Genomic DNA, 57671 nt, shown 5'->3' with positions numbered 1-57671 from the left:
TCATAGCAATTACTGCAAACAAAAACCTTTAACCATATCTATCAATTGGTGCGGCTGGCAAGATGTGGGAATGCTAGTGAACACAGCGGTGCCAGAAGAACTTAAACGGCGGCGTCAAGAAGATATTGATGAAGCAATGACACCTAAAGAAGGTGTTAATGCTTTTAGCCGCATTCTGCAAAGTGGACTGCCTCAAATTGTTGTTTCAAAGCGAGATTTGGAAACAACAATTCAGCAAAGCTATTCCAAATTTGATTTTGAAAAAGAATTAGTAAATATACAAAAAGAATTAGAACTAGTAAATGTTCCTACACAGATCCACTCCCGCCCTCAGCTAGGGAATAATTATGTTGCTCCTCGCACTTCTGTTGAACAAACTATAGCTAATATCTGGCAACAACTTTTGGGAATAGAACAAGTAGGCATCTATGATAATTTCTTTGAATTAGGAGGACATTCGCTGTTAGCAACTCAGGTTATTTCTAGAGTACGCGAAGCATTCCAAATAGATCTATCTATAAGGAAGTTATTGGAGGATTCTACGTAGTATGTTAGCTGGAGACAATTGTAAAAATGAAAGTCAGCAGGAGAGATAATGAAGAATGCAATTATTAAATGCTAGAAATTTTCAGAAGATGAAGTAGACATAGACAATGAAGAGAATAATGAAGGGTGATAATATTAACTAACATTTTTGAGAATTTTTGAATCATTTGAAGCAAGCAACAATGATAATAATTTGGTTTTATCAGGCTCTGTTTCCAAGTTAATTTAGATTTTTTTAACGGCATTTAGAGCACAAGTCATTTTGTAAATCTCTAAATTCTTAAAGTACTGAAATTTATTATCCAATAGCATAAAGAAAGGATAATTTAGCCTTTACTTTTTCCTGGAAATGCCATTTAGTTTTTTAATAGTACAAAAATATGAATAACTACCTTTCTAACATGACTAGTAAAGTTTCCACTTTGGTGGAGCTACTCCACCAAAGAGCACTGTACCAACCAAATTTTCAGGCATATACCTTTTTACTAGATGGAGAAACAAAGGAAGTCCATCTAACTTATAGAGAGTTAGACTCTCAAGCTCGGGCAATTGCTACTCGGCTTCAAAACGTAGCGGCATTTGGAGAGCGTGCATTGCTGCTGTATCCACCAGGATTTGATTATATTGCCGCATTTTTTGGATGCCTGTACGCTGGGGTGATTGCTGTTCCTGCTTATCCACCTCGAGTTAACCACCATTTGCTTCGCCTTGAAGCTATTGTGGCTGATGCCCAAGCAACAGTAGCTCTTACAGACACACTTACCCTATCTAAAATAGAGCATCAACTTGCCAATACTCCATCTCTAAAAACTTTACAATGGATAACTACCGACAACATTACTGACAAATTCATAGAAAAATGGCAATATCCGGAGATTAATGCAGAAACACCGGCTTTTTTGCAGTATACATCGGGTTCTACAGGAACACCCAGAGGCGTGATAGTGAGCCATGCCAATCTCCTACATAACGAACAGATGATTAAAATGGGATTCCAGCATACAGAGGAAGCTGTCGTTGTAGGTTGGTTACCTCTTTATCATGATATGGGTTTGATTGGGAATGTGCTTCACCCCGTATACATGGGCTGTTCTTGCATTCTCATGTCACCAATAGCTTTTATACAAAAACCCCTCCGTTGGCTCCAAGCAATTTCTCGCTACAAAGCCACTACCAGTGGAGGTCCTAACTTTGCTTACGATTTATGCGTTCAAAAAATTAATTCTGAACAAAAGGCAGCCCTCGATCTAAGCAGCTGGCAAGTTGCTTTTAATGGAGCTGAACCTATCCGTGCTGAAACACTTGAGCGGTTTGCAGCTGCCTTTGAACCCTATGGTTTTTGCCGAAATGCCTTCTATCCCTGCTATGGAATGGCGGAAACAACTCTCATTGTTTCTGGTGGTCTGAAAACGGCTCCACCCGTATTACAAACTGTTGATGGAAAAGCATTGCAGCAAAACCGTGTAGTTCCTGCTAGCCATGAAAATGCTAACATTCAGAAGCTAGTTGGGTGCGGTAACCCTCTGCTGGATTTAAGGATTGTCATTGCTCATCCTGAGACTTTAACCGTTTGTGAACCCGATGAAGTGGGAGAAATTTGGGTTTCAAGTCCTAGTGTAGCCCAGGGGTACTGGAAGAAACTTGAAGAGAGCAAGCAAACTTTCCAAGCTTACTTAGCCAACACTGGCGAGGGACCGTTTCTGCGTACAGGAGATTTGGGATTTTTAAAGGATGGTGAACTTTTCGTTACTGGTCGCCTCAAGGATTTAATCATTATTCGCGGTCGCAATCATTATCCACAAGATATTGAAGCGACTGTAGAACAGAGTTATCCAGCCTTGCGACCCTCTTCTAGTGCAGCATTTACAGTTGAGGTCAATGGCGAGGAGCGGTTAGTAGTCGCTCAAGAAGTAGAACGTCAATATCTCAAAACTTTAGACGTAGATCGGGTCGCCGGAGCTATTCGTCAAGCAGTAGTGGAAGTTCATGATTTGCAAGTTTATGCCGTGTTAGTGCTAAAAACTGGAAGTATACCAAAGACTTCCAGCGGCAAAATTCAACGCCATGCCTGCAGATCTGGTTTTCTAAATGGAAGCCTCAATGTTGTAGGAAGCAGCATTCAAGAAAATTTTGATTTTGTGTTGGGCAAAGAAGATTTTACCTACGAAGCTCTTCTTGCCACAGAACCAGACAATCGCCTGCAACTGTTAGAATTTTATCTTCAAAAGTTAGTGGCACAGGTACTTAAAGTAAATACGTCTCAGTTAAATTCACAACAACCCTTAAGTACCTTGGGGCTCGATTCTTTAATGGTCATCGAACTAAAGAATAGTATCGAAACCAACCTGGGCGTTGTTTTGCCTATAGAAAACCTCCTCCAAGGTTTTTGCATTACGCAACTTGCAGATAAACTACTTGCTCAATTAACAACACCTCGCGATCGCAAGGAGATTGCTCTTGTCCCGGTTTCAGACGCTGAAGTAGAGCATCCTCTGTCCTACGGTCAACGGGCCTTGTGGTTCCTGCACCAACTAGCACCAGAAAGTCCTGCTTATAATATCACACGTGCAGTACGCCTAAAGGGAGAACCAGATATTCCTGCCTTAAAGCGTGCTTTTCAAGCACTGGTAGAACGCCATCCTTCCTTACGAACGACATTTACTGCTCATTGTGGAGAACCTGTTCAGCAAATCCACGAACACGGGGAGATTTACTTTCAGGAAGAGGATGCTTCTGACTGGAGTGACACATACCTAAATAGCCGCTTGATTGAGAAGGCACACTGTCCCTTTAATCTGGAGCAAGGTCCCCTCATGCAGGTAAGCTTGTTTGCTCGCTCACCACAGGGGGACATTTTACTATTAACTGTACACCATATTGTAACTGACTTTTGGTCGTTGGTAGTATTAGTGCATGAGTTAGGAGTGTTATACCAGGCTGAGAAAGACAATATGCCAGCAACCCTTACTTCCTTAGATCTGCATTACGTTGACTATGTTCGGTGGCAGACAGAAATGCTGGCTAGTCCAGAAAATGAGCGGCTTTGGGCATACTGGCATAAACAGCTCGCAGGTAATTTACCAGTCCTAAATCTGCCTACTGACCGACCTCGATCGCCAATTCAAACTTATCGAGGGGCCTCACAAGCTTTCCAGTTAACTCCAGAGTTAACTCAAAGATTGAAAACCCTAAGTAACGCCCATCAGGCTACACTCTATATGACCTTACTGGCAGCCTTTCAGGTGCTGCTCTATCGCTACACAGGTCAAGAGGATATTTTGGTAGGTTCTCCGACAACAGGTAGAAGTCGAGCTGATTTAGCAGGGCTTGTGGGATACTTCGTCAATCCAGTAGTTATGCGAGCAGATCTTTCAGAAAATCCAACGTTTGAGGTGTTTCTCGAGCAAGTGCGTTCCACTGTACTTGATGCCCTCAAGCACCAGGATTATCCCTTTGCACTGTTAGTCGAACGCCTTGTACCAGTGCGGGATAGTAGTTATTCGCCGCTATTCCAAGTCCTGTTTGTCTTGCAAAAAGCACACCTACTGAATGAGGAGGGTTTGGCAGCCTTTGCCTTAGGGGAAACAGGGGCAAGAATAAAATTAGGGGAACTAGAGCTAGAAAGCTTTACAGTAGAAAAGCAAATAGCTCAGTTCGATCTCAGTCTGAACATGGCTGAAGTAAACGGAACGCTATTTGGTTCTTGGCAATATAATACAGACCTGTTCGATGCTGCCACCATTACCCGGTTAGCAAGTCATTTTCAAACCTTACTAGAAAATATCTTGGCTAACCCACAACAGCGGCTTGCAGATTTACCACTGCTAAGTGAGCCGGAATGTCAGCAATTACTGGTGGAATGGAATTACACCAAAGTGGATTCCCGCATATGCATCCATCAGTTATTTGAGGCGCAGGTAAAATCAACCCCTGATGCTGTTGCAGTCGTATTTGCAGACCAACAACTGACGTACTCCCAGTTAAACTGCCGTGCCAATAGTCTCGCACATCACCTGCGTACCCTAGGTGTGGGACCAGATGTGCTAGTGGGTATTTGTACAGAGCGATCCTTGGAAATGATAGTAGGGGTTTTAGGCATTCTCAAGGCGGGTGGGGCATATGTGCCCATAGACCCACTGTACCCCCAAGAGCGGATTGCTTTTATATTAGAAGATACTCAAGTTCCGGTACTGCTAACACAAGCGTATTTGTTAGAAATATTGCCCAAGCACCAAACCCAGATAATTTGTCTGGATACAGACTGGGGGGATATTGCACTCCAGAGCGAGGAGAATCCAATTATTAAAATAACTTCTAAAAACTTGGCTTACGTGATTTACACTTCGGGTTCAACAGGTAAGCCTAAGGGTGTGATGAACACTCTCCAAGGGCTCTGCAATCGCTTGCAATGGATGCAAAATAAGTACCAATTAACCACCATAGACCGTATTCTACAAAAAACCCCCTTCAGCTTTGATGTATCGGTCTGGGAGTTTTTCTGGCCCTTATTGACTGGGGCATGCTTAGTTTTTGCTCGACCAGATGGTCATAAAGACACTGCTTATTTAGCTAAGCTAATTATTAAAGAGCGCATCACCACACTTCATTTTGTTCCCTCTATGCTACAAGCGTTCTTAGAGGAGCCAACCCTTGAAAAAAGCCCTTATTTAAGGCGTGTCATTTGTAGCGGTGAAGCATTGCCGTCTAAACTTCAAGAACGTTTTTTTGCGTGTTTAAATATAGAATTGCACAACCTTTACGGGCCGACTGAAGCCTCTATAGATGTAACTTTTTGGGAGTGCAAGCAAAAGAAGGATCTAGACATAGTTCCTATTGGTCGTCCTATTGATAACACCCAAATTTACATCCTCGACCAGCATCTCCAACCAATGCCAATTGGAGTTAGGGGTGAATTACACATCGGTGGTGTTGGTCTTGCTAGGGGCTATGTTAACCAACCCGGTATAACCGCTGAAAAATTCATTCCCAATCCGTTTAGCGATGAGCCTGGAACACGCTTATACAAAACCGGGGACTTAGCACGCTATCTACCTAATGGAGATATCGAGTACCTTGGGCGTATTGACCACCAAGTAAAGATTCGCGGCTTCCGCATTGAGCTAGGAGAAATTGAAACTTTACTGATGCAGCATGAGGCAATTCAGGAGAGCGTGGTTCTGGCGCGGGAGGACATACCAGGTGACAAGCGCTTGGTTGCTTATGTCGTTCCGAATCAGGAATATCAGGGTTCAAATCAGCAGATGCCTGAGTTGGAATCGAATAGCGAACTTATCTCGCAATGGCAAAACGTTTTTAATGATATTTATCATGATACTGCCTCGCGTTGCGATCCTGAATTTAATATCAGTGGCTGGAACAGCAGTTACACAGGTCTACCAATACCAGAAAAGGAGATGTGCAGCTTCTTAAAGAAAAGGTTACCTGATTATATGGTACCCTCAGCTTTTGTGCTGCTCCCAGCTCTACCGCTAACTTCAAATGGCAAAGTCGATCGACAAGCCCTATTAGCACTAGGCAAAACAAGCCCCGATCTAGACAAAGCGTTCGTGGCTCCCGAAACTCCCACAGAGGAAATTTTAGCTGCTATCTGGACTGAAGTTCTGGGCTTAGAACGAGTAGGCATTTATGATAACTTCTTTGAATTGGGGGGTCACTCTCTGTTAGCCACCCAGTTAATGTCACGAGTGTACAATGTGTTTGGGGTAGATTTACCTTTGCATAGCCTGTTTGAAGCACCAACTATAGCTGCCTTCGCCCAGAGTGTAAAAATCTTTTTAGAGGAACAGCAAGATCTAGTTGCTCCCCCTATACTACCCATTGTGCATGAGGCAAACTTACCCTTGTCATTTGCTCAACAGCGGCTGTGGTTTATCGATCAGTTGCAGCCTAACACACCCGTTTATAATATTCCTTACGGTGTACGGTTGATAGGTCATTTAAATATAATAACGCTCCAACAAGCTGTCCAAGAAATTGTACGGCGTCACGAAGCCTTACGCACCACCTTTACATATGCAAATGGTAACCCTGTCCAAGTCATAAGCCCAACCGAAACTATAACGCTATTAATAGTGAATCTTCAAAAGCTTCCTGCTCAAATTAAAGAAGCTGAGGTCAGCCAATTGGTCAGTGCAGAAGCTCAGAAACCTTTTGATTTAGCTCACGGTCCGTTGTTACGGATAACTATATTGCAACTGAGTGAGACAGAATACGTCCTGCTTGTAACCATACACCACATTGTCTCTGATATGTGGTCCTTGCACGTGTTCGTCAGTGAACTATTCAAGCTTTATGAAGCCTTTTCCCTAGGCAAACCATCACCATTACCTGAACTTCCAGTACAATATATAGACTTTACAGTTTGGCAGCGCAAATGGTTACAGGAAGAAGTGCTAAAAACAAAGCTGTCTTACTGGAAGCAACAACTTGATGGAGCTCCACCCTTACTAGCGTTACCTATAGCTCGTTCTAGACGGGGAATTCAAAACTTCCAAGGTGCTATCAAATCGTTTACACTGCCTGCAACTTTATCAGAGGCACTAAAAGCTTTCAGCCTCCAAGAGCAAGCAACTCTATTCATGACGCTACTAGCAGCTTTTCAAGTACTGCTACACCGTTATACAGGTTATAAGGACATTATTGTGAGTTCCGGTGTTGCTAACCGCTCTCGAGGTGAGACTGAAGCTTTGATTGGATGTTTTATTAACATCTTAATTATGCGGACTGATATGTCAGGGAATCCCCGTTTCCGAGAGTTGTTGAAGCGGGTGCGTAAGATGGTGCTGGAAGCTTACGCCCATCAAGATTTACCCTTTGAGTTATTAGTAGAAGCTTTACAGCCGGAGCGGGATTTAAGCTATAACCCACTGACTCAAGTTATGTTCGTCCTCCAGAATGCTCCGATAGAAACCTTGAGGTTACCGGGATTGAGTTCGAGTTTACTGTTAATTGATAGAAAGGCAGCGCAATTTGATTTAATCTTGCAAATGTGGGAGGATGTGACCGGGCTGCAAGGTTTTGTGGAGTATAACACAGAATTGTTCTACCCAAGCACGATCGACCACATGATCGGCCATTTTCAAACCTTGCTGGAAGGAATTGTGAGCCCTCAGGAACAGCCAATTTCATATCTGCCACTTTTGACAGATGTTGAGCAGCAGTTGTTGCTGACAGAATATAATGCCACTCAGACTGACTATCAGTATCATCAATGCCTTCATCATTTGTTTGAAGCACGGGTTGCACAGACACCTGATGCCATAGCAGTTTACTTTGAGGGCGAACAACTAACCTATCAAGAAGTCAATCGGCGAGCTAATCAATTGGCACACTACTTACGTTCTTTAGGCGTGAAACCTGAGGTGCTAGTTGGCATTTGCATAGAGCGCTCACTAGAACTGGTCGTCGGGTTGCTAGGTATTCTTAAAGCTGGAGGAGCTTACGTACCGATGGACCCAATGTACCCAACAGAACGTTTGGCATTTATGGTTGAGGATGCTAAGGTGTCTGTGCTGCTGACCCAAGAGCAACTTATTAAGGGGCTACCTATGTATGAGTCAAGGGTAGTATGTCTCGATAAGAATTGGGATATCATTGCTAGAGAGTGTGCAGAGAATCTCTCTAGTGGAGTGACAGGTGACAACCTAGCTTACGCGATCTACACGTCAGGGTCAACCGGAAGACCCAAGGGCGTTGCAGTTAAGCATTGCGGGGTAGTTAACAACATTCTTGACCTTAATCGACGTTTTGCTGTGGGGTCTGAGGATCGACTTCTAGCGATCTCCTCGCTCAGCTTTGATATGTGTGTCTACGAAGTTTTGGGCACCCTTGAGTCTGGAGGCGCAATTGTTATGCCTAGAGCATCGTTAGTACGGGACCCCGCACACTGGGCTCAGCTTATTGTCCAACATTGGGTTACCGTGTGGAACTCAGCGCCGTCCTTGCTCAAGATGTTAATTGAGTACGTTACTGACCAACCGGAGATTTGTCCTCACTCCCTCCGTTTAGCACTTCTTGGTGGAGATTGGATTCCACTCAATTTACCAGACCAGCTTAAAGAACTTGTAGAAGGTGTTCAGGTCATCAGCCTTGGAGGGGCAACCGAAGCCTCTATCCATTCCATCATTTATCCAGTTGAAACTAGAAATTCAGCTTGGAGAAGCATCCCGTATGGTCAACCAATGGCAAATCAAATTGCCTATGTACTGGATGTTCATTTGCAACCTTTACCTGTTGGCGTCCCTGGTGAGTTATACCTTGGTGGCGTGGGTCTTGCCCGATGTTATTGGAATCGACCTGAGCTAACTGCCGAAAAATTTATTGCCAATCCATTTAGCCACGAACCTGGTGCTCGTCTCTACAAGACTGGAGATTTAGCACGCTACCAACCCGATGGAAACATTGAACTTCTTGGGCGAATTGACGATCAAGTGAAACTACGTGGTTTCCGCATTGAGTTAGCAGAGATTATAGAAGCCCTGAAACAACACCCAGCTATCCGAGAGGCAGTTGTTGTAGCTAAGGGAGAGGAGTTAGACGACAAACGTTTAGTAGCATACATTGTCTCTTCGCAGGAGCCGTTACCTACCATCAGTGAATTACGGAGCTTCTTAAAGAAAACGCTACCTGAGTACATGGTGCCTACCGTATTTGTGACGCTGGACGCCTTACCACTGTCACCTAATGGCAAGGTAGATCGTCGAGCACTACCTACACCTGATTCTTTCAAACTAGATTCAGCAGAAACTTTTGTAGCACCACGTACTCCTGTTGAAGAAGTACTGGCAGGAATCTGGATTGATGTCCTCGGACTTGAGCAAGTTGGTATTTATGATAACTTCTTTGAAATAGGGGGACACTCTTTGCTAGCTACCCAAGTAGTTTCTCGAGTACGTGATACCTTCTTAGTAGACCTTTCCCTCAGTAGTCTTTTTGAGTCACCAACCATAGCTGAATTTGCTGAGCAGTTAAAAACAGCGTGTCAGGTAGCGCAATTAGATATCGATAAAATTGCCCAAGTGTTGATACAGCTACACCATCTTTCAGACGAGCAAGTGAAATTAATGTTTGCAAGCGAAAACAACGAGTAGTTAAAAACTGGAAAATAAAGGTAATGAGCGAAATTATACTTGAACAATTTATGCGTAGAGGAATCGAACTCCTCTACAAAGATGATCCCGGTATTTACGAGTTGCTCGAGCAAGAGTATTACCGCCAAACAGACACGCTGACTATGGTTGCAGCATCCAGTATTGCTGACCCATCTGTCTTGGTTTGCGAGGGTATGGTAACGGGCAATGTGACTACCGAAGGATACCCAGGCGCAAGGTTTCACGCTGGCTGTGAGTTTGCTGATGAGATTGAGCGATTGGCAATCAAGCGTGCTAAAGAAGCATTTAATGCACAGTATGCCAATGTTCAGCCCCATTCTGGAACTTCTGCCAACGAAATTGTAATTTTTAGTCTACTCAAGCCAGGGGATAACATTCTGGGATTAAAACTTAGTTCTGGTGGGCACCTTACTCATGGAGCCAAAGTGTCTGTAGTAGGTAAATATTTTAACGCTATTGGATACGGTCTTAATCAAGAAGGTTTTATTGATTACGATCAAGTGCATAAATTGGCTCAAGAGTTTAGACCAAAATTAATTATAAGTGGCGCTAGCTCTTACCCAAGAACCATTGATTTTAAACGCTTCCGTGAAATTGCTGATGAGGTAGGAGCTTTTTTACTTGCTGATATATCACATATTGCAGGGCTTGTAGTTGCTGGTGAGCATCCCAGCCCAATTGACTTTGCACACTTTGTCACAACAAGTACGTACAAACAGCTATACGGACCACGCGGCGGTCTGATTCTTATAGGAAAAGACTATGATAGTTTGGTTCCAAATGGCAAGAGTACACTGTCTGAAATGATTCAGAAAGCAGCTTTTCCGTTTTTTCAAGGTACACCAAATCTCAGTGCGATCGCTGCAAAAGCTAGAGCTTTATCGATAGTGACAACTCCTGAATTCCAGAAATTAGCTAAACGGATTGTTACCAATGCACAAGTCCTAGCTGACTGCTTTATTGAGAGAGGGTACAAAGTTCTTACAGGTGGAACTGATAATCACATTGTTCTCATTGATATTCTTGCAAACGGTATTACAGGTGTAATTGCAGAACGTGCATTAGAAGAATGCAACATCATTGTGAATAAAAACGTGATTCCAGGAGACAAGAAAAACGCAACTGTCACTAGCGGGTTGCGTTTAGGTACCAATAGTTTGGCATTGAGACAAATGACTTCAAATGAAATGCCAATTTGTGTAGATCTTATGGACAAAGTTCTTTCATCAGTAAATGTTTATGGAGAATACAATTACGATTTGAAAAAAGTTATAAAAGAAATTGTTCAAGATAATGTAAAAAAACTTTGCAGACAATTTCCAATACCATGCTATAGCATTCCTAAATCATTGGTAAGATAAAGAAACTCGGTATCTCCCAGATACCAAGTTTTTGTAGCTGGGTATTTTTTCACAAATAATCCAGATTGTTATATTAAGAAGTTCAATCGAAGAAATATCTTGCTCAGCTTATTGTAGAGTTACACTGTATATTAATTAAAAACTCTATGTAGATTGCAAAAAAAATTCTTAGGTAGACTTTGATATTTCAAAAACTTTCTCGCAGTCCTCATATTTAAAGGCAAGAGTTTAATATGAATCAACCTTCAAAACGAATGGCTCCCCTTTCTTCGGAAAAACGCAAGTTGTTTTCCTTGCTGCTTGAGAAAGATGGTATCAATATCTCACAAAAACAAATTATTTCTCAAAGGGGTAACTTGAATTCTTTGCCGTTGTCGTTTGCACAGCAACGATTATGGTTTCTCGATCAATTAGAACCGGGTAACCCTTTCTACAACATTCCTGCTGCCATTAAGCTAACAGGTTTACTCAACGTAACAGTACTTCATCAAAGCATTTGTGAAGTGGTGCGTCGTCATGAAGCCTTACGTACTACCTTTACATCTATAACGGGAAAACCCGTTCAAGTGATTCAACAAGCTACTAAGGTAAAGCTACCAATTATAGATATTTTAGAACTTCCTGAAAGTGAACGGGAAGCACAGGTTACAAAACTGATTGAAGAAGAAGCTCAACAACCCTTCGATTTAGTAGAAGGACCATTGTTACGTGTCAAACTCCTGCGCCTAGCTGAAGAAGAACATTTGTTTCTCCTAACTATGCACCACATTGTCGCTGATGGCTGGTCCATTGGTATACTGATCCAGGAGATAGCGACACTCTACGAGACGTTTTCCGTTGGCAACCCTTCGCTATTGCCAGAACTAACCATTCAGTACCCCGACTTTGCTGTCTGGCAGCGTCAATGGCTGCAAGGGGAAGTGATGGAGTCTCAGCTGCTCTATTGGAAGAAACAAATTGGTACAAGCCCTCTCGTACTGAATTTGCCCACTGACCGTCCACGACCAGCAGTTCAAAGTTTTTGTGGTGCAACTCACTTCTTTGCGCTGTCTAAATCTTTGACTGAACATCTCAAAGCAGTGAGCCAGCAAGAAGACGTTACGCTGTTTATGACGCTGCTAGCGGCTTTTAAAACCTTGCTCTACCGCTACACAGCGCAAGAAGACATTTTAGTAGGCTCACCTATTGCTAACCGTAACCGGAGCGAAATCGAAGGATTAATTGGTTTTTTCGTTAATATGTTGGCACTGCGTACCAACGTATCAGGAGACTTATGTTTCCGAGAGTTACTGAAGCGAGTCAACCAAGTTACTAGGGAAGCTTACGCCCACCAAGATTTGCCTTTCGAGCAGTTGGTGCAAGAGCTACAACCAGAAAGAACTTTAAGTGGTCATACACCACTTGTACAGGTAGTATTTGTACTTCAAAATGCCCCAAGACCAGCTCTAGAAATTCCAGGTTTAACTCTGAGACTTCTTGATGTTGATAGTAGGACAGCAAAATTTGATTTAAATCTTGCTATGATGGACACCAAAGATGGCTTAACGGGCACCTTAGAGTATAATACAGACCTGTTCGATGCCACCACTATCACTCGAATGCTGGAACATTTCCAGACAATTCTAGAAGGTATTGTCGCGAAACCAGATTCGTGTCTTTCTGACCTGCCCCTCTTAACAAAGGAGGAATACCAACAACTGCTGACCAAAAATAATACTCAAGCAGTATATCTTAAGAGGGAAGTATGTCTCCATCAGTTATTTGAGGCGCAGGTAGAATCAACCCCTGATGCTGTGGCAGTGGTTTTTGAAGACAAGCACATAACCTATCAGGAGTTGAATCACCGTGCTAACCAGTTGGCCCACTACTTGCAAAAGCTAGGTGTGCAACCTGAAGATTTGGTGGGGCTCTGTCTTAACCTCTCACTTGAACTGTTAATAGGGATTTTGGGTATCCTTAAGGCTAATGGAGCCTACTTGCCCTTAGATCCTGCATACCCACAGCAACGCCTGACCTTTATACTGGATGATGCAAAAGCACCAGTACTAATAACACAGAAGCAGTTCTTAACAAATCTTTTAGAACACCAAGCAAAAGTCGTATGCCTCGATACAAACTGGGAAACCATTTCTCAGGAATGTGTAGAAAATCCCGTTAATAAAGTCACTTCCGATAACTTAGCCTACGCAATTTACACATCAGGAACGACAGGACAGCCCAAGGGAGTTTTAGCCAATCATTATAATGTCATTCGTCTGTTTGAAAATACTCACACTTGGTTTCATTTTGATGAACGTGATGTATGGACGCTCTTCCACTCCTATGCATTTGACTTCTCCGTTTGGGAAATCTGGGGTGCTCTCCTCCATGGTGGACGACTTGTGCTGGTTCCGTATTGGGTGAGCCGTTCACCTGAAGCGTTCTATGATTTGTTATGCCACACACAGGTGACAGTTCTCAACCAAACTCCTTCAGCCTTCTACCAGCTTATAAAAGTAGAAGCGCCCTCTCAGACGGCTCACGGGCTGGCTTTACGTTTAGTGATATTTGGTGGGGAAGCCCTGAAACTCAAAAACTTGGAACCGTGGTTTGAGCGTCATGGGAACCAACATCCTCAGTTAGTTAATATGTACGGCATCACGGAAACAACTGTACACGTGAGTTATTATCCCTTGACATCTGTTAATGTCAGTGCAGCATCAAGTAGTTCTATTGGTAGACCTATTCCCGACTTGCAAGCCTATTGTTTGGCTGAAAATCTGCAACCTGTACCTATCGGGGTCGCTGGCGAGTTGTACGTGGGTGGTGCTGGTTTGACCAGGGGTTACCTGAACCGACCCGGTATAACCGCTGAAAAATTCATTCCCAATCCGTTTAGCGATGAGCCTGGAACACGCCTATACAAAACCGGGGACTTAGCACGCTATCTACCTAATGGAGATATCGAGTACCTTGGGCGTATTGACCACCAAGTAAAGATTCGCGGCTTCCGCATTGAGCTAGGAGAAATTGAAACTTTACTGATGCAGCATGAGGCAATTCAGGAGAGCGTGGTTCTGGCGCGGGAGGACATACCAGGTGACAAGCGCTTGGTTGCTTATGTCGTTCCGAATCAGGAATATCAGGGTTCAAATCAGCAGATGCCTGAGTTGGAATCGAATAGCGAACTTATCTCGCAATGGCAAAACGTTTTTAATGATATTTATCATGATACTGCCTCGCGTTGCGATCCTGAATTTAATATCAGTGGCTGGAACAGCAGTTACACAGGTCTACCAATACCAGAAAAGGAGATGCGCGAATGGGTAAATAACACAGTTGAACGTATTCTTTCCTTGAGGCCAAATCGCGTGCTGGAAATTGGGTGCGGTACTGGTCTATTGATGTTCCGGATTGCTCCTCACTGCAGCCAGTATTACGGCACCGACTTCTCACAAGAGGTTTTGTTTTATTTGCATCATCAACTTAATAAATTAACACAGAAATTACCACAAGTTTCTCTTCTCCAAAAAACCGCAGATAACGTTGAAGGGTTGGAGGAGGAACAATTTGATACAGTTATCCTTAACTCAGTCATCCAGTATTTTCCAAGCGTTGACTATTTATTACGCGTTTTAGAAGGAGCAGTCAACTTGGTGATGTCTGAGGGCTTCATTTTTGTAGGCGATGTGCGTAGCTTACCGCTTCTAGAAGCTTTTCACACCTCCGTTCAACTCTATCAGTCACCATCCTCCCTTTCGCTAGCAGAATTACAGCAGCATATACAAAATCATATAGCTCAAGAGGAAGAACTCCTTATTTCTCCAGAATTTTTCATTGCCCTGAAGCAGCATTTACCAAAAATAAGCCATGTAGAAATTTTGCCCAAGCGCGGTCACTGCCAAAATGAACTCACCAAATTCCGTTATGATGTTATTCTCCATGTAGGATCTCATCTCGCTCCTACTATTGATGTTCCCTGGGTGGACTGGCAAAATCAAAATTTGACGCTCTCATCTATCCACCAATTGCTAGTGGAAACGAAACCTGAGGTCTTAGGCATCACAAATGTACCCAATACTCGTGTCTCTCTTGATGTCCAAGTCTTAAAAACGCTGGCAAGCAAGGAAAACTCTAAGACCGTAGATATACTACTGTCAGAGTGCAAAGGAACCATTGGGGTAGATCCCGAAGACCTATGGGCTTTGAGCCATAACCTACCTTACGTCGTCAACATTAGCTGGGCAAGTTCCCGTGCAGATGGTAGCTACGACGTGGTGTTTAGGCGACACACAACAGTTGATGCAAAGATGCCGGAAAAAGGAATTATTTTTAACCCTGTTCCTTCCGCAGAAACTTTTTGCCTGAAACCCTTACAAAAATATGCTAATAACCCTCTTTTTGGAAAATATACTCATAAGCTAATACCACAGTTACGCAGCTTCTTAAAGGAAAGGTTACCCGATTATATGGTACCCTCAGCTTTTGTGCTGCTCCCAGCTCTGCCGCTTACTTCAAATGGTAAGGTGAACCGCAGTGCATTAACTGCACCAGATTCAGTCAGATTTGAGTTTGAGAATACCTTTGTGGCACCTCGCACCCCGGTTGAAGAGATAGTAGCAGCAATTTGGGCTGAATTACTTGGGCTTGAGCGGCTGGGTATCCATGACAACTTCTTCAATCTAGGCGGACATTCTTTGCTTGCCACTCAGGTCATTTCTCGCGTGCGCCAAGCCTTCCAAGTGAAGGTACAGTTACGCCAGCTCTTTGAAGCACCAACTGTTGCTGGGCTTGCCCAGATTATTGAGAAAACTTGGCGAACCGAAGAGGAACAGCAAACACCGTCCATCTTGCCTATTGCACGAGATAAAGAACTATCGCTTTCATTTGCTCAAGAGCGGCTATGGTTTCTTCATCAGCTAGAACCGAAAAGCACGTTTTACAACATTTCTGTGGCAGTGCGCTTTACAGGTAGACTCAACGAAATGGCGCTGCAACAAAGCCTTTGTGAAATTGTGCGGCGACACGAAGCCTTGCGGACGACCTTCACTACAGTAAAAGGGCAACCAATGCAAGTCATTTCTCCCAATGTTAACTTGACAACAAAGGTGATCGATTTGCGGCAGTTGTCAAAAACCCACAGAGAAGCCAAAGCAATGAATGTGGCGGCAGCAGAAGCACAAAAGCCATTCGACCTTGCTCAAGGGCCGTTGCTGCGAACAACTTTATTACAACTAGACGAACAGGAGTGTGTGGCACTGCTAACGATGCATCACATTATCAGCGACGGCTGGTCCACATCTGTACTGATTCGCGAGATAACGATACTCTACCAAGCCTTTTGCGCCGGCTTCCCGGTGCCACTCAAAGAACTCCCCATACAGTACGCCGACTACGCCCACTGGCAGCGTGAATGGCTACAAGGGGAAGTGCGACAGAGGCAATTGACCTACTGGCAGCAACATCTAGCGAGCGCGCCGCCCATATTGGAATTGCCCACAGACCGACCACGCCCTGCCGTGCAGTCCTTCCGAGGCGCACACCAATCGTTTACACTTCCAAAAAACCTGTATACTTCACTCGTAGCACTCAGCCACAAACATGAAGTCACATTATTCATGACCCTGCTGGCAGCGTTCCAGACTCTGATGGAACGCTACACTGGAGTTGAAGATATTGTTGTCGGTTCGCCGATCGCAAACCGTACCCGCCTTGAAACTGAGGGATTAATTGGATTTTTCGTCAACACACTTGTGTTGCGAACTAACCTCTCAGGTAACCCAACGTTTGAACAATTGCTTTCGCGGGTACGGGAGGTGACCTTAGGAGCGTATGCCCATCAAGAGATGCCCTTTGAGCAGTTGGTGGAAGTACTACAGCCCGAACGACATCTCAGCCACAATCCATTGTTCCAGGTGATGTTTGCCTTGCAAAACGCCCCACAGGAGACCTTAACACTGCCCGGGTTGCAATTGCAGTTGCTCAATCCACCCACAACCACCGCACAGTTCGATCTGACACTGGTCATGGAAGAGACAGACGCGGAATTACGGGGAGCAATGGAGTACAACAGCGACCTGTTTGATGCGACTACCATCACCCGCATACTGAGACATTTCCAAACCCTGCTTGAAGGTATCGTTGCGGCTCCAGAACAACGTCTCTCGAACATCCCCCTCCTGCCGAGTGATGAGCGTCATCAACTGTTAGTAGAATGGAATCACACCCAAGCTTCTTATCCAGAAGATGCTTGTATTCATCACCTCTTGGAGGCGCAACAACAGCAGTCTCCTGATGCTATTGCCGCCGTTTTTGCTGACGAACAACTCACTTACCACGAACTCAATGCTCGTGCCAATCAACTGGCTCGCCATCTGCAAACCCTAGGTGTTGGTCCTGAGGTGCTCGTTGGCGTCTGCATGGAGCGCTCTTTGGAGATGTTGGTTGCACTACTGGGTATCCTCAAAGCTGGCGGCGCTTATGTACCTTTTGACCCCGCTTACCCACAAGAACGTTTAGCCTTTATGCTAGAGGATACCCAGGTTTGTGTCCTCCTGACTCATCAGGGCTTACTTACACAACAACCCACTTCTGAACAGGTGCAGCTTGTTTATTTAGATACTGATTGGGAAACGATCGCCATCCACAGCCCAGAGAACTTACACCGCACAGCAACACCTGAGCACCTGGCTTATGTCATCTACACCTCTGGTTCTACTGGCACACCTAAAGGTGTGATGATTTCTCACCTTGGGGTTTGCAATCAGTTATGCTGGCGGCAGAGTGCCTTTCCTTTGAGCCCAGCCGATAAAGTTCTGCAAACATCTTCTTTTAGCTTCGACCCCTCAGTTTGGCAGTTCTTCTGGCCATTATCAGCCGCAGCGCGGGTTATTATACTTCCCTCAGGTCGGGAACAGGATAGTGCTTACTTGGTTAAATTGATTGCAGAGCAACAAGTCAGTGTCACCAATTTAGTCCCCTCAATGCTTCAACTAGTCTTAGAAGAGCAGAACCTGGAGTCCTGTGACTGTTTGAAGCACCTCACCTGCGGTGGTGATGTTCTTCCTGCTGAACTCCAAAAGCGCTTCTTGACTCGCCTGGGTTTGCACAATGTCTTGCATAATCTTTACGGTCCGACTGAAACCACCATTGATGCCACCTTCTGGCCCTGCGTCCACCCCTCCTCTCATGGGTTTGCCCCCATTGGTCGCCCCATTGCCAACGCACAAATCTACTTGCTGAGTCACGACTTGCAACCAGTTCCTATAGGGGTTCCGGGTGAAGTATATATTGCAGGTCTTGGGTTAGCCCGTGGCTACCTTAATCAACCCTCTTTGACTGCCGAGAAGTTTATCCCGAACTTCTTGAGCCACGAACCAGGCTCACGGCTGTACAAAACAGGCGATAAGGCACGCTACCTCCCCGATGGCAATATCGAATTCCTTGGTCGCATCGACAACCAGGTCAAGATTCGCGGCTTCCGTATTGAATTGGGCGAGATAGAAGCAGTATTGAGCAAACACCTAGGGGTGCGGGAAGCAGTAGTCATTGTACGAGAGGATCAACCTGGTAACAAGCGCCTAGTAGCTTATATCGTTCAAGAGCAAGAGCAGGCTCTGACTCCTAGTGAGCTACGCAATTTCTTTCAGCAAAAACTACCTGCATACATGATACCAAGTGCTTTTGTTTTCCTTAATGTTCTGCCCTTGTCTCCTAATGGGAAGGTAAATCGGCTTGCACTTGCTGCACTTGAAACAAGTACATCTAACCGAGAAGAGGCTTTTGTGGCTCCTCGCACCTCCCTGGAAAAGGCATTAGTTGGGATATGGCAACAGATACTAGGACTAGAGCAAGTAGGTATTTACGACAATTTCTTTGAACTTGGTGGTCATTCCCTTAAAGCAACTCAGATCATTTCTCAACTACGCAGTACTTTTAAAGTGGAGTTGCCCCTACGTCAACTCTTTGAGACACCAACAATTTCTGAAATTGCTAAGGCAATTGAAAATGTCAAGGACAAAAATGTTGAGCTTTCTGCAACACCTTTAATGCCAATTTCTCGAGAATCGCGCAGTGTGAATTTGTCGTCTCAAGGACTACTAGAGGTTCCTGAAGATTTGAAGAAAAAGTTATGAAAAGTCAGTAGATCGAAAACCCCTGCCATGACCGAATAATTCGTAATTCGTAATGGAAAATTTCTGAATTATGAATTAATTAATAATTAACCCTTGGGGTACAAACCCCAAAATAATTCGTAATTCGTAATTCATAGTTTGTAATTGGGAAAAGACCAATTACAAACTATGAATTTAAAAGGAGTGAAGACTGCATAGAAACGCACCTTAAACAACTTACCCGTAATCAGTTACACATCTGTAGCGGATTTAGCCCACCTCTTAGCTGTCGGTATTGACTGTAGTGTAGGGATTGGATAAGCGATCGCATATCCAAGCGAGGCTATTCTCTCAGCAGATGGGCGTTCTGTTTTTCGCTTTAGATTGCCATCATAAAGACCAGCCAAAGATTGTTGGGTTTGCTGAAGAGCTAACCTTACCTCAAACTCCATTAGGGTAAATACAAAGCATCGCAATGTTCAACACGAACATCAAACCAGTGATTCGGTCTTCATGCGTGGAAGTAAAGATAAAAATAATGACGTTACTTTTAATTTATGGATTGTCTGTAAATATAAAAAAGGTAAGAGAAAACAACATGGAATTGAATACTTTGCTTATGTTGTTTATAAAGCTCAAGTAAATTTATCTTATATCCATCAAGATTATCGAAAAAGATTTGGTATTGAAAGTAGTTAGAGATTGAAAAATTTATGTCGAATCCATACAAATAATAAAAAGCCTATATTGCGATTATTGTTTGTACCCCTTGTGACAGTTGAGGTGCGGAATGTGGGTTAGAAGGGAGAAGGGTATTGTACCCGGATTTCTCACAAAATTTGAAGGAATAGGGGTCAAAAACTGCCATAATCTATATTGCACAACAATTCCAGCAGTTTGCAGTATGACCCCAAATAAAAATCATTGTATACCGGAACAGTTCGTATTTGAACAAGTCAAGTCATGTCCAGTTATAGTTAATTTCAAGGGTAAGCCTGTAACATCAGATGCAGGATTAACATTAATTGCGGAACTAGACAGAAAAAGAGAAATAACGTCCCGGTTGGCAGTGTGTTTTAAAGACTACCGAGAGCCAAAGAAAATTTTGGGCTCTTGCGTACTTAGCGTGCTAAAATTGTAGAAAAATAAGCTTAAAACTATTGCTGGGCTTAGCTTACAGCTATTATTAGTTTCAAAATGTTACTCCTTGTTAAAATTGAAATTATAAGTGCCTGTAAGCCTTGTAAATACAAGCATACTTGTAGATTTTAATGAAAATTTAGCACGCTATGTACGAAAGAACCCTCTTTTTGCCTCAATAGCTGCTAAGTTTTTAATAACTTTGTGTTGCCAAAGAGTTAAACCTTGAGTGTACTCCTGATTCATTGCTGGTACAACGATAAATTGATGGTTAGTTGGGTCAAGAACATAGAGTTTTGACAAATCTGTGGGGTCATACTTAATCGTGGCTTTTTCTCTTGGTCGTAAGCCACCTCTCCTCCTCATGTCTTCTCCTTCGTAATTTGAGCGCAGTCGAGCTAATTCAGAACTGTTGTAATAAAGACCATAAAGCTCCACACCTCTTCTAGAAATAACCCGCTTTTCTACCGCTCCGACTAACACTCTTAAGTCTTGAAGAGTTGGTGGTAAAGTGGGAGGATGTTCAGCTATTCCTTGTGACCAGACTTCAGCTCTTGGTGTACAAAGTTGAGCATGGGAACTTTGATTATGAATGTCCACAATAAAGATGTGAATCATCTCTTGTAGTGCTTCGAGAGAAACTACAGCATTCTTTTTGGGGTCATAATCATACTGGGTTGTAAATTCTTGAAATAATGTCCCTGGTTGCCCCTGTAATAGTTGGGTATTATAACTACTAAACGTCCTTTCTACACTACTTTTGTACCATTAACATTATTCAAGAGAGAGCCTCGACTCATCATTTCATCAGTAATGATGATAAATTCCCACCCCAAAGACTTCAAAGTAGAAGCTATTACTGGAAATCGTCTGACATTTTTTTCATCATCAGCAAAGCAAGCGGGCTTAATTTCCACAATTTGTTGTTTAGAATTCCGTTGCACTAAAAAATCCGGGGTATACCGCCGTACTTTTTCATCTAAAATATAAGAAATTTTGAAGGGTTGAGTGCTGTAGGAGAGGACATCTGGATCGATTTCCAGAAGATACATATAATCTCTTTCATTTAGGGATTCGTACCAAATCAGTTCGCGCATCTTGAAACTGAAGAATCTACCAATGTTTTTCTTCGTCCCTGTATTGGTGATTTTTCGTGCCAAGGTAGTCAAACTGTTTTCCTATGGGATATTCAGTATCCCCAAATGTTAATGTTCTCAATTTCACACAAAATGAAGTTAACTTCTGTGCTTAGATACACAATTTCACTTTATGTGCGAATTGACTGTCAGGCTAAAACCCCTACTCCACAAGCAATTTCACTTTATGTGCGAAACTCGTCGCCTGAAACCCCTATAAATTCGTTCTTAGAATTTCATCTTATGCGCGAACCCACACAAGTGAAATCGATTGTAGCACAACGGTCTTAGCCTCAAGCGTCAATTCGCACACTATATGAAATTTTCCGACTTTGATTTAACGACAGCCCGAATGCTTTTTAAAGCGCACTTTTGAAGTGTAATGAGCTTATACTCTGCTAATGGAGCGATCGCTTACTTTATATGATAGTCAACCAGCTTGACTACGGAACATTCAAGAGTTTTATTAGAAATTATAACCAGTATTGTCCGAAATCCCGTGAATTTCTGTGATTAGATGCAAAATTTCAACTTATGTGCGAATTGACTAGAAGGCTAAAACCCTTACTCCATGGTCAATTTCACTTTATGCGCGAATTGCGTAGCCTAGAACCCCTATAACTTCGTTGTCCACATTTCATGTTATGCGCTTATATGTACTTGAAAACATGTAAATCACCAAAAAGCTTATAGAGCTTGAACTTCACGTTGTAAACATTGTCTACAAAGTTAGAAAAACTTATATAGGACTCAATTAAGACTCAATGCCTGAGTCTGGTGGCGCTGATTGATACGTTAAAGACTTGTGCTGGATATGTAATATATAACGAAGTACTTAACAAGCTTCTACTACGTTGATTACATAAAATAGTGGAAACTATCGAGTACGTATAAATGCACAAACCCACAAAAATAACGCGAACTCCAGGAGCTTGATTTTCTCCCCTATTTTCCTTAACCGAGTAGTATTGCCTGTAGTCGCACTATTGATCGCTTGGTTGTGGTTACAAGAAGTCCCTACACCAATCTCCCTGCTTGGAGGTACGATTGTCTTTTGTGGTGTAATGCTCGTCAATCGTCGTACATAGCCGTTTTTTATGACTTGAGAGAACTGCTTTTCTCATCTTTCAATAAGTGTTTCAAGTCAATGAAAACTTTAGCAAGTTAAGCTGAACTTACTAAACTTATTAAAGTTTTCTTGTGTAAGTAGGGAACAATATGCAAGAATTTCATCAGATTTGCTGGACGAATACATTTTTCAGTAATTTTAAGAATGGCTAGAAGAAAATACGGTTAAAAACTTAACCGTATTTTTTTTTACTTCATTAAACATTTTTGTAAAATTCAAATGATATCATGTCCGCTTATATACCCTGAATAAAGCTCACGCAAAGACGAGGCAGCGCGTTGCCCAGAGGAGTGCTATGGGGTGAATCTATCCCAGCATTGAAGTACCCAATTATCAGCGTCCATCTGCGTTCATCAGCGGTTAATTATTCTTTATGTACCTTACAAAAGTTATCAGAAAGTGTTTGTTCTGTTAATTTAGATCAAAGTTGATAATCGAAAGAAGTTTCTACTTCTAAGAAGATGTCTGAAAAGAATCGAATTGTTGGGTTTCGTTCCTCAACCCAACCTACACAATACATTTGGCGATTTAAGATTTACTTTATAAATGACCTCTGAGAAAACAGTAAAAATTTTAACAATTTAAGCTTAAACTACTTAAGTTTTCTGGTGTAAGCAGGAAAAAGTATGCAACAATTTCTTTTGACATAATCCTAGCCAGATTTGCATTATAACTGGGTGATTTAATACGCGGTTGAGCCTTCTCAACCGTATTTTTATACAAATGTGGATTATTTATAATATTTACACTGTGAAGATTAAGAAAGTTTGCGATAATAGACTAACTTGCGATCGCGTAAAACTTCTGGATGTAAAATTTTAATTATATCGGATAAGACTATGTGAGGATTGCTGATTCCACTTTCCCAGTAGTCGTTACCTCCACTGGAGTTAAGACGAGCATTGTTATTGTAGAGATTTCCGTTTTTTACAGCTTTAAAATCTCCATAACGGTTGTCTTCAGCAAGTAAATCTTTTTTGGTTTTCCAATATAAACTTCCATTTAACCAATAGTCGGCATTGGTAGCACGTTCAAAGACTTGTTCTAAAGATAATGGTAAAGTTCCTGATGATTTATTGTCTTTCCAAAGATAGTTTGCACCTGCATCAGCAAAATATTGGGCTACATAACTGTTCGCTCCTGGCATATACCAAGTTCCTTTTGAGTTAAATCCAACAAATACAGTTGGACGATTTTTTGCTGCTTTTGCTTTGACTGAAATTGCTTGATATTGTTTTGCAATTTCGTCAAAAATTTCTTCTGCTTTGGCTTCACGATTAAAAAATAGAGATGTAAATTTTATCCATTCGGCTCGTCCCAATGGAGATGATTCCATGTAATCAGCGTTAATAGCTACTTTTAAACCTGCTTCTACGAGTCTGGGATAACTATCAACGTTTGGATTGCCTACTCCATATGTTGTTACTAAATCTGGGTTTAATTCTAATATTTTTTCTATGTTCAGACTATTATCAATTCCTAATTTGACTAATTTATTAGCTTTAATTTTTTCAACGACGCTAGTTGTATTGATTGTACTTGTATCGCTAACTCCAAGAAGTTTATCTACAACTCCTAACTTCTCTAAATGAGGTAAATGAGTGGTAGAAAGCGAAACGATGGTATTGATAGGAACTTGAATAGTTTGTGATTCTTTAAATCCTTTGGGAACAGGCGTACCGCAATGTACAAGAACATATTGAAATGTGGTATCTGCATTTTGCCATGGATTTTTTACTATAACAATTTTATAAGTATTATGATATTCTACTACAAAACCTTTGGCATAATCAACACTGACTTTTTGTGGAAAGTAATCGGTTCTTTCGCTATAATTTTTAACGCATTCTTGGTTCAACTTACTGTTAGATACTGTAATTCTATTATTGCTAGTTTTCTTTGAACTGTAGCAAGAAATCACAAAAATAGTCATTAAGACTATCTGGCAGAAAAAGATGATAGGTTTGAATCGTGCAAATTTTATATCTTTCATGTTTGTTAGATTTTAGACAAGCTCAGAATTGTGTACCCTCTTTACAATTGTACTGTATGAACAAATTCAATATACGGTTAACCGTATATAGCTGGGACGGTGGATTTTCACTATAAATTTAGCGGTTATCTGCACTTCTCTTTTGGTCGGTAAATTTGTCAAGATAATCTTGTAGCTTCAGGGATTTTGAATGAAAAAGAAATTTTTTACCCAAATATTTCAAAACGGTATTCGTAAAGTTTTACGCCATCCTAAATATCGGCTATTTGCAATTGTTGCTGGTTTATTCTATTTAATTAGTCCCTTAGATATTTCACCGGATGTTGTTCCCATTTTAGGATGGGTAGACGATGGGCTGATTGCGAGTTTTGTTGTTGCAGAAGCTTCACAAATCCTTATAGAAGATCTGAAAAAGCGTAAAAAAGTAACTCCTACTGAATCAAATTCTCCTCAGACAGCAACTACGATTGATGTTGAAGCTGTAAGGCTTTCATAAAAGTTATAACGATACTGCAAGGGCTAAGAATACTCGTTCGGTTGGGTTTCGTTCCTCAACCCAACCTACACATTTTTATTTTTTAAGCAAAACCTTTAAGTATTGAAAGTTATATTTGTAAATTTAAGTAACCATATTGTAAGTGCGATAAGTTGAAAGCTTATCGCATTTCATTTATAACCATTAGTTTGATTGTACGGTTATTATCAATAGTGATGGTAGTTAAAGCCGAATAACACAGCTTTTTCCCAGCAATATCATAAGAATATAAAGCAAACAAACAAGAACGCAATTTTTACTTATTCATAACACCTATGGTATTAATTCGTTACAACCCCTGGCAAGAACTAAACGCTATCCAACGCCTGTTGGAAGATACAAGAGTTCCATTTGAAAGAGATTTCGTTAAAGTTCCTGCCGCTGAACTAACCCAAACAGATGATGCTGTTCACCTGAAGTTGGAACTTCCAGGAATGGATGCTAAAGATTTAGATATCCAAGTGACAGAAAACACTGTTTCCATTAGTGGCGAACGCAAGTCTGAAACTAAAACCGAAGACAAAGGTACGACACGGACTGAGTTCCACTATGGTAAGTTTCAGCGCGTCATTCCTTTGAAAGTAAAAATTCAGAATACTGATGTCAAGGCAGAATACAAAGACGGTATTTTGAATCTGACTCTGCCCAAGAAGGAAGAAGAAAAGAACAAAGTTGTCAAAGTTAATCTAGAACAACCTGCTGCTTAGTTGACTGTTGAAGCGATAAGTTTCCTTGCACGTAGATAATTATCAAGCAACCCCGGTCTAGTTAGAGTTACCGGGGGTTTTTTTCAGGAGTGCGGTTTCGCTTGATGGAATTGGGCTGATGCTTGGAAGTATGGTTCTGGTAATAATTATTTGGATGAGTCACCTTTACTTACTAAAACAAATCCTCGTGTTTTACCCGACACCGAATCAGTAGTGTTCATTGCTTTCCATAAATCTACTGTTTTTACCCAAACTGGTGGATATTTATAACGAGAAACATCCAGAATTAAAAATCTATCTGTTTGTTCGTTGTAAGCAGCTATTGGCGAAATATGTCCGCCTTTTTCTTGTCCAATTTCTTTACGTAAATAGTTAGCTAAAACAAAATTTCCTGGCTGTTTTAAATTTTCTGCTGCTTCTTGGCGAAACTGTTTTAAGCTAGTGTTAGCAGCGTGATTAACCTCTACTTTAACACCGTAGCTTACTAATAGTTGTCCCATCTGCTCTAGCGTCATTCCCATGCGAGAAACAACTTCAGGACTGATGACTTTTCGCGTTGCTTGGTTATGAAAAAAGTTTTCTTGAGTAAATACATGGTAGGGTTTATACTCTGGTGCTTCTGGTGCAGGAATTCCTAAACTATTCAGCACCATGACTATACTAGCAACTCCACAATATGCTTGATTATTTTGGGTCACAAATTGAGTACTAAGAGGAAAAAAATCTTGTCGATAACCACTTTCAAGTAATAGTTTTTCACCTTCAGGTGTAGTAAAACCAATTAAGTTTGGTGTCAAAGGTAGAGTCTGAGCAACAACACTCCCACCAGTAACGCATATTCCGAAAACTATAGCTTTTATTGATACTTTAATAAAGTTGATTTTGCAAAACATACATTTCAACTGCTATTAATAATTTAACTTTAGTTTACCAGAAGAAAGGTAGAGCGCAGAGGGCGGCTATGCTGCCATTGCAGAAACGACTGCGAGTTACATTGGCTTGGTGAATAGCGACGACGTTCTAGTATTACAATAAGCTAACAAACCACTTCTCATACCAGAACATAAGTACTAAGATAAATTCAGCACAAACAATTGCTTGGTAAGCTGCTATGACGTTAGGTACAATCAACCACTTATCTTTGACTGTAAGCGATCGCTCCTTATCTGAGCCATTTTACGACCAGATTTTACAGTTCATGGGGTATCAGCAGGTAGAGAGAAACGAAGAATTTACCATGTGGTGGCAACAGAATGCGGGGGCTATTCTCATTTACAACAGCCGCCCGGACTCTCCTAACAAAATTCACGATCGCTACTCACCAGGATTGCATCATCTCGCCTTTAACGCCGAAAGTCGAGAGCAAGTCGATAAACTTTACCAGATCGTTCTGGATATGGGCGGCACAATTTTGGATTCACCCGCAGAATACAACCACTATGCACCTGGTTACTACGCTTTTTTCTTTGCCGATCCTGATGGGATCAAATTAGAATTTGTTCATATGCCAAATTTACCTTAAAACTGGACTTTGGACAAAAATATTTGGCTACTGCTTATGAAACTGTGAGGACTGTTGACACTCCACGTACTTATGAGACTGTTTCACAAAAAGCAGTCACAGGACTCATGTCAGGTGACTGCTATGCATTGCGAAAGGAATTTGTTACGAGGGTGAAGCATAAACAATGAAGTATGAAAGATAAATTTTTCATCCTTTATCCTTAACACTTCATTCTTTTTCAGCTTATGGGCTGGGTGCAGCTGCGATCGCACTGCTATTATCTGAGTAGAAAAGCTGATTGTAAGTCTTGCGACCGGCTTCGGTTAACTCACCTGTCAGTGGTTCAAAGGCACCACCGAACTTGCCAATCAAAGAATTCACGAGATTATCAGCGCCGTCTTTAATTCCCATTGACAATACCAAATCATCCAACTTGCCAAGGAAGTCGCCCGCAGCAGTGGAGGATTTGTCAATAATGACAGACCAGTTGCCATTACCAATCACAATGCTGTTGCTGGTAAACACCCAATTGCCATTACCAATGATTGTGTTGTTGCTACCGAAGTCCCAGTTACCGTTACCAATGGTGGTGTTGTTATTTCCAAAGTGCCAGTTACCGTTACCCAAGGTATTGTTGTCAGCTGTGGACTCCCAATACCAGTTACCATTACCCAAGGTTCTGTTGTTCTGACTGGTGTCTAAATACCAGTTACCATTACCAATTGTTGCGTTATTTTTGGTAGAATCCCAATTCCAGTTGGCATTACCGATGCTGGCATTAGATTTCCCATAATTCCAGTTAGAATTACCGATAACTGCACTGTCACTTCCAAAATCCCTATTGCCGTAACCAATAGGTATGCTGCCATCAGGAGTGTTGAAAATGTTGTCAGTACCACTGAAAGGTAACAAACCACCAAGAACGGTGTACAAAATATCGGAAGGTGGCTGAACAGCCTGAGAATCACTACCTGCAAACAAGTTTGTGTAAGGATCTGTGCCATCACCAGCAAGTTCATTGACAGTATTGATACTGGTATTGGCGCTCAGTATGTCATTCCTAAAGAGCGTCAACAAATCTGAAGGTGACCTCAAAGGTGTGTTGTTACCGCTAAAAAGCCTTTTGCCAACAGCAGAATTGACTGTTTTAGTGAAGTTTAACAGACCATCTTGGACAATCCTGAGAGTCTCAGAGGAGGATTTGCCACTACTTCCAGACGGTAAACCTTCACCAAAAATAACTTGTGTAATATCAAAAGATGGTCGTTGAGGTATGTTACCACCAACACCTGAAGTTCCGATACCAGCAAATGAACTGCTACTATCAGTGCCTGAAGTTCCAGTACCAGTACTGGGAAATGGATTGCTAGAACCACCAGGTAAGGTTTGTCCGTATACTGATGTTAAGAAGTTCGATGCTGATTGAGGTATGGGGAAATTTACGCCATATACCTGTCTTAAGAAATCGAGAGCTGGAGCATTAGTACTGCCAAAGGGATTGTTTCCGCCAGCAAATGGGTTTTCACCAGTGGAAGCAGTCGTAATGCCACTCTCAGAAAGCCTGTTGCTCAACTTGACAATAACGGAGTCAACAATTTCTTCTGTAGTATAATTTATCACGTTAGAAAATCTCTCTGGTGTGGTTTCTTTACCGATAATCCATTGATTGTCACCAACCACCGTGTTACCAAGACTTGCATAAGCATAGCCACCACCACCAGCAAAGGGGTTGTTTTGAGCACCAGCAAAGGAATTATTGTTAGTACTAGAACTCCAAGTGCTGCCACTATATAAGTTAGCGCTAGCACCAAAAGTATTGGGGAGTGAACCGCTAGAAGTACTTGAAGATGTACCGTAAATTACACTCCCAGTCAAGGGATCGCCAGGTGTGAGAATATCAGCAGTAGAAGTCGTCATTAACAACAATCCTCCTAATTTTTGGAACCAAAATCTCGTAGAATATAGGTGATAAAAAGTCGATCCTGCTTATCAATTAGCTGTGACAGCTTTTTGAGGGCAGGCATTATTGGCTAGTAGCTCTTGAAAGCTTGTTGGGTAGACCCACAACGGGTTTGACCCAGCATTTCCTATTTCAATCAAGAATCTGAACTCTTTGAGAGCGATAAGCCGAATACGGCTTGCGCTAAGGGCGAGCACTGGAATTTGTTGATAGATTTATTGCTTGTGTAATATCAGCGTGCAAGAGTTATAAGACTGAAAAAACGCTAACATTATTAACAATTAGAAGATTAAAGCTAGGCTTTTCTTGGATTTTCTTAGAGAACAATAGACTTGTACCATAAAATTATTCACACAAGGGAATCACCAGTAGTGAAGGCAGATGCTACCTGTAACACACATTGTGACTTTTTTGGGGTGCAATCAACACTAGTCAATTAAGAATTTAAGCAATTGCAATACAAACAGCAATAAGTTATTTTTCGATAAGCTTGTCTATTTTTTAGATATTTTTATTGTTTTTTTATTTAAATATAAAAAATCATGACAAAGAACACTACAAAACAAAAGAATTTTTTTGGGAAAATTGACCAATTTTGTGATATTGCTGCTAGAAAGGAAAACCTTACAAATGCATATACAAAAAAATGGGTTTGCCCCAGACGGCAACAGAAGAACTGTTGTGTAACGTCTAAAAACAAACCCAATGAACAACTTTCTTCTTTTGTTTCTGGAGAATTGTTAAATCACGAGCTGTATAATGTAGCTTTAATTGGGTTAACTTAGACAATGGTGTTGGTATTGCTACCACCAACTAATGGGCTATTAGTAGCTTGGAGTTGATTAATAGTGCCACTGTATGCGATGATGTCATTCTGTAAAAGTTTGAAGACTTCAGCAGCAGATAGTGGAAGTTGATTGTTACCACCAATACCAGAATTCCGGTTGACCGTATTGTAAAAGCTTGTGATATCAGCTTCGATCAACTTCAAAACATCATTAGGGGATTGCAAGGGAACCACACTGCCACTAGTTGTCACCGGGCTGCCAGTACCAGGTACATTACTACCAGTAGTAACTGTGTTGCTACCAGTAGTTCCACGACCAGTACTGTTTAAATAGTTGACAAACTCAACCACTGGTGCTAATGCTAAGTCACCGTTTGTGACTGCATTACCGCTTTGATAGCGATTCACAATGTCAGTGAAGGTTGAGATGTTGTTTTGAATGCGGTTTAAAACATCACCAGGTAATTGAGGGAACACGCTATTGCTACTAGGATTGGTGTTAACATTTGATGCCGTTGTCATAAACAAAAATCCTCCTATTGTCAGAAAAAAAATGTCTTGAAACTTGAGAGAATCAAGTTGACTGGGTTAATGACTTTCTTCTTCGGTCTTTTCAATGGAGGCAAGTTAACGGCTAGTAGCTTTTAAAAATGTTGGGTAGCAGCATGAATTTGCGCTGTCCAACATTTTTGGATCTGGAACTCTATAGTGCGATCGCGTCGCTACCACCAAACTGTGTGGAATCAGAAGTGTTGCTTATGAAGCCACTTTGTAATTGACTTAAGTAAGCGTCTGTTGATTGATTGCTGCCAGAACCAAGTAGGCTGCCTGTTTCAGCATATTGATTGATAAGTTTGGCGAATTCACCGGTAGCTCCGCTATCAATGCTCTTTACGAAGAACGGATCGATGGAATCACCAGAAACTTGTTTTAAGAAGTCGTAAACTATTTGCTCTTCACTAGTAAAGGCAACGCTTTCAGAGTTGGTGAGAATGTCAGCGTTACCTTCAGTCACCGTGACAGTGTCAGTGACGACGAACTCGGTGAGCGGTTGTTCGGTAAACACACTCTCACTAACTTCTGACACCACAGGCACAAGCTCAACACTAACCGTGGATGGGATCTCACTGCCAGCATCAATTGAGGATGATGTGCCACCCTGTATGCCCGTGTAAGACCTAACCAGACTGTCAACAGTAGAGCCGATCTCACCATCAATTGCGTCTTTGTCAGGGTTACCATTGCTCACTTGTTGAGTGATAGAGTCAGTCAGACCGAAACGAATTGCATCAATCTGGCTTGCTTGTTGATTTCCAGCAAAGGAACCACCAGCTTGGCTACCGCCGCCAAATCCGCCTTGGTTAACGTCACCAAATCCGCCTTGGTTAGCGCCATCAAATCCGCCTTGGCTACCACTGTTAGATCCGCTGCTAGCTTGTATAGCTTGGTTGCTTATATTGCTACCAAAGCCAGGGTTAAATGGATTGTAACCGCCAAAAGAAGGTTCTTCTCCGCTACCTGTTTGAGTACCACCACCAAACTGGTTACTACGACTAGACGGGCTACCACCACCAGGCGGTTGGTTAAATGGGTTTAGCGTGCTGGTGTCAATGTTAGTGTTAGCCGCAGGAGTACCACCACCAGGAGGAAATGCGGTATAAATTGCTTGGTCGATGTTATATCTGATTTGATCGAAAGGTGACACTGGCGTACCACCACCAGCAAATTGGTTGCTACCCTCACCGCCAGATTGAGTACCGCCACCACCGGGAAAGCCAGGTAAATTCTCATTGCCTACAGCATCGCCCAAGCGACCAAATGGAGATTGTGAAAACCCAGAACTAGAAGTACTTTGGGTAAAAGTGTTTTCAGTTGTCATTGAGAATAATTCTCCTCTCTCTAAACTAGAAATCACGGAAGCAATGGGAACCACTACAGACAAAAGTAGTCTGCTTGTTTACAAGTTTCTGCTTATTTTTATCTCTGAAATTAGTAATGGACTTTGAGCTTTAAAAAGCACCCTGCGTTGTTTTGTAAAATATGCTCACACCAACTCTGAAATGATGTATATTCAATCAAATCAAACTGTAAACAACGCTACTGTCTATATAGAATTTAAATAAAATTTAAAAGAAACTCAATAAAATTTCTTTTGATGTATTTATCAAATTTTTAGATAATTTTTATACTTTAAAATATAAAATAACCACTGCGTTCTCTACCTCTAATTAACTTATCAGTATCAAAAGCAGTGCCTATTTTAAATGATGAATAATATCAAGTTTGGTTGAATAATTATTAATCTCTTTTCGCTCTAAAATTCTAGTCCTACAAGTAGGTAGTAGGTAGTAGTCCGCCACATAAGTTTTCATGGGCTTTCACCTCGTTCCCAGGTTCTATCTGGGAACGAGAGTGGGGGTTTGTCTATCTACCCATCAAAACTTATGTGGTGGAGTACTAGTAGGGCTATGCCTATAGGTAATATAGCTTTTACACCATGACTCCTACTTCTTTTTTAGAAGATTTGAAAGTTTGTTCCTGAGGCCAACGACCGACGACTTTGCCAACAACTGACAATTCCTGAACCAAGCGATCGAACTTTTCAGGAGTGAGGGATTGGGGTCCATCAGAAAGAGCCTTAGCAGGATTGGGGTGAACTTCAATCATTAAAGAATCTGTTCCTGCTGCTACAGCTGCTAACGCCATCGAGCCAACATACTCAGACTTACCAGTACCATGACTGGGATCGATCGTAATCGGTAAGTGTGTAAGCTGTCTCAATACTGGAATGACAGACAAATCTAAGGTGTTGCGAACATATTTGGAATCGAAAGTTCTGATCCCACGCTCGCAAAGAATCACATTTGGATTTCCAGCAGCCAGAATATATTCTGCTGCCATGAGCCACTCATCAATTGTGCAAGACATTCCTCGCTTGAGCAGTACGGGCTTATCTTGAGCACCTACTTTCTTTAATAGAGAAAAGTTTTGCATATTTCGAGCGCCAACTTGTACCACATCAGCGACACGAGCGATCGCAGGCAAATCGGCAGCATCCATGACTTCTGTAATAATACCCAAGCCTGTTGCTTCACGAGAGGCTGCTAATAACTCTAGAGCACTCTCACCGTGTCCTTGAAAGGCATAAGGAGAAGTACGAGGCTTGAAAGCACCACCACGCAGAAACTTAGCGCCCGCAGCCTTCACCCGCTTAGCTGTTTCTACAATCATGGCTTCATTTTCCACAGAGCAAGGTCCAGCAATCAAGACAACAGGATGTTGCTCGCCAATGTAGACAGAACCATTGGGTGTAGGTACAACAACTTCGCTGGGTTGTCCGTGACGGAATTGCCGACTCGCCCGCTTAAAAGGTTTCTCAACTCGCAAAACTTCCTCGATCCAAGGACTGCTATTTTGAATCACCATTGGGTCAAGAGTTGCAGTCTCACCAATCATTCCGAGAACAACTTTATGCTGACCGACACTTTTTTCTACAGTCACTCCCCAATTTTCACTCAATTCTTGACTGATACGAGTAATTTCCTCAGCTGGTGTATTATTCTTAATAACTACAATCATGAGTGTTTATCCTCTAATTTTGTTAAGAGCTAATTGCTAATTGCTAATTGCTAATTGTTCAATACCATTAGCCATTAGCCATTAGCCATTAGCCATTAGCCATTAGCCATTAGCCATTAGCCATTAGCCATTAGCCATTAGCTAATTACCGTAAAAATTCCGCAAGCTGTTCTAGCTTTTTCCAAGCTTCACCACTTTGCAGAACTTCCCTGGCAAGGGCAACACCTTTCACAGCTGCGCTTGCAATATCAATTGCCCCATCATCAATTGCTTCAGCTACATAAAGTGCTAGCGCTGCGTTTAATGCCACAACATCTTGCTGTGCTTGTGTTCCTTTTCCTTGTAAGACCGCTTTTAAAATTTCAGCGTTTTCCTGGACTTCCCCACCTCGCAATGCCTCCGTTGGTGCAGGAGTTAAACCCAGTTCTTCAGGACTGAGTACAGCAGGAATGACAGTTCGATCTTTAAGTACAGCCAAGTCATTTAAATCTGCTAGCCCAGCTTCATCTAACCTTTCCCGTCCGTACACGACAATTGCACGGCGAGTCCCAAGTTCTGACAAAGCTTTCGCAATTGTTTCAACTAGCAGTGGGTCACACACACCAATAATTTGCCCTGTTGGTCGCATTGGATTAACCAGAGGACCCAGCAAGTTAAAAACAGTTCGCACCTTTAGTGTTTTTCGCATAGCAGCAACTGCTTTTAGTGCTGGATGCCACCCAGGAGCAAACAAGAATGTTACGCCGACTTCATCGACTGCGGATTGAACTTTCTGAGGATCGGCGCTAAGATTTATACCTAAAGCCTCTAACACATCAGCAGAACCAGTTTTACTGGACGCCGAACGATTACCGTGCTTTGCAACTTTTACTCCTGCTGCTGCAACAACAAAGGCGACGGCGGTGGAGATGTTGAAGGTTGAGGCTCCATCTCCTCCCGTTCCGCAAGTGTCTACTAAGGGAGTAGAGAGTGGGGAGTAGGGAGTGGGGGAAGAAGATTGGGATTGCAGGACACCAGCCATGCCTACTAATTCTTCTGTAGATACTCCTTTGGCTTGAATCGCTGCCAATATTGCCCCAGATAACACTGGAGGAATAGTATCTGTCAGCCAACCTTCCATAAGTGCAGAAGCTTGCTCGACTGATAGCGATCGCCGTTCAAGTAGTTGCTTGAGCAAAGCAGGTAAATCGAGAGATTCGCTCGTGACGGTGATTTTGTCACTTACAGCTTGTGTTAAGGCTACCATATTGATTCTGGTTTTTGATGAATGCAGTGGCGTTGCGTAGAATTTCAACTTTGCGATTCTGGATTGAAAATATCAATCCAAAATCCAAAATCTAAAATCAGTATCAAGCGGGATCGAGTACTTTAGCAACTGTTTGCACGTCTTTATCTCCCCTACCCGAACAATTAATGACAATTCGGGGGCTACCACTTAACTGCGGGCAAAGTGTTTCAAGATACGCGATCGCATGAGAGGTTTCCAAAGCGGGAATAATTCCTTCGAGCTGAGACAAACGCTGGAAAGCTGTCAAAGCTTCAGAGTCAGTTACGCTGTAGTACTCAGCGCGACCAATATCCTTAAGATAGCTGTGTTCTGGACCTACACCAGGATAGTCCAAACCAGCGCTAATGGAATGTGCTTCCACAACCTGACCATCGCCATCTTGTAACACATAGCTCATAGCACCATGCAACACACCAACTCGACCCCGTGTTAAAGTAGCTGCATGCTTCTCCGTGTTAACACCTTCACCGGCTGCCTCAACTCCAATGATACGGACATTAGAGTCATTCACAAACTCAGTGAACAAACCAATGGCATTAGAACCACCGCCCACACAAGCCAAGAGGATATCTGGAAGACCGCCCCATTTCTCCAAACATTGAGCGCGAGTCTCTTGACCAATAATAGCGTGAAAATCGCGCACCAGCATTGGATAGGGATGAGGACCAGCAACAGAACCTAAAATGTAGTGAGTTGTTTCTACATTTGTTACCCAATCCCGAATCGCTTCAGAAGTTGCATCTTTCAGAGTTCCAGTCCCAGCCTCAACGGGACGCACCTCTGCTCCCATCAACTTCATCCGGAACACGTTCAGGGATTGGCGTTGCATATCGTGAATACCCATGTATATCACGCACTGCAAACCAAAACGAGCACATACAGTAGCAGTTGCAACTCCGTGTTGACCTGCTCCTGTTTCAGCGATAATGCGCTGCTTGCCCATACGCTTTGCCAGCAATACCTGACCCAAAGCATTGTTAATTTTATGAGCACCTGTATGATTTAAATCTTCACGCTTTAAGTAAATTTGTGGACCTGTGCCATCAGGTCTAGCATAATTTGCCGTCAGACGCTCAGCAAAATATAAAGGACTGGGGCGTCCCACATAATCGCGCAGTAACTCGTTTAATTCTGCTTGAAAAGTTGGGTCATTGCGATATTGTGCTGCTGCTGCTTCTAATTCACTTAAAGCAGGCATTAGGGTTTCAGGTACATATTTGCCCCCGAAACGTCCAAATCTTCCCAAAGAGTCTGGAACTAAAGACGCTGCAACGTTTTTCTCTGATATGCTTACCACTGGTGAAAACTCCTTATTTGTTGGTGGTTAGTTGTTAGTTGTTAGTTGTTAGTGGATAGTGGTTAGTTGTTAGTGGGTAGTGGGTAGTGGGTAGTTGTTAGTGGGTAGTGGGTAGTTGTCATTAGCCATTAGCCATTAGCCATTAGCCATTAGCTATTACCAATTCAGGCGCAATCGCTGTTTTTAATTCTTTACAAAGTTCTTCAATTGCTTGGAGTCCTTCTTCTGGACTACCAGTTGCTAAACGTTTTACAAAAGCGCTACCAACAATAACGGCGTCTGCGCCCCATTCTTTCACCTGACGAGCTTGTTCTGCTCCTGAAATCCCAAAGCCAACGCCAATTGGTTTATCACTAACACTTCGCATGGACATTAGTAAAGGTTTCACACGGTCTTGAATTTGAGAACGTATACCTGTTACACCAGTGACACTAACGAGATAAATAAATCCTCTGGAAGCTCGTGCGATCGCATCAATTCTTTCTTTAGAACTTGTAGGAGCCACAAGCAAAATAACTTCTATTCCAAATTCAGCAGCCGTATTAATTAACTCTTCTGCTTCTTCTAAAGGTAAGTCTGGAACAACTAAACCCCGCGCTCCAACATTTGCAATTTGTGCTAAAAATGACCTAATACCCCGATTTAAAATAGGATTGTAGTAGGTAAATAAAATAAGAGGAGCTTGCAAGCTAGGGCTAACTTCTGCAACTAATTCTAGCACTTGTTCCAGGGTAGTTCCTCTAGACAAAGCGCGAGTCGCTGCTGCTTGAATAACAGGACCATCTGCAAGAGGATCGGAATAGGGAACACCCAATTCAATAAAGTCAGCACCATTCTTATCTAAAACGCGCAAAGCCTCTTTTGTTGTTTCCAGGTCTGGATCTCCTGCTGTCACAAAAGGAATTAAAGCGCACTGATTGCGATTTCTTAGAGATTGAAAGCGTTCGGAAATAGAAGTCATTGCACCTGATTTGGATAGTGGATAGTGGTTAGTGGTTAGTGGTTAGTTGTTAGTCGTTAGTGGTTAGTGGTTAGTGGTTAGTGGTTAGCAGTATTTCAACTAACAACTAACAACTAACGACTAACAACTAACTTGAATAACAATTTTTCCACGTACATCTTTACCTCTTTCTTCAAACTTTTGATGGGCTTGTGCTACCCTATCGAGGGGAAAGGTCATTCCGATAACAGGGTTAATTTGATCCCGCTCAATTAAGGTTTTTAAAGCTTCTAGTTTGGGACGAGGATTGTCTAAGTGTACGAAGTGAATTGTAATATTTTTGGCGATCGCGGGGTTAAGGTCACCTTGTATGCCTGTCACTGTTACACCCCGACCATCAAATTTGATGACCGGTAGGCTTTTGGCTAGAAGTTCACCAGCAACGGTAGAAAAAGTAACATCAACACCTTCACCGTGGGTTTCCCTCATGATGATGTCAATAAAATTTTCGGAGTGGTAGTCTATGGCTCTGTCTGCACCTATAGACTTAACAAGGTCAAAATCATATCTACCGCAGGTAGTATAAACATACGCGCCTGCTGCTTTAGCAATTTGGATAGCAAAAGAGCCAACTCCTCCCGCACCACCATGAATGAGTACAGTTTCGCCTACTTTGATATTCGCCTTGTCAATTAGTGCAGTCCATGCAGTACCGCCTGCAACAGGTACGCTAGCCGCTTGTGTATGCGACAGATTCACAGGTTTTTTGGCAATAATTGATTCATTTGCTACATGATACTCAGCATAAGCACCACTATTGTCAAAATGTCCTATGGCGTAATAAACTTCATCTCCTACCTTATAGTCCTGAACGTTCTCACCAACTGCTTCAATGACTCCAGAAACGTCAAATCCAATAATTGCAGGTAGTTCTCTCCTGGGTGGAAACAGCCCTCGACGTACCCCACAATCAGCAGGATTCACTGAGGATGCACAAACTTTCACTAGGACTTGGTTTTTACCAGGTGTTGGTTTTTCCACCTCGCGTTGTACAAAAACTTCCGGACCCCCGAAGTTTGTTATCATCAATGCTTTCATCAAAAAGGTCACTGGTTAATGGTTACTGGTTAGTGGTTACTGGTTAGTGGTTAGTGGTTTTCTTACTAACAACTAACAACTAACAACTAACCACTAACTTCTATTGTTTGTCTCTCCTAATATAGCCCGCACAGCTTTCTCTACATCAGCTTGTTTGACTAAGGATTCGCCTACGAGCACTGCACGAGCACCAACTTCAGCGACAAAAGATAAATCTTCAGGTGTATACAAGCCAGACTCACTCACAAGAGTGATGCCATAGCTTTGTAGTTGCGATCGCCTAGCTTGTGAGAGTTCTTGTGTTGTTTTAATATCTAGCGTAAAATCTTCCAGGTTACGATTGTTTATACCTATTAAGCGGATGTTATCCAATCTTAGAACTCTATCTAGTTCAGCTAAGGTATGAACCTCTACTAGAGCTTTCATTCCCAAGTCGTGGATAACTTTCGCAAAATCCTGAATTTCTTCATCTGTCAGGATAGCTGCTATCAACAATACAGCATCTGCACCTGCCACTCTTGCGTAATAAATTTGATAAATATCAATAATAAACTCTTTACACAACAGTGGCAGTGCAACTTTTTGCCTGATATTACGCAGGTTATCAAAACTACCCTGGAAGAACTTAGAATCCGTAAGAACAGACAAACAAGCTGCTCCACCTCGCTCGTAAGCGGTGGCGATCGCTACCGGATTGAAGTCAGCACGAAGCACCCCACGACTTGGAGATGCTTTTTTTACCTCCGCAATCACGCTTGGTACGTGAGGGTTTTCCTGCAAAGCCGTCAAGAAATTCCTAACTTCAGGAGCTTGACTTAACTGTTGTTGCAAAGAAGCTAAAGGCAGTTCTTGGCGCATCTGTGCAACTTCTTGCCTTTTGTGCCACACAATTTCTTCAAGTATGTGGCGCGGGCGAACACCAACAGTAGCAACTGAATAACTCATATGTATGATGCAAGAGATGATTGGAGAGGGGGGAGGGTTAGTTGTTAGTTGTTAGTTGTTAGTTGCTAGTTGTTAGTTGTTAGTTGTTAGAAATCACCAACCACCAACCACCAACCACCAACCACCAACTACTAACTACTAACCACTAACTTCTCTATTTGAGTATATGCACGGACTACATTCTTAATGATTGCCAGACCAACTTCTCCTGATAGCGTCATGATGGATTCTGGATGGAACTGTACTGCGGCTATGGGAAGCGATTGATGCTCAATTGCCATGATTACCTCATCGTCTGAGATAGCAGTTACTTTCAATTGTTCGGGTAACCGCTGTGGTATGGCAAACAAAGAATGATATCTACCAACTGAGAAGGATTGGGGTAAGGCTTTGAACAAAACTGAATCTGGTTCGGTCACAATTACCCTTGAGGATTTACCATGCTGGGGATAGTGAAGAACTCCGAGTTGTCCGCCAAAGGCTTCAACAATTCCTTGCAATCCCAAGCACACTCCAAACAGGGGTATATTGCGGCGCACGCAACTTTTGACCATATCTGGTACTTTAAAATCGCTGGGTTTACCGGGACCTGGAGATAAAACAACTAAGTCAGGACGCTCTATATCCAACAGGGATTCTGAGAAGCTGTGACGTAATGTGGTCACTGTTGCTCCAGTTTGACGGATGTAGTTGGCTAGGGTGTGAACAAATGAGTCTTCGTAATCCACTAGTAAAATACGCTTACCGGGTTCGACATCTGGAACACAAGCGCTTAATTTTTCTCGTTTGCAATCCTTTGATGGGATTCCTTGCTTTGCACGGCGAATTGTTTCAAACAACGCCGCACCTTTTGTCATTGTCTCTTGTTCTTCTGCTGATGGCAGGGAGTCATAGAGAACTGTTGCTCCTACTCTTACCTCGGCAATTGAATCTTGCAGTCTAATGGTTCTCAAAATCAATCCTGTATTGAGATTACCATTAAAGTTGAGGTAGCCAACTGCTCCACCATACCACCGTCTGGAGCTGCGTTCGTGCTGTTCGAGGAATTGCATTGCCGATCGCTTGGGTGCGCCTGTCACTGTCACTGCCCAAGTATGGGTGAGAAAGGCGTCCAAAGCATCAAACTGCGATCGCAGTAACCCTTCAACGTGATCCACTGTATGGATCAAGTGGCTGTACATTTCTATTTGACGGCGACCGATGACTTGTACGGAACCCGGTTCGCAAATCCGCGATTTGTCATTGCGATCCACGTCAGTACACATGGTCAACTCTGCTTCTTCCTTACCTGAATTTAGAAGTTGACGAATTTGCTCGGCATCATCAAGGGCATCTTGTCCACGAGTAATGGTACCACTAATCGGGCAGGTTTCTACTCTCCGACCTTCAACCCGTACAAACATTTCTGGGGAAGCACCAATGATATACTCTCCACCAAGGTTAAAGATAAAACCATAGGGGCTGGGGTTTATATGCTGTAGGGTTTGGAAAAGCTGACTGGGTGGTTGTTCGCAGGATTCAAAAAAGCTTTGTGAAGGAACCACTTCAAACAAATCTCCACGCCGGAAGTAATCCAGTGCTACTTCTACTTGGCTGGCATACTCTCCCGGTGCATGGTCGGAAGTTTTTGCTGGAACAAGGCGTTTACCCCTGTAATCAATTGATTCACCTGTACGTGGAAGATTTTGGGTATTGCCTTGTGTTGTTTCAAACTCATACTGCACTCGATACGCACGCTGCAGGTAGTAGTCAACAATAACCAATTCATCAGGCAAATAAAGCACTATATCCCTTTGGTCTGTAGGACGTTCCAGACGCATTGGAATTGGCTCAAACTGAAATAACAAGTCGTAGCCAAATGCCCCATACAATCCCAGATGCTCGTCTTCATCACTGGAGAAAATATGGAGAATTTCGCGAATCACTGTGAATGCAGAAGGTTGCTTGCTGCGTTCTTCTTCTGCAAACAACTGCGATGTGGGCTTTACATATCCAGTAATATAATCGTTATCTTGCTTGACTTCCTGAAGTTGGGAATGCACGGACAGATGCACCAACAATAGGGGTAGAAGCACCTTGCCTCGATTATTTAGCGCTCTCAGCGTAAAAGCTCTCTCCCGTGTTGTCAGTTCTAGTGGTGGATTAATAAATCCAATCGCCCATCTTTTGTATCGCCCTGGATATTCATAACTGCTCTTGAGCAACCCTCCTCGTTGGGAGTCCAGATAAAAAGAAATTTCATCCAAGGCTGTGTCCATCTTCACTTCGGTGATGGAGCGAGATACACCTATGCCGCCAAGAGTTTTGTAAGTGTGAGAATCAACAATCATGGGGGTTTCTTTGATGTTGAGGGAGTCTTTAATTGCATATCTAGACAGACTGCGAATAACCGCAGACATCGCAACTTGGACTAGTTGCTAATTAAATAAACTAGACATTAAAGCACAGTATATACGCAGTTAATAACACTGACCTAACCGAGACGGACAATTCAAGGAAAATTCACGGAAAACACGGATTGGAGCAGTAAAGTATGAAGGATTGAACTTGTTACTGTATAAGTACTGTTGCCACTTTTAAAATAGTCACAGACAAACCAGTAACGAAAACCTGTCTAGACACCTTTGAACATCCGTAAATGTAAAAGGTTGGACTGATGACTTCAACTGCTAACAGTTCGGATCGACAGTCTTACCTTGTGCGCGAATCTTTACAAACGAACGCTACTTGGTATGTGTTTAGCCTACTAAATGTTAAGGAATGATACATGAACATTTTTTTGGTAGATGTGTCATTTTTTTTGCTTTTTACTTTTGTTTCTCAGTAATACTCCATAAGCTATATGAAGGCGGTCATCCTCTACCGCCTTGGGTGATAAATTCTTTCTTTCTAAAGGAATATACGGAATAGCTGTGGCGAATTTAAGTATTTACTGGGTTATTCAAAGTATAAACAATACTTTTTTACACCCCTCAGCCCCTATTCTCTCGTTCCCAGGTTCTACCTGGGAACGAGAGAGTGCTAAAACCTGGGAACGAGGTGGGTGGGATTTTGCAGCCCCTAACCCCGATTAACGAAGATGTTGCAGTATGAGGTGACATACATCCGTTGCTTCGATTGATTCAGTTGGTAGCAAATGAGTTTGCTGGGTTATAAATAATGGTCGCTCACCAGGAACAACAGTTGTAGACCCATGAGAACCACGTACTAAGGATGCATCTAAAGGAATAACATCCATTAAGTAGCGAAACCCAAGCTGTTTTTTAAGCAGTTTTATGCCTATTTGAAGTTTGGGAAGTTTGATTTGAGGATCGAGAAAAAGTTCTACTGGATCGTAACCCGGTTTGCGATGGATATCTACTGTTCTGGCAAAATCGGGAGCACAGTGGTCATCTAGCCAGTAGTAGTAAGTAAACCAGGCGTTTGGTTGAGCGATCGCGACTAACTCTCCCGATCTGGAATGATTGAGATGGTATGCTGGCTTTTCTTCGTCTCCCAAGACTCGGGCAACACCCTCTGTTGCTTCCAATAGCGCTCTCACTTTAGGAATGTAAAATGGATCGTTGACATAAACGTGAGCAATTTGATGGTCAGCGACAGCAAATGCCTTACTTGCTCCAGGATCGAGCAATTCCCGCCCCAGTTCTTCTCTTACACTCAGCAACCCTTGTTCTCGCAGCATCCGGTTCAAGTGAACTGGTTGGGATACAGCTGTGATACCGTATTCAGACAGAACAATGACCTGTGTACCTCGATTTTCGTAGAATTCAATGAGATCCCGGCAAACAGCATCAATTTCTTGTAAGTCTTTTGCTACTTGCTTGTCTTCCGGTCCAAATTTTTGCAAGCAGTAATCTAAATGAGGTAAGTAAATGAGCGTGAGGGTAGGGCTGCACTTTTGTTCCACCCACTTAGCAGAAGAGGCTATCCATTTACTACACCTAATAGAGGTGTTGGGACCCCAGAAATTGAAGAGAGGGAACTGACCAAATTCAGTTTGGAGTTCCGAACGCCATTCTTGTGGGTCAGTGTAAATATCAGGAAGTTTTCTACCATCAGCAGGATACATTGGTCGGGGGGTAACTGCATAGTCTACTGAAGAGTACATGTTGTACCACCAGAACAAATTGGCGCAGGTAAAAGATGGATCTAGCGATCGCGCCATATCCCATACTTTTGGTGCTTGAACCAGTTTATTAGACTGTCGCCAAAACTTAATCTCGCAATCGTCGTGAAAATACCACCCATTGGCAACAATACCATGTTCGTTGGGCATTTTTCCGGTAAGATAAGTTGCTTGTGCCGTACAGGTAACAGCTGGTAACACCGGGGAAATTGGAACAGTTTTTCCAGATCTTGCCCATTGCGATAGGAATGGCGTATGTTCTCCCAATAAATTGGGCGACAATCCGACTACATTAAGAACAACCGTTTTATGCATGACTCGAAGTTAATCCCTTAAGGACGCGCAAATACCGTTGAAATGACAAAATGATATGTGTGGTGCAGTATTTTAAGATTATCCACTCACTTATTTAATATTTTTTAACATTTAAACTCTAATATATAGGAAAGCACAAAATAACACAGATTTCCCTATCTTAGCTTGCGTAATTTTTGGGAGATCGAAAAATATAACAAACACATCAAAAAATTGTTCATTTATCCTCAAATTTACATATCTTATAGTTTTATAGTAAAGGTTTATACAAAAGTGCATCTTGATAGCGATCGCACTACCAATACTGCTCGGGTAAGAATATGAGTAGGTTGGGCTTACCGTGAGGAAACCCAACGAAAGCCTATCAATATTGGGTTTCGTTCCTCAACCCAACGAATGTCTATCAGTGTTGGGTTTCGTTCCTCAACCCAACCTACTATGCCTTACATAAATTCTAGATAAAGGCTTCTTCAAAAGAAGATTCCAAGCTTGAAGATTTTCACCATCTGAATCGATCCCAAGCGCATCATAGCAGTTTTATTTCCGCTCGATTTATTGTTGCAACTTACTAAAGTTTGTAGAAAAAAGGACGATTATGATTTTACGTTCATACACTTTAGGGCTAGCCTCAGTAGCTATTACGTTAATTAGTTTTGGGTTGGATACAACAAAAGCCAACGCGCAAACAAATTACGAATTTAGCGCTACTTACGATACAGTAGTCACAATTGACCCTTCTTTTAGACCTGACATAGGTATTACTAGAGCAACGATTACAGGAGAAAGTGCTGATGCTCCATATGGATTGAGTAAGTTTCTCAGCAATACTTACGGTAGTTTTGACCCAACAACCAATATTTCTTACTTTAATGCAGATGCATCTGCTTTTGGATTAGAAAATCAGCCACTTCTTGGCGATCGCTATTATGGTGGTAGCAACGAATTATTTGGAACCGCTAACGACCAAGCTAAATTTGACTTTGTTAACGGTACAGTAGAAGGTGGTGGAACTATCACTCTGACTGGTGGTGAAGGTATATTCAAGGATGCAGTTGGTAAAATAACTTTTACCCAAAATGACAGATTGACCAGTACAGATTTGACTGCGCCTTTTAAAGGTAAAGCTGTTCTCAAATTCTCCCTACAAACCCCCAAAGCCATTCCCGAACCAAATACAACTGCTGGGGTAATTGGTATGGGATTTGTTGGCTTGAGTGTATTTTTAGGAAAATACACCCGCAAGTTGAAGTTCCGGGGTTAAATCCCAGCAAAATCCCTTTAGATCCCCGACTTCTTTAAGAAGTCGGGGATCTAGCAGTACGATCGCCTATTGAAATTATGGGTTAAAATTTGCCAGTGGGAACAATTATTTTCCCCAGCGTTTACTTAAATCTATAAATAATGCTAAGGGAGAAGGGTTGGGGATGAGGGAACTTAACAGTTAACTGCCAACAAATTTCTACTATTTGCCACCATCTTCGACAAAACCCATTCATACTCCCTTTGAAGTGATGATGGTAAATCCAACTTCATTTCCTTTGGCAAAACTTCCCAAGTGTATGTTTCTATTTCAAGATGGTCACAAGCATGATTATCTTGTAATAGCTCTAATACTGTTGTTATATCATCTTGAGTGGACTGAAATAGTTGATAATCTCTAATAAAAATGGGAACGTGAAAATGAATGCGCCACTCAGAAGCTGTCGTGCTTTCTAAATCTGGTAAAGCTTGTTCTAAATCTCGATAGCGATGCAGTTTGCCATAGCTGTCTCTTGCAATAACTTGGTGTAAATATGTAGATTCAGCAAAAGGTAATAATTTTTCTTTGATGAGGCGGCGGTGTTCAATATCTATGGAAATTTTTACCTGTAGGGCAGCACTAATTTGAATTTTGCCAACTTGAATTCCTGCCGATTGGAATTTCTGAAAGACTGTCATTGGATCTTCATACTCTACGGCAAAATGACAGGTATCGTAACAAACGCGCACGTGATTTAATAAATGAAGCTCTGCTGCTTCCAAAGAAATTCCTAAATGCTTGACTAAATAATCGCCACCAATAGGTAATAAGTAGGTTTGGAAATAATCAACCACCTCAGCAGCATTTTCTATCAGCCCATCTGGTTCTGGTTCTAAATCCAAATGAATATTTTTTCCTGTTTCGTGTTTAATTTTTACCATTTCTGCCACTAATTCTGCTATGTGGAGAGTCGCACTACTTGTGACAGAGGCTTGAAAAAGTTGATTGCCTTTAAACCACGGTTTGTATGAAAGCGGTAATGTAGAAATGCTGCCTTCCACACCTGAAGGTAAAAGTTGTGCGAGTATGTGTACTAATCTTATGGTATAATCAAGTCGCTCCTGTTTTGACCAATCTGGTGCATAAACTTGGTCTTTGACAACTTGCCAATGAAATCCACCAAATGGAAAACCATTTAAGGTAAATACATATAGGTTTTGCTCGGTTAGCCACGATTGAAATTCTGTTAAATTGTTTCCTTGGAGCAATTCCTTAGTTGCTACATCTGCCAATCGCAATCCAATACCAAATGGATTTTGATGGGCTGCAAAATCCCCGACTTCTTGAAGAAGTCGGGGATTTGAACTAACTAGCTGTGCTTTTAAAGAGGGTATGTACTGCTTTAAGTTGGCAAAGACTTTGTTCCACTCTTCGCCGGGATGAATATTTGTACAGTATGTTAAATGAAAGTTGTTGTTTGTGCCAATTTTCATAATTTTTCCCTTTATGCTACCTGAGTTTGACTCGTTTTACTCGTTCTACTCGTTCTACTCGTTCTACTCGTTACCAGGCTCTGCCTGGTAATGTATTGTGAGAGGCTCTGCCTCTAGTAATGTAGATATGAGGCGGAGCCTCAGTGTAGGCATTACCAGGCAGAGCCTGGGAACGAGTTAGTTGGTAGTCCCTAGCCCCTACTCCCTAAGCCCAGCCCGAGCTTGGTAATGTGGAGTTATAAAACTCACTGAGCAACCAAATTGCTTGTCTGTATAGGGATAAATCTACTTCGTGAACCTCGATACTTTTACCGATGTGTTGTAGAAGTGTAATTGTCAGTTCACCACCTAAATGTTCTCGAAATTCAGTGAGTCCTTGGAACAAACTGTGGGGGTGTTCTGGTTGAACCATGTTTTTGGAAAGTTCGGGTATGTATAGGTTAAAGCCCAGCGCTACCAGTGTATTGAGTATCTGCTGCCACTCTAAGCGAGAGAGCAATCCCAAAAGGTAGGAGTAAGTGCTATCTAGAGCAATACCGATCGCAACTGCTTCTCCATGGCGTAACCTGTAGTCTGTTAACTGCTCTAGCTTGTGTGCTGCCCAATGACCAAAATCTAACGGACGGGATGAACCCATTTCAAAGGGGTCTCCGCCTTGAGCAATATGGTTCATGTGTAATTGAGCACATTTATAGATGACTTGTTGCATGGCTTTCATGTCGCGACAAGCAAGTGCGGTGGCTTGCATGCGGATGTAGTCAAAGAACTGAGCATCTTTGATAAGCGCCACTTTAACTGCTTCTGCAATGCCAGAACGCCAATCGCGATCGTCTAGAGTAGTCAAAAAAGAAACATCATTTAAAACTGCATAGGGTGGTGCGAAAGTTCCAAGAAAATTCTTTTTCCCAAAGGCATTGATTCCATTCTTTACCCCTACTCCAGAATCATTTTGCGCGAGTACGGTTGTGGGAACGCGAATCAGACGAACTCCTCGATGTGCTGTTGCAGCTGCATATCCAATTAAGTCTAATGCAGCGCCACCACCAATCCCTAATAAGTAGGAGTGGCGACAAAGCCCGACTGCATCAATTGCAGCATGAATTTGTTCTAGCAACTTGGGATGGTTTTTTGCTTCTTCTCCACCTGGAATGACAATTGGATCTGCAACAAGTGTGAGTGTGTCAGCATAGCGATCGCAATATAGTGCTAATTGTTTGGGTAGCATGCGTCGGGAGTACAAAAACCCTGAGTCCACGACTGCCAATACTTTTTTCGGTCCCGGTTCTCCATCGGCTGCGATCGCTTGCGCTAACAAAGGGTTTTTGGTATCAAACAATCCAGTAGTAAAATGTACTGCGTAGTGGAAAGTCACAGTCACACTTTGGTGGATTGCTGGTAAATTATCTACTGCCGTTTTCTGCCTGATTTCCGTTACCATATTTTTTCCGATATTTCAATAAGCGCAGCACGATTTAGAATTTGATGGAACACCTCTACTGAGTGGGAACCGTCAACCCTGACTGTATTGTAGATGATGTATAATGGAATACGTGTAGTGCCATTGAGACGAGCAAATGTAGATTCCGCTAGAACTGTATCAAATGCAGCATAAGAGCTTAATTGATGCCGTAACTCCGTGGTATTCATACCTACTGCTGTACCTATGGTAACAATGACATCAAAATTTCCGATATTTAAGCCATCTTCAAAATAAAGTTTTGGCAGGTTTCAAATTCTTTGATTAATCCCTCTCGATCTTTCCGCGCTACTAGCATTGCCACGCGGTCATAGGTATCCGCTAACCGAGCTATTGCTTGACATCTCTCTGGAGTTGCCAACATGATGTCCACGCATAAGTTTGGGTTTTGTGCAAACAATCTTTTAATGATTTCAATCTCTTGGCGGTAGCTAGGGCTAGACATTAACAAGCTGCGTTCTATGTCTACTTTCTCTTGTGCTAAGAAAACTCCAACGCTAAATCTAGAAAAGTGACGGGTTGCTTGAATAATCACCATCATGCGATCGTGTTCTTCAGGCGTAGAAACAATAACTTCACCTCCTCGATCTTCAATGAGTTCTAATAACCATTGAAATGATTCTTCATTTCGACCGGGACACGCGACTACTTTTTCCCCTACAAAAGACTTGACATTGGGACCAAACATGGGGTGCAATCCCATCACAGGACCGCTATGATGGTCTAACATCGCTTGGACAGGCTCGACCTTCAGACTTGTGATATCACACAAGGCGGTGGTTGGTGCAAGATATTGAGCAGCTCGTTTTATCACTTCTGTTGTCCATTCTATAGGAACGCTAACCATAACGAGATCTGCTGAACCAAGCAGTTCATCCGCTCGATCCCAATCTTCGCTTTCCAAAACGCTAACTGTGCGATCTGCGCTCGCAAGCTGATTCGTAAAAAATCTCCCCATCCTGCCACGTCCTCCAATTATGGTAATCTTTTGAGGTGCGACATTGTGAGTAGAGGAAGTGAAAACATCTTGCGATCGCTTAGCAAAACAGCTTTGCACTATATTTGCCCAAAGTGATTCAGGAACACCAGCTTCGGCAAGTAAGGAGATTGCAGGTGCAAGTTGTTCTTCAAGGTCGGGTATTTTTGATATTTCTAAACTTGATAGGCAATCTCGCGAGAGATCGCTTGGGTTTTGGTTTGTTTGTTTGAGCTTTTCTGGAATCATAATTTGTAAGAGAGGTTAGTTGTTGGTTGATAGTTGTTAGTTGTTGGTTGTTAGTTGTTAGTTGTTGGTTGATAGTTGTTGGTTGTTGGTTGTTAGTTGTTGGTTGTTAGTTGTTGGTTGTTAGTTGTTAGTTGTTGGTTTTCTAAACACTAACCACTAACCATAACCACTAACCACTAACCACTAACCACTAATCACTAACCATTAACTAATTACTAGAAGTTAGTTTTGATAAGATGCCCAAAGAAGGTGATGTAGATGTTGAACTGCTAACAACTTCAGCAAATAGTTCTTCATAAGTAGCTAGTGCTTGCTCAAAAGAATAGTGTTCAACAGCAAACTGCCTTCCCTGCTTGCCAAGTTTTGCGACTTTTTCTGGATGTTTATAGAGTTCTAACACTGTAGATGCCATAGCCTGTGGTGATTCAGGAGCAACAACTATACCACCACCACTTTTTCTAACAGCACGCGCTGCCGTTCCAGATGCGGGAACAGATGCCACAATGGGACGACCAGAAGCAAGTAGCAATGGAATTTTGGAAGGCATATTAAAGGAAATGACATTGCGTTTTTGCACAACCAACCCTAAATCTGCTGTAGCTAGCATTTCGGGAAGTTTTTCTCTTGCCACAAGTGGTATAAGTAAAACATTATCTGCCCCACAACTTTGGCAGTATTTTTTCAACCTTTGTAATGCTTTTGACTCACCCGCAATAACAAAGACAATTTCAGGAATGTGCCGTAAGGAAACAGCTGCCTCTATAACTGTCTCTAAACCTTGAGTGAGAGCGATGTTACCCGAGTACAGCACAACAAACTTGTCCTCTAACTGATAAGCTGCTCGAAAGACATTTCTTTGCTTCGGCAAGGGACGGATAAAATTAACATTTACCCAATTGGGAATGCAAGAAATTTTTCGTGATGGAACTCCTTTGTTGATTAAATTTTCCCTAAACCCATCTGCAATAACACTAATACTATGGCTGTGGTGGTAAGCAAATTTTTCCAGGGCTTCTAAGGCACGAATCATCAATTTGTTTTGGATCAATCCAACGCGTATAGCCGCTTCTGGTAAAATATCTTGCACGTTTAATATCACTGGGCAGTTGTATATCCAACCCAGCAAAATAGCAGGAAGTGATATTAATAATGGTGGTACTGTTAAAAGAATAACGTCTGGTCGCCAACCGTTAATGGCTTGCGGCAAGCTTGTAAATACAAAACTCAACTCCAATAACAGTCTGTCTATGAGGTTGGGTTTAGATTTGATTCGCAAAAAGCTCCTCTGAATGGTAACGCCATTTTTGGATTCTGTGACAAACCACTTGCCTTTATACTCCTCGTATACTTCGCGCTGCGGGTAGTTTGGCATTCCGGTTACCACTCGCACTTGATGCCCTTGCTTGACTAGTCCTTCTGCTAGTTCAGTCATCAAAGGAGCAATGCCAATTGGTTCTGGATGATAGTTGTAGGAGTAAATCAGAATTCTCATTTAACAGTGACCGGTGAACAGTGAGCAGTAAACAGTGACCAATCCAAAATCCAAAATCCAAAATCCAAAATCTAAAATCCAAAATCTAAAATCCAAAATCCTATGAACAATCGCACGTTTACTGCTCGCTCAATGACCAAAACATCCACCCAGCCTCTAGCTATTCCCACCCGTCCCGAACCTTTCTTGGTGATGGAAAATGTTTCTAAAGTCTATCCCACACCAAAAGGTCCCTTCGTAGTTCTAGAAGATGTCAATCTCACTGTAAATCAGGGCGAGTTTATCTGCGTGATAGGTCACTCCGGTTGTGGTAAATCAACTTTACTGAATATGGTTGCAGGTTTTACCAAACCCAGTGCTGGTTCGGTGTTGCTCAACTCCAAACCCATCACTCAGCCAGGACCAGATAGAATGATGGTTTTCCAGAACTATGCTTTGTTACCTTGGCTCACTGCGTTTGAAAATATTTACCTGGCTCTTAATGCTGTTTTTCCAAACAAGTCAAAAGCACAGAAGTCAGCCATCGCACGAGAACATCTAGCTTTGGTAGGACTGACAGAAGCAGCTGACAAAAAACCTACACAAATCTCTGGAGGGATGAAACAACGGGTTGCGATCGCAAGAGCTTTGGCAATTCGTCCTCAAGTCCTGATATTAGATGAGCCATTTGGAGCTTTAGATGCTATTACCAAAGAAGAATTACAAGAAGAATTGCTGAAAATTTGGAACGAACGGCGATGCACGGTATTGATGATTACTCACGATATTGATGAAGCGCTGTTCCTTGCAGATCGCTTAATTATGATGACGAACGGACCTGCAGCAAATATTGGTGAAATCTTAAATATTCCTTTCCCCCGTCCACGCGATCGCGCCCGTATCATGGAAGATCCGAAATATTACCAACTTCGCAACTACGCTCTTGATTACCTCTTCCGTCGTTTTGCTCATGATGAGTAATGAGTAGTACAGGCATCCTGCCGATACCACAATATTTATTTGTAGGGTGGGCAATGCCCACCTGTTTTCTTTGCTATAAGATTACCTTTCTTCTTCTCCCATTCTCCTCTGCGTTCTCTGCGTCTCTGCGGTTTGTTAATCGAAATATTGCGATCCACAGATTTTATTCTTTTCTTTCTTCGTGTTCTTTGCGCCTTTGCGGTTCATCTAAATTAGATAACGTTCAGACGGGACAGAAGTAATTAAAAGTACAGCAGCTATCAACCTACTTGCTCGGAAATCCATTGAAGGTAAGGTTGAGAACCAGCAACTACAGGTAGCGCAATAATTTCTGGAACTTGGTAGGAGTGCAGTTCGCGAACTTTTTTTTCCAATGTAGAAAATAGTCCTAAGTCAGTTTTAATCAATAACTGCCATTCTTGCTCTTTGTGTTTTTGTCCTTGCCAAGTGTAAATAGAGTGGATTGGCATGATACTCACACAAGCAGCTAGCTTAGCCTCCACAAGAGCATTTGCTATTGTTTCTGCCTCTTCTACTGAAGAAGCTGTTACCAACACTACACCGTACTTAACTAATTCATTCATAAATTATAAAATTGCTAATTGCTAATGGCTAATTGTTCTACTAACTCTGTACAGGCGCGGCGGCAAGAGCGCCCCTACTAACAACTAACGACTAACCCAATAATACTTGGATAAGAATTTTTGTGGGTTGGGAAAACCCTTGGAGAAACTCAACAAATACTTGTAGATGTTGGGTTTCGTTCCTCAACCCAACCTACGTATTTTCGGATTTTTACTAACTCTGTACGGGCGCGGCGGCAAGAGCGCCCCTACTAACAACTAACCACTAACTCCTAACTAAACCGTAGTCGGTGACAACGAATAAACTTGACCATCAATTAACAGTCGAGTGATTCCTTTGGCATGCAGGTGATAGCGAGCTTTGTGTAACATTTTACTGTCAGGGATTTTAATCACGCGATCGCGTTTGGTAGAAAACCGTTTGGCTACTCGGTGGTTATCAAACACGGGTAGAGTTCTTTGCTGGGTTTCCAAGTTGGGAATTTGTCCTAAATCTCCAAAATCCCTCAGTGGTCGGGTAATTAATTCCGAGGAACGATCTATTACGAGATAGCAAGTTTTTGGCAAAGCTGCGGCTGACAATGGTAGAACTCGAACAGAATCACTCTTACTGGTTCTTGCTACTAGTCGTGGTCTTTCTTCAAAATCTTCATCGTCTTCATCGTCATCGTATTCTTCGTCCAAATCGTCTAAATCATCCAAATCGTCTGACTCATCTAGCAATTCCTCACCAAACATTTCCGCTATGACGTTTGTTTGTGGATGCGTATTGTCTCCCAATTGACTGGGAATGTTTCTGATTTCGGATGATTGTTGTTCTAACAATTCCAATTGTTCAGCAATTGGTTCCTCTATAACTGGTAAAGTGAGTTGCTCTTGCTCTTCGTCCGATATTGAGGAGCGCCGCTTCACTCGTCTAGTCTTAGTAGATACTGGCTCAAAGACTTTCTCTGATTCACGGTTGCTCTTAGTGGGTGTTGGCTCAACCACTGTCTGTGATTCGCGTTTGCTCTTAGTCAGTGTTGGCTCAATCACTTTCCGAGGTTTGGGTTTTTTCTCTTTCTCTGGTTCTTCTTGTGGTTGAACCTCAACAACTTTCTGAGCAACAACGGGAGTTGCTAGTTGTTCTTCCTCTTGTTCCTCTTCCTCGCGACCAAACACGGGTAGATTGTCATAGCTAACTTGTGCCCTGCCTTCAGGAGTTCTAGCAGCACGTTTCAAAGAAACAAGGTACTCGTACTCGTCTTCTGGCAAAGTGCTTTTTAGCAAGCGGCTAATCGTGGAATTACTCACGTCGTAACGCTCTGCCAAAGTTGAGGTTGTTTCAGCAGTTTCACGATATAACTTTAGAATTTCTTTTTTGTCTGATTCTGTTAGTTTTCTCACGGTAGGACACCAGCCATTCCTTAATCTAAGTTTTTTTTCTTCCGCCTGCACGCCGCGAACGGTTCATTGATGCGTCATGTTCTAAAACAGCGCCCAAGCCAAATAAAACTCCGCTCCACACCCAAAATACCTCAAGTATCTCTCCACTTTGATAATTTGGAATCCAATTTGTGGCATATTTGAACCACATATCGGCTACATACAGCGAAAATGCTGCGGCTGCTATCATCCGCCAGGATAGGGAAACTCTTCCCCCCCAAAAGGCTAGCAGCAGAGTGGACGCAATTACTAATAGTAGTACATCGCTAACAATATAAAACCAGTTTAAAATTGCTGCTGTATTTTCTTCCCATGTTGGGATGGCAACTTTGGCTGCCTCTTGTGGTGGCTGACTGGAAATCAGCCATGCTAATGCGCTTCCAAGTACTGCGATCGCCAGTACAATTGCCCATTGCCACTTATCCAGATTCAGTCGTCTAGACGCTACTGCCAAGACCATACCCGCACCCAGCAATAAATAAGTTGCTACAAAGAATACATCAGCAAAAGAAAGAGTTGGTTCTTTTCCTAAGGCTATCTCCGTATACCCAAAAATTATCCCTCCAAGGAAATAAGAAAGCATACCGATGCCGATTGCCAGCCACACATTTCGACCACTGACGATTTGTAGGCTGCGCCAATTTCTCAAACATAAGACACCAGCACCTAAGTAAGCCATTGCTTCAAAAATATTTGTACCTATTACGTACCAATCTGCACGTTTTTCTATGCCATTTGCGTCTGGGATTCTGGCACTGAATAACATAAAGTATAACAGTGCAAGTACACCCCAGCCCATACTTGCTAAGACAATGTTCTGGGTAGAGAACATGGATTTATTTCGGTGTGTTTTGTTGTAAGCGCTACTCATAGAACTTTACAGTATAAATGCACTCTAGCAGTTTTTTGGAACCAGTGACCACCTGACCAGTTAATCTCCATACTCTAAAGTAGAGTCTTGTACTGTATACAGAACTGGTCAATTTAAGATACCTAAAAACTTGTGTCAGTTAATGCCACAGTTTACTCAAAGGAGATTGATTTAGCCAACTGATAAAAAGCGATCGCTCGCCTTCTGGCATCTCTTGTAATCTCTCGCCCACTTGATGGGCAAAATTGGTATTGCCAAAAGATGCTTTTGCCAACCGATGCAATTCTTGCAAGAACGTAATGACATGATGTTCTTGCCAACTTGGCACTTGAGCTAGCTCTTGTAAGTCCATTGTCAGCAGGTTTTTGAGAGCCTCAGGTGAGGACATCAGAGGAAACTGCCATTGCTGCATGACTTCAGCAACACTTTTTTGAAATAATGTTGCTTGTTTTGAACCTAAAAAGTCTTCTATATCGATAAACACGGATTGCAGTAACAAAAGACTAGCAAGAGTAAAAATGCTCATCTTGCTACTGCTTCCCGTGTCACTACCTATCTGGTCTACACGAACTTTACCCCAAACGCTGTAGCGATCGGGTTCCTCTAGTAGAACGCAGGCTTTGCCTCGGTTATCGGTTAAATCTCTCCACAAAGCTTTAGCCTCTTCTTCTTGACTGGCTTTAAAGACACTGATTAACCGAAAGGTTTGCCCCTGATAATAGAGGATTGGCACCTGCTGTTCTCGCTTTGGGTGCTGAATGGTAGATATTTCTACATCCTGCCGTTTCAAAATAAACATGACACTGGCAAATAACCTTACCGGGGCGTTCTATACATGGGACAAATCATCGCACGCTAGCTGCATGGCTTTTGATGCAGCCTTGTACGCAGTTTTTAGAGCTTGCCAAGACAAACTCACGGACAAATCGGCATAACTAACAAATACTTCATATGCTGGGTTGTGAGTGTACATATAATATCTAGCGCCTTGGATCTTAGCCTTGACGATGTGAAATCTGCAATAATTTTAATTTGCTTTACGCAAAGGTTTGTCATTATTACGTTTATATATGTTATAGTAGACTTGTTTGTTAACAATCTGGGTGCGTAACTCAGGGGATAGAGTAGCTGCCTTCTAAGCAGCGAGCCGCAGGTTCAAATCCTGCCGCACCCGTTTAAGCCCAGTAAAACCTTTCAAAGGCAGTAACTGTGATAGAATAATTACTGCTATTGAGGGTTAATTTTGCTACATCTTACAAAAAACAAAGGTGATATAGCTGCTGCGAAAGCGGTAGCAGATCTCACAGTTAAAGGATACTTAGTTTTCACGTCGGTAGTTTGCGAACATTTGCCTTTCGATCTGATTGCTTATAAAAATAGCAATTGTTACAGAATACAAGCCAAATACGCAGGAGACAATAGAGTTATTAAGAGAAGCATTTGGGTAGATAAAAACGGTACTCATCAGAAAAAGTACCAAGCAGATGACTTTGATTTTTATGCTATTTACCTACCTGATATAGATAAAGTTGTTTATCCGTCAATAAAGTTTTGTGGCTGCTACATCACCACAAAAATACCAAACTCAGCTACACCATTTTACTGGTGGGAAGATTTTACGGATTTTACCGAAGACGCAACTAAGCGAACTTACAAAGAATTTGGAGTGGATCTAACCACCAGAAAAGTTAATACCGAAGCAAGAATAAACACGCGCAAAGTACCAAGACTCAGCAAAGAAGAATTAGAAAAACTCGTGTGGGAAAAACCAACAAGTCAAATCGCAAAAGATTTTGGCTTATCTGACAAAGCGATAGAAAAGTGGTGCAAAGCTTATGGTATTGAAAAACCACCCAGAGGCTACTGGGTAAAGCTAAAAACATCTACCTAAAAATTTTGAGCAGTAACCAGTCACCGAATAATTCGTAATTCATAATCACTATTAATTACGAATTACGAATTACGAATTACGAATTATTATGCTCCCGGTCCGGCGGTGACAATCACCAACTTATCGGGATGAATTAATTCCTGAATAACCTGTTGCACTTGAGCGATAGTCACTGTTTCAATGCGCTTGGGATATTCCCGGATTTCTGCTGGAGACAAACCGTAAATGGCATTACTTAAAATCACATCCGCTACGTTACTCGGATTTGCCAATTCTACAGGGTAAGAGTTGGTAATTGAACGTTTTGCAGCATTTAACTCAGCTTCTGCAATTCCCTTCTCTCGCAATTGCTCAAGCAAAGCCACAGCACTAGCTATTGCTTTGTGAGTGTCTCCTGGAGCCGTTTGCATTTGGATTAAAAACGGACCGGGGTTAATACCAGCAGCAAAAGCGCTGTAAATACCGTAGGTCAGACCTTGACGATCGCGAACCTCAGTACCCAACCTGCTAGACAAAGTATCGCCACCCAAAATTTCATTCAGTACCAAAGCACTATAATAACGGGGGTCTTTCCGAGATATACTGTTGTAGCCAATGTAAGTGACATCTTCTGCCTTACCCGGAATTACAGGGTTTAGCTGTTCAGTCTTATCTGGTAAGGATACTGAAACGAGATTGAGAGTTGGTGGGTTACCCTCAGCCTTCCATTCACCAAAAGCTTTATTGAGCAAAATTCTGACTTGGCTTGGCTCAAAATCACCCACTAGAGCAATGGTCATCGTATCTGGACGGTAGTGCTCTTGGTAAAAGCGAACGAGATTGTCACGAGTAATACTTTTCAAGCTCTGTTCTGTGGGGAAGCTATGGAAAGGGTGATTATCTGGATAAATCGCTTGTTGAAATACCCGTCTTCCCAACCCACGGGGATCGTCTAACTGTGCTTTTAAATTAGTGAGCGCTCGCTGTCGGCTGAGTTCGAGCTGAGCTTGGGGAAAATTAGCATTTTGCACAACATCTGCCAAAGTATCAATTAATACTGATAAATTAGCAGACAAACCATTTCCACTAATACTAACCCCTTCACGAGTTGCCAGAAACTCCAAACTAGATCCCCGATCTTCCAGAGTTTTTGCCAGCGTTAAAGCATCCTTAGTTTGGGTTCCATTCATGAGGTTGGAAGCAACCAGATTAGCCAATCCTGCTTTTTGATTGGTATCAAATACACTACCAGCTTGAATGTGTCCGCTGAGGTTAACTGTAGGAACACTGCGATCGGGAAGTAAAAGAACTTGCAAACCATTTTTGAAGATAAATTGCTCTGGTAGTGGTTGCTTAGTAGAAACACTAGTTGATTTAGCAGCAGGAAGGTATTTAGCCAGTTCATCTGGATCTACAGGCTGACC

Annotated in this window: 37 protein-coding genes, 1 tRNA gene and 1 pseudogene (2 of these 39 cut by a window edge); 13 read left to right on the top strand and 26 right to left on the bottom strand. The window is 42.2% G+C overall.

The annotated features are described in order from the left end of the window. The 4 genes from F7734_RS06665 to F7734_RS06650 all read left to right on the top strand — a co-directional run. Positions 1–547, top strand: the end of a protein-coding gene (locus F7734_RS06665) for a type I polyketide synthase (protein WP_155743934.1). Its footprint begins 4001 nt before the window's first position; only the last 547 of its 4548 coding nucleotides appear in the window; the start codon falls outside the window, past its left edge; its stop codon occupies positions 545–547. A 379-nt stretch (positions 548–926) separates the two neighbouring features. Further along, positions 927–9656, top strand: a complete 8730-nt coding sequence (locus tag F7734_RS06660) for a non-ribosomal peptide synthetase (RefSeq protein WP_155743933.1) — start codon at positions 927–929, stop codon at positions 9654–9656. Positions 9657–9679: 23 nt separating this feature from the next. Beyond that, complete coding sequence (gene glyA / locus F7734_RS06655) at positions 9680–11038, top strand: serine hydroxymethyltransferase (protein WP_155743932.1); 1359 nt, start codon at positions 9680–9682, stop codon at positions 11036–11038. A gap of 233 nt (positions 11039–11271) precedes the next feature. Beyond that, complete coding sequence (locus F7734_RS06650; protein WP_155743931.1) at positions 11272–19152, top strand: non-ribosomal peptide synthetase; 7881 nt, start codon at positions 11272–11274, stop codon at positions 19150–19152. A 230-nt stretch (positions 19153–19382) separates the two neighbouring features. Here F7734_RS06650 and F7734_RS61735 read toward each other — a convergent pair whose 3' ends face one another. Continuing rightward, positions 19383–19607: a hypothetical protein gene (locus F7734_RS61735; protein ID WP_207714035.1), complete on the bottom strand. Its 225-nt coding sequence runs from the start codon at positions 19605–19607 to the stop codon at positions 19383–19385. Between the two features lie 37 nt (positions 19608–19644). Here F7734_RS61735 and F7734_RS63155 point away from each other — a divergent pair, with 37 nt between their 5' ends. Next, positions 19645–19830: a hypothetical protein gene (locus F7734_RS63155; protein WP_243146730.1), complete on the top strand. Its 186-nt coding sequence runs from the start codon at positions 19645–19647 to the stop codon at positions 19828–19830. Positions 19831–20035: 205 nt separating this feature from the next. Continuing rightward, positions 20036–20224, top strand: a pseudogene (locus F7734_RS06635) (transposase); the annotation flags it as partial. A gap of 194 nt (positions 20225–20418) precedes the next feature. Here F7734_RS06635 and F7734_RS06630 read toward each other — a convergent pair. From F7734_RS06630 to F7734_RS06615, 3 genes are all read right to left on the bottom strand, one after another. Then, positions 20419–20889 carry a Mu transposase C-terminal domain-containing protein gene (locus tag F7734_RS06630; RefSeq protein WP_243146729.1) on the bottom strand — a complete coding sequence of 157 codons (471 nt, stop codon included), beginning with the start codon at positions 20887–20889 and terminating at the stop codon, positions 20419–20421. 131 nt (positions 20890–21020) lie between these two features. Next, positions 21021–21440 carry a TnsA endonuclease N-terminal domain-containing protein gene (locus tag F7734_RS06625; protein WP_155743930.1) on the bottom strand — a complete coding sequence of 140 codons (420 nt, stop codon included), beginning with the start codon at positions 21438–21440 and terminating at the stop codon, positions 21021–21023. A 1853-nt stretch (positions 21441–23293) separates the two neighbouring features. Next, a complete protein-coding gene (locus F7734_RS06615) occupies positions 23294–24529 on the bottom strand; it encodes an ABC transporter substrate-binding protein (protein WP_155743928.1) in 1236 nt (411 codons plus the stop codon). 190 nt (positions 24530–24719) lie between these two features. On the opposite strand from F7734_RS06615, the gene F7734_RS06610 reads away from it, so the two are divergent. Continuing rightward, the gene (locus tag F7734_RS06610; protein WP_155743927.1) at positions 24720–25025 is read left to right on the top strand and encodes a DUF1232 domain-containing protein; all 306 of its coding nucleotides are present in this window, start codon (positions 24720–24722) and stop codon (positions 25023–25025) included. A gap of 314 nt (positions 25026–25339) precedes the next feature. Then, complete coding sequence (locus F7734_RS06605) at positions 25340–25771, top strand: Hsp20/alpha crystallin family protein (RefSeq protein WP_155743926.1); 432 nt, start codon at positions 25340–25342, stop codon at positions 25769–25771. 146 nt (positions 25772–25917) lie between these two features. Here the strand turns inward: F7734_RS06605 and F7734_RS06600 are convergent, their stop codons facing one another. Continuing rightward, on the bottom strand, positions 25918–26664 hold the full coding sequence (locus F7734_RS06600; RefSeq protein ID WP_155743925.1) for a phytochelatin synthase family protein: 747 nt from the start codon (positions 26662–26664) through the stop codon (positions 25918–25920). A 218-nt stretch (positions 26665–26882) separates the two neighbouring features. Here F7734_RS06600 and F7734_RS06595 point away from each other — a divergent pair, with 218 nt between their 5' ends. Further along, positions 26883–27293, top strand: coding sequence for a VOC family protein (locus tag F7734_RS06595; RefSeq protein ID WP_155743924.1), 411 nt, complete (start codon positions 26883–26885; stop codon positions 27291–27293). A 225-nt stretch (positions 27294–27518) separates the two neighbouring features. Here the strand turns inward: F7734_RS06595 and F7734_RS06590 are convergent, their stop codons facing one another. The 11 genes from F7734_RS06590 to F7734_RS06540 all read right to left on the bottom strand — a co-directional run bounded on the left by F7734_RS06590 (position 27519) and on the right by F7734_RS06540 (position 43610). After that, positions 27519–29192 (bottom strand): hypothetical protein, encoded by a 1674-nt coding sequence (locus F7734_RS06590; RefSeq protein ID WP_155743923.1) that lies wholly within the window; start codon positions 29190–29192, stop codon positions 27519–27521. Between the two features lie 824 nt (positions 29193–30016). Continuing rightward, complete coding sequence (locus F7734_RS06585; RefSeq protein WP_155743922.1) at positions 30017–30544, bottom strand: hypothetical protein; 528 nt, start codon at positions 30542–30544, stop codon at positions 30017–30019. A gap of 181 nt (positions 30545–30725) precedes the next feature. Next, a complete protein-coding gene (locus F7734_RS06580; protein WP_155743921.1) occupies positions 30726–31901 on the bottom strand; it encodes a hypothetical protein in 1176 nt (391 codons plus the stop codon). 611 nt (positions 31902–32512) lie between these two features. Continuing rightward, positions 32513–33601 (bottom strand): 3-deoxy-7-phosphoheptulonate synthase, encoded by a 1089-nt coding sequence (gene aroF / locus F7734_RS06575; RefSeq protein WP_155743920.1) that lies wholly within the window; start codon positions 33599–33601, stop codon positions 32513–32515. 145 nt (positions 33602–33746) lie between these two features. Further along, on the bottom strand, positions 33747–34847 hold the full coding sequence (gene trpD, locus F7734_RS06570) for an anthranilate phosphoribosyltransferase (RefSeq protein WP_155743919.1): 1101 nt from the start codon (positions 34845–34847) through the stop codon (positions 33747–33749). Between the two features lie 103 nt (positions 34848–34950). Continuing rightward, a complete protein-coding gene (gene trpB / locus F7734_RS06565; protein WP_166481765.1) occupies positions 34951–36186 on the bottom strand; it encodes a tryptophan synthase subunit beta in 1236 nt (411 codons plus the stop codon). A gap of 142 nt (positions 36187–36328) precedes the next feature. Further along, complete coding sequence (gene trpA, locus F7734_RS06560; protein WP_155743918.1) at positions 36329–37147, bottom strand: tryptophan synthase subunit alpha; 819 nt, start codon at positions 37145–37147, stop codon at positions 36329–36331. 120 nt (positions 37148–37267) lie between these two features. Then, positions 37268–38236, bottom strand: a complete 969-nt coding sequence (locus F7734_RS06555) for a zinc-dependent alcohol dehydrogenase family protein (RefSeq protein ID WP_347566140.1) — start codon at positions 38234–38236, stop codon at positions 37268–37270. 81 nt (positions 38237–38317) lie between these two features. Further along, on the bottom strand, positions 38318–39187 hold the full coding sequence (trpC, locus tag F7734_RS06550; RefSeq protein ID WP_347566141.1) for an indole-3-glycerol phosphate synthase TrpC: 870 nt from the start codon (positions 39185–39187) through the stop codon (positions 38318–38320). Between the two features lie 113 nt (positions 39188–39300). After that, positions 39301–41499, bottom strand: coding sequence for an anthranilate synthase (locus tag F7734_RS06545; protein WP_155743944.1), 2199 nt, complete (start codon positions 41497–41499; stop codon positions 39301–39303). A gap of 740 nt (positions 41500–42239) precedes the next feature. Beyond that, positions 42240–43610: a nucleotide pyrophosphatase/phosphodiesterase family protein gene (locus tag F7734_RS06540; RefSeq protein WP_155743916.1), complete on the bottom strand. Its 1371-nt coding sequence runs from the start codon at positions 43608–43610 to the stop codon at positions 42240–42242. A 595-nt stretch (positions 43611–44205) separates the two neighbouring features. Here F7734_RS06540 and F7734_RS06535 point away from each other — a divergent pair. After that, positions 44206–44871, top strand: a complete 666-nt coding sequence (locus F7734_RS06535) for a hypothetical protein (protein ID WP_155743915.1) — start codon at positions 44206–44208, stop codon at positions 44869–44871. A 173-nt stretch (positions 44872–45044) separates the two neighbouring features. Here F7734_RS06535 and eboE read toward each other — a convergent pair whose 3' ends face one another. The 5 genes from eboE to F7734_RS06510 all read right to left on the bottom strand — a co-directional run bounded on the left by eboE (position 45045) and on the right by F7734_RS06510 (position 50537). After that, positions 45045–46343 carry a metabolite traffic protein EboE gene (gene eboE / locus F7734_RS06530; protein WP_155743914.1) on the bottom strand — a complete coding sequence of 433 codons (1299 nt, stop codon included), beginning with the start codon at positions 46341–46343 and terminating at the stop codon, positions 45045–45047. Between the two features lie 205 nt (positions 46344–46548). Then, positions 46549–47781, bottom strand: a complete 1233-nt coding sequence (locus F7734_RS06525) for a 3-dehydroquinate synthase (protein ID WP_155743913.1) — start codon at positions 47779–47781, stop codon at positions 46549–46551. After that, positions 47775–47990, bottom strand: a complete 216-nt coding sequence (locus F7734_RS06520) for a hypothetical protein (RefSeq protein WP_155743912.1) — start codon at positions 47988–47990, stop codon at positions 47775–47777. The genes F7734_RS06525 and F7734_RS06520 overlap by 7 nt, the downstream gene beginning before the upstream one ends. A gap of 47 nt (positions 47991–48037) precedes the next feature. After that, positions 48038–49045, bottom strand: coding sequence for a bifunctional chorismate mutase/prephenate dehydrogenase (gene tyrA / locus F7734_RS06515; protein ID WP_155743911.1), 1008 nt, complete (start codon positions 49043–49045; stop codon positions 48038–48040). A gap of 208 nt (positions 49046–49253) precedes the next feature. Continuing rightward, on the bottom strand, positions 49254–50537 hold the full coding sequence (locus F7734_RS06510; protein WP_155743910.1) for a glycosyltransferase family 4 protein: 1284 nt from the start codon (positions 50535–50537) through the stop codon (positions 49254–49256). Between the two features lie 102 nt (positions 50538–50639). Here F7734_RS06510 and F7734_RS06505 point away from each other — a divergent pair, with 102 nt between their 5' ends. After that, complete coding sequence (locus F7734_RS06505) at positions 50640–51497, top strand: nitrate ABC transporter ATP-binding protein (protein ID WP_155743909.1); 858 nt, start codon at positions 50640–50642, stop codon at positions 51495–51497. 260 nt (positions 51498–51757) lie between these two features. Here the strand turns inward: F7734_RS06505 and cutA are convergent, their stop codons facing one another. From cutA to F7734_RS06485, 4 genes are all read right to left on the bottom strand, one after another. Next, positions 51758–52081, bottom strand: a complete 324-nt coding sequence (gene cutA, locus F7734_RS06500) for a divalent-cation tolerance protein CutA (RefSeq protein ID WP_155743908.1) — start codon at positions 52079–52081, stop codon at positions 51758–51760. 276 nt (positions 52082–52357) lie between these two features. Then, entirely contained in the window at positions 52358–53467 is a 1110-nt protein-coding gene (locus F7734_RS06495; RefSeq protein WP_166481764.1) for a transposase, read from the bottom strand. Positions 53468–53492: 25 nt separating this feature from the next. Next, positions 53493–54377 carry a hypothetical protein gene (locus F7734_RS06490; RefSeq protein WP_155743907.1) on the bottom strand — a complete coding sequence of 295 codons (885 nt, stop codon included), beginning with the start codon at positions 54375–54377 and terminating at the stop codon, positions 53493–53495. Positions 54378–54516: 139 nt separating this feature from the next. Then, on the bottom strand, positions 54517–55176 hold the full coding sequence (locus F7734_RS06485; protein WP_155743906.1) for an Npun_F0813 family protein: 660 nt from the start codon (positions 55174–55176) through the stop codon (positions 54517–54519). A gap of 302 nt (positions 55177–55478) precedes the next feature. On the opposite strand from F7734_RS06485, the gene F7734_RS06480 reads away from it, so the two are divergent. Continuing rightward, a tRNA-Arg gene (locus F7734_RS06480) sits at positions 55479–55551 on the top strand. 69 nt (positions 55552–55620) lie between these two features. After that, positions 55621–56268: a group I intron-associated PD-(D/E)XK endonuclease gene (locus tag F7734_RS06475; RefSeq protein ID WP_155743905.1), complete on the top strand. Its 648-nt coding sequence runs from the start codon at positions 55621–55623 to the stop codon at positions 56266–56268. A gap of 86 nt (positions 56269–56354) precedes the next feature. Here the strand turns inward: F7734_RS06475 and F7734_RS06470 are convergent, their stop codons facing one another. Then, positions 56355–57671: the final stretch of a pitrilysin family protein gene (locus F7734_RS06470; RefSeq protein ID WP_155743904.1), read on the bottom strand. Its footprint extends 1449 nt past the window's final position; only the last 1317 of its 2766 coding nucleotides appear in the window; its start codon lies beyond the right edge, outside the window; the stop codon is at positions 56355–56357.

Source organism: Scytonema sp. UIC 10036, assembly GCF_009725235.1.
The sequence above is the reverse complement of the archived record's forward strand: the minus strand, read 5'-3'. Positions and strand labels throughout refer to the sequence as shown.

Excerpts from the sequence above, each read along its gene's own strand:
- tyrA (WP_155743911.1), bottom strand. The coding sequence starts at position 49,045 with ATGATTCCAGAAAAGCTCAAACAAACAAACCAAAACCCAAGCGATCTC.
- F7734_RS06605 (WP_155743926.1), top strand. The coding sequence starts at position 25,340 with ATGGTATTAATTCGTTACAACCCCTGGCAAGAACTAAACGCTATCCAA.
- cutA (WP_155743908.1), bottom strand. The coding sequence starts at position 52,081 with ATGAATGAATTAGTTAAGTACGGTGTAGTGTTGGTAACAGCTTCTTCA.
- F7734_RS06595 (WP_155743924.1), top strand. The coding sequence starts at position 26,883 with ATGACGTTAGGTACAATCAACCACTTATCTTTGACTGTAAGCGATCGC.
- F7734_RS06600 (WP_155743925.1), bottom strand. The coding sequence starts at position 26,664 with ATGTTTTGCAAAATCAACTTTATTAAAGTATCAATAAAAGCTATAGTT.
- F7734_RS06510 (WP_155743910.1), bottom strand. The coding sequence starts at position 50,537 with ATGAGAATTCTGATTTACTCCTACAACTATCATCCAGAACCAATTGGC.
- F7734_RS06540 (WP_155743916.1), bottom strand. The coding sequence starts at position 43,610 with ATGCATAAAACGGTTGTTCTTAATGTAGTCGGATTGTCGCCCAATTTA.
- F7734_RS06580 (WP_155743921.1), bottom strand. The coding sequence starts at position 31,901 with ATGACAACTGAAAACACTTTTACCCAAAGTACTTCTAGTTCTGGGTTT.
- F7734_RS06630 (WP_243146729.1), bottom strand. The coding sequence starts at position 20,889 with ATGATTCACATCTTTATTGTGGACATTCATAATCAAAGTTCCCATGCT.
- F7734_RS06585 (WP_155743922.1), bottom strand. The coding sequence starts at position 30,544 with ATGACAACGGCATCAAATGTTAACACCAATCCTAGTAGCAATAGCGTG.
- F7734_RS06590 (WP_155743923.1), bottom strand. The coding sequence starts at position 29,192 with ATGACGACTTCTACTGCTGATATTCTCACACCTGGCGATCCCTTGACT.
- trpD (WP_155743919.1), bottom strand. The coding sequence starts at position 34,847 with ATGGTAGCCTTAACACAAGCTGTAAGTGACAAAATCACCGTCACGAGC.
- F7734_RS06485 (WP_155743906.1), bottom strand. The coding sequence starts at position 55,176 with ATGTTTATTTTGAAACGGCAGGATGTAGAAATATCTACCATTCAGCAC.
- F7734_RS06615 (WP_155743928.1), bottom strand. The coding sequence starts at position 24,529 with ATGAAAGATATAAAATTTGCACGATTCAAACCTATCATCTTTTTCTGC.
- F7734_RS06610 (WP_155743927.1), top strand. The coding sequence starts at position 24,720 with ATGAAAAAGAAATTTTTTACCCAAATATTTCAAAACGGTATTCGTAAA.
- F7734_RS06505 (WP_155743909.1), top strand. The coding sequence starts at position 50,640 with ATGAACAATCGCACGTTTACTGCTCGCTCAATGACCAAAACATCCACC.
- eboE (WP_155743914.1), bottom strand. The coding sequence starts at position 46,343 with ATGAAAATTGGCACAAACAACAACTTTCATTTAACATACTGTACAAAT.
- F7734_RS06545 (WP_155743944.1), bottom strand. The coding sequence starts at position 41,499 with ATGATTGTTGATTCTCACACTTACAAAACTCTTGGCGGCATAGGTGTA.
- aroF (WP_155743920.1), bottom strand. The coding sequence starts at position 33,601 with ATGATTGTAGTTATTAAGAATAATACACCAGCTGAGGAAATTACTCGT.
- F7734_RS06650 (WP_155743931.1), top strand. The coding sequence starts at position 11,272 with ATGAATCAACCTTCAAAACGAATGGCTCCCCTTTCTTCGGAAAAACGC.
- F7734_RS06535 (WP_155743915.1), top strand. The coding sequence starts at position 44,206 with ATGATTTTACGTTCATACACTTTAGGGCTAGCCTCAGTAGCTATTACG.
- F7734_RS06660 (WP_155743933.1), top strand. The coding sequence starts at position 927 with ATGAATAACTACCTTTCTAACATGACTAGTAAAGTTTCCACTTTGGTG.
- F7734_RS63155 (WP_243146730.1), top strand. The coding sequence starts at position 19,645 with ATGCGTGGAAGTAAAGATAAAAATAATGACGTTACTTTTAATTTATGG.
- F7734_RS06520 (WP_155743912.1), bottom strand. The coding sequence starts at position 47,990 with ATGAATACCACGGAGTTACGGCATCAATTAAGCTCTTATGCTGCATTT.
- glyA (WP_155743932.1), top strand. The coding sequence starts at position 9,680 with ATGAGCGAAATTATACTTGAACAATTTATGCGTAGAGGAATCGAACTC.
- trpA (WP_155743918.1), bottom strand. The coding sequence starts at position 37,147 with ATGACTTCTATTTCCGAACGCTTTCAATCTCTAAGAAATCGCAATCAG.
- F7734_RS06490 (WP_155743907.1), bottom strand. The coding sequence starts at position 54,377 with ATGAGTAGCGCTTACAACAAAACACACCGAAATAAATCCATGTTCTCT.
- F7734_RS06525 (WP_155743913.1), bottom strand. The coding sequence starts at position 47,781 with ATGGTAACGGAAATCAGGCAGAAAACGGCAGTAGATAATTTACCAGCA.